Origin of the sequence: Pseudomonas sp. K2I15, from assembly GCF_002204795.1 — a bacterium.
GTDB lineage: Bacteria > Pseudomonadota > Gammaproteobacteria > Pseudomonadales > Pseudomonadaceae > Aquipseudomonas.
On the sequence record NZ_NIXO01000042.1, the window covers coordinates 1 to 56,153 of the forward strand.

Sequence of the window (56,153 nt, forward strand, 5' to 3'; positions counted from 1 at the left end):
GGGTTGGGACACGCGCACTTCGCCGGGCTGCACCTTTAGCCGATAGATATCGCGCCGCACGCCCGCCGGGCAATCCGCAAGCAGTGTCGCCGCGTAGTGGGCATTTTCGGAATAGGTCGTCAGCCCCTCATTGGCGCGAATCACCCTCAGGTGCTGCTGGGGCTGTTCGAAGAACCGGGTCACCTGTAAGCCCATCGCCGTGGCCAGCGACCACAGGGTTTCAATGCTCGGGTTGCCGATCCCTGACTCCAGCTGCGACAAGGTCGACTTCGCCACCCCGGCGCGCTTCGCCAGTTCGGTCAACGAAAGCCCGGCGCACTGGCGTTCGCGTTTGATCGACAGGGCCAGCAGGTCGATTCGGCTCGGTGTGTTGCTGATCGGGTTGTTCGTTATATCGGTCATTTGTTTCTTAAATCATCCTGAATTGGATTGACGCACTGCTGCCTATTGTTCAGCATAGCAATCATTCGTTCATTATAAAATCCGAGTCGCCGAATGATCTGGTTCGTGTTCCACCTCTACTACCACTGGTTGTGGCTGCTCTGGCGGGCGCTGTTCTACGACCTCGAAGGGTGGCGCAGCCTGTTGGTGGCGACTCAGTTGGGGCAGCAACATTGCCTGCGGCTATTTTGCGGGCCGCTATGATTCCTTTTCGCCTCTCTTCATGATCGGGCTATGATCGGCGAATCTGAACCGGACGCCCTGACCTATGGCCGTTGACCTGCAAGCCCTCTATCCCAAACTGATCCACCTGATGCTGGATACGGTGTTTGTTGTCGACAGTGAAAACCAGATTGTGTTTGTGAGTGATGCCTGCGAAGCGTTGCTGGGTTACCGCGCCGACGAGCTGACCGGCACCCTGATCACCGACTACATGCACCCTGAGGACCTGGCGCGAACCCGCGCCTCGATCGTGCGGGTCATGAATGGCAAACCTCACGTCGACTTCCGCAACCGTTATATCCGCAAGGATGGCAGCGTCGTGCACATCCTGTGGGCGGCCTTCTGGTCTGAAGAGGTAGGCGCGCGGATCGGTGTTGCGCGGGACATCACGGCCCTTACGCAAGCTGAGGAGGAGTTACGTTTTCTTGCTCATCACGATCCGCTGACGGCCCTCACCAACCGGTCGCTGTTCAATGACCGACTGGATGTGGCCCTGCAAGCAGCAGAGCATCACAACACCACGCTGGCGTTGCTCTTTCTGGACGTCAATGACTTCAAGGGCATCAACGACGTGCATGGCCATGCCGTAGGCGATCGTGTGCTCTGCGTGATTGCACGACGGCTGGAAGGCTGCGTGCGTGAGAGCGACCTGGTGGCCCGGATGGGCGGTGATGAGTTCACGGTGCTGCTGACGGATATCCAGTCGCAGGACGCCGTTTCCGGGAAGGTGGGGCAGATACTCGCGGTCATGGCCGAGCCGCTGGGCGCTGAGTTTGGCGGGCTGAAGATGCCATCCTGCAGTATCGGCGTGGCCTTTTATCCGGCGGATGGGGAGGATGCCGACACGCTGCTCAGCCATGCGGATGGGGATATGTACCGGATAAAAAGGCATCGGTTTGCTGCGCAGTGATGAGCCTGTCGGGTTCGTGGGCCTCTCAGGTCGGCAAGCTGATCACCAGACGAATCGAGGCCGTTAGCCCTTGCAGTTGGAAATGCGGCCGCAGCCATACCGTCGCACTATAGCTGCCGGGGGCTGTGGGTACATCCGTGACGCTGACCAGTGCGTGCCGCAACGGATAGGTTGCTTCGATGGAGGGGGAGGCATTGTCGTCGATCAAAACGTACTGGCTGATCCAGTTATTTAGATAAGACTCCACATTGCTATGCGTCATGAAGCTGCCGATTTTGCTGCGCATGATGACTGTCATGTAAAGCGCAAAGCGCGATGCATCCAGCAAGCAAGGCAGGCTTTGTCCGCCAGCAAATACTGCCTCATCGCTGTCGGGCCGATGAGTCAGTGCAATAAAGCCCAAGGCGCCGAGCGAGTGTGCATTTGCCGCGGTTATCGCCACTTCTGTCGGGCAGGTAGCGACGGGAAAACCGTCGGTAACCAACGTTTCGGGCCACCAGCGATGCTGGGCGAAGGCATCGACAATGCGCCGGGTAAGTAACCAGGCGGCGTTGCCCCACAGGCCGGCCGAACATTCATGGAATGACGGCAGGCCCGCAGCCGGGTTGTTGATTGGGTCGTAAGGGCGCCTGCACAGATAGCGTGGCAGGGTCAGATAGAGAGACCGCGAACCCTCGGCGCTCTGCAAGGCGCGCCAATCAGCCATTGCATCGCTCTGCAACGTCAAGGCCAGATTATTCACCTTGTTCAGGTCTTCGAAGGATTGCAGCCCGATCAATTGGGCGTTGGCCGCGGCAATGAAGGGCGCATGCACAGCCTCGGCGATGGCGGACAACTGACCCAGCATCGAGATGTCTGCCGGGCTGCGGCCGAACTCGAAATCGGCCATCACTACGCCGAAGGGTTCGTCGCCAGCGTTACCGGCCTGCAAGAGCAGCTTGAACAAGGCGCTTTGGTCGAACGTCACGGCAGCCTCAAGCTCCAGGCGCAACGCTTCCTGGGTCACGTCAAGCAGGCGAAACGTCACTGCTGTGGCGGTCCTGGTGTTGATGAGCAGTTGATGGAGGCCGCGCCAGGAGGCTTCGAGTTTTTGCAGTTCTGGTGCGTGCAGAATCAGGTTCAGTTGCGCGCGCAGGTACTGGTCGAGTTCATCGAGCCCTATGAGGTCTTCGATTTGGTCGGCGATATGACGCGGGTTGAAGTCGTTGAGGCTCTTGAAGGAGAGGTTGACCTGGCGAGCGCCGCCCGGATTTTCAACGGTGAAACTCAGCCGAGGATTGATTGCCGCCAGGACTTGGTCAAAGGTGCCATGGTCGATGGAGGTGAAGCCACGCTCAGCCAGCGCGGTTGGCTGGGCGGCGGCTGCATTGCCGGAGAGGTCCGCAAGAATGCCCACCACCAGGGGCAACTCCTGCTTCTCGACGTTACCACCTGTCTGCACGTCATAGGTGATGTGCACCCGTACCTGACCCGTCATGCCGCTCTCCTTAAGGCGGGGCCGAGACCGATCACAACGGCGACGTACGTCAAGATAGGGGCCAGTTCGAACATCGCGGGTCATCTCAAGATTGGAAACGGCCTCCAGTAATCCTCATCCAGTGCGTTAACGCAATACAGCAGAGTTGGCTGCTTTCGGCCCCGCGCCGTAGACGAGAAAAACCTTCAAAGACTGCATTCCTTGCAGGAATGTAGCGCATGAAATTAATGAATTTTTATTATCCCAGAGCATGGGATAGCTTGATTTGAGGACTTGGAGAGTTACCTTGAAATCATCCCCGCTCAACGCTGCTGAAAAGTTTGATACCTCACGCGCCAGTGAATACGCAAGGCAGAGCCGTATCGCATTGGCAGGCTATGACGCGTGCCAGGACCTCGCAGCATGCATGCTCGCGGCAAGCCTGGGTGAGAGAACATCGGCAAAGATACTGGTCGTCGGCGCGGGCGGTACGGCGCAGGAGATTATTGCGATGGCCGCGCTGGAGCCAGGTTGGCACTTCACTGCGGTCGATCCCTCCGAGCCGATGCTGGGGGCTGCGACGCAGCAGTTAGCGGCAAACAACCTGCTTGAAAAAACGGTCATACATCTTGGAAACGTTGAAGACCTGGCCGCAGACGAATCATACGACGCAGCCACGTTGATCGGCGTACTCCATCATCTTGATGGTGATGACGCCAAGCGACAAATCCTGCGCTCCATTCGGGCCCATCTAAAACCGGGTGCACCGCTGATTGTCGCGGGGAATCAATACGCTTATGCCAGCCAACCGTTATTGCTGGCGGCCTGGGGGCAACGGTGGCGGCAGCATGGCGCCAGCCCGGAGGAGGTGAAGATCAAGCTCGGGAAAATCCTCCAGGGGGCTGACCCGCCGCATTCCGAGGCGGCGGTTCAGCAACTGCTGCATGATGCTGGGTTCGGGGACACTACCCGGTTCTTCAGCAGTCTTTTCTGGAGCGCCTGGCTGACTTGCAAAGCAAGTTAGGCACCGAGGCACCCTATGCTTCACTTCGCAAACGCATACTCCCCGCCCTGTTCCAGTGAAAATCGGGGTAGGGCCACATTTAAAATAATGGTGTCTGACCCCGACTTTAATGGAGTGATAGGGACGGGCAGCTATTTGACTTTAACGATGACCTTGCCCTTTGACCTTCCTTGTTCGACATAGCTCAAGGCGTCGGCTGTCGACTCGAAAGGAAACGTTCGGTCGATCACCGGTTTTATAATGCCGGACTCGATAAGCGCCGTTATCTCACCTAGTTGGGCGCCACTGGCACGCATAAATACGAACGTATAGCTGATATTCTTTTTGCGTGCTTTTCTGCGGATACCGCTGCTCAACATCCGCATAACCAGGCCCAGTACCCAGGGCAGTTTTTGCTCTTGTGCAAACTGTGGAGTCGGTGGCCCCGAGATGGAGATGAGCTGACCACCCGGCTTCAGAATAGTGAGCGATTTTTCCAGCTCATCAGCGCCCAGGCTATTCAATACGACGTCATAGTCTTGCAGGACACTTTCGAAGTTTTGCTTCTTGTAGTCGATGACAACGTCTGCTCCCAGTGCCTTGACCCAATCCACATTACGGGTGCTGGTGGTTGTCGCGACGAAGGCGCCCAGATGCTTGGCGAGCTGGATGGCAAGGGTGCCTACGCCACCGGAGCCTGCGTGGATAAACACCTTCTGCCCTTGTTTCAGCCTGGCGGTTTCAACCAACACTTGCCATGCCGTCAGCGCAACCAGCGGGAGGGAGGCGGCCTCTTCCATGCTGAGGTTATTAGGTTTCAACGCCAGTGCGTCTTCATGTACCGCAATCAGCTCGGCGAATGTGCCTATGCGCGCTTCAGGAGGGCGTGCATAAACCTCATCACCCGGCTTGAAGCGCCGCACAGAAGACCCTACGCTAACCACCACTCCCGCCAAGTCATTACCCAATATCAACGGAAATGAATACGCCAGGATCAGTTTGAATTCGCCTGTACTTATTTTCGAGTCCAGCACGTTGACGCTTGCGGCATACACCTGAATAAGAACGTCATGGGCACCCACTTCAGGGGCGGGTACCTCGCTGATACGTCCGTTCTTTTTACCGTAACGGTCAATTAAAAATGCCTTCATGGTGATTCAATTCTCATGGCTTTTAAGGGGAATAAGCCGCTTCAGTGATCCAGGAATGCCGTTACTTTCATCACGAAGTCCGCATGATGTTGAAACATGCCGCCGTGCCCGGCGTCTTCGTAAATGACCAACTGTGAGTTTGGGATCCGGCTTGCCAAGTCGATGGAGTTCACCGTCGGAACCATGATGTCGGTATCACCGTTGGCAATCAGCGTCGGTACCTGTATGCGACTAAGGTTTTGCGCAGGCTGCCTGCCCCATGCATGAATGGCTTTCAACTGCCGCATAAACGCGGTTGGCGTAGGGTTTTTAACTCGGTCCGTCTTGCGCTCTTTCAAGCGCTTCAGAAAATCCTTGGCGGCCCGCCGACCATTGGCTGTCGAGGTGAAGAATAGGTAGGTCTTTGGATCGCGCAACGTCAGCAAGCCTTTAAGCATCAGCGGCCAAGACACTGACCAGACTTTGTCGATGCCGTGACCGCCGGCGGGCCCCGTGCCGGTCAGTATCAGTTTGCGCACAAGGTCAGGCGCGTTCAGCACGATTTCCTGGGCCACAAACCCGCCAAGGGAAAACCCCAGCAGGTCGACTTTTTCAAAGCCCAGCGCACGTATCACTGCGATGGCATCGTTTGCCATTTCACTGACCGTTGTCGGGGCGATACCACCTGAAGCGCCGACTCCTCGATAGTCAGTGGCGATGATGCGTCTGCTGCTTGCGAGCCCGTCCATGATCCCAGGGTCGAAGTTGTCCAGCACGGCGCCCCAATGATTCAGCAAAACCAGCGGCAATCCGTCGTTGGGGCCCATGTCTCGGTAAGCGAACGCCGTTCCATTGGCCTTGATCCATTGATTCGCTGCATTGACGAATCGAGTGGGCGATCCGCTTTGAGTTTTCGTGTTTTGAATAGGCATGTTGGCCCCGTGATTCAGGTCGAAAAGCTGCAAGTCAGATCGCCGTTGCAGGCGCTCCAGTGCCAGCGCTTGCTTCACGATGTTTTACGTCTTGGCTTTATATCGCTCGGCGACATCGGATTGCCGAATCTGCGACAGTAAGCCCTGGCGTGCAGCCTGCAAGGCATCCCAGCAGGCGGCATCCTGCAAGGGGGGAATAGTTACCGGCTCGCGACGATCAAAACCAACCAGCGCCGCATCGACTAGATCACCCACTTCCATGACGTCAGCCAGGGTATTGATGTCGATACCTGCCCGCTCCCAGATTTCGGTACGCGTGGCGGCTGGCAAGACGGCTTGCACATAGACACCCTTGGGCGTCAATTCCAAGCTCATACCTTGTGATAGAAACAGCACAAAGGCCTTAGTGGCACCGTAGACCGTCATGCCGAACTCCGGTGCCAGGCCAACCACTGAACCTATGTTGATAATCGCGCCGTCTCCAGCTTGTGCCAGCCGTGGGGCGATAGCGCTGGCAAGTCGGACCAGGGCAGTAGTGTTGAGCGTCACCAAATGAGCAACGCTGTCGGTTGACTGTTCGATAAAGCTGCCGGATTGCGCCGCGCCAGCATTGTTTACCAGGATACCAATGCTGGCATCATCGCGAAGGCGTGTCTCGACGGTCGCCAAGTCACTGCTTTGGGTCAAGTCAGCCTGAAGTACATCGATGGCGACATTGTGTTTTTCCCGCAGCCCCTCTGCGAGAGCGTCTAACCGATTCTTGTCGCGGGCTACCAGTATGAGGTTGTGCCCGCGTTGTGCGAAGCGCTCGGCATACGTGGCGCCGATGCCAGTGGAGGCGCCGGTAATGAGAACGGTAGTAGGGATACTCATGGCTTGATTCTCTGCTGTGGATGTCGATTGGCGATTCACATGTGTCGCTGGAAAGCGCGCAAAGGTGATATTCAGTGGTTGCCTTGGCCGTCTTCAGTAAGCGTCGGGTAGTCGATGTAGCCAGCTGCGCCGCCGCCATACAGAGTGGTCGGGTCGAATGCGGATAAAGCGGTATCGGTCTTGAGTCGCTCTACCAAATCAGGGTTACCAATAAACGGACGTCCGAAGGCGATGAGGTCGGCTTTGTCTTCGATCAGTGTCGAGGTGGCCAGACTCAGGTCGTAGCCATTGTTGGCGATGTAGGTGTTATTGAAGCGCTGACGCAAGGACCCGAAGTCGAACGGCGCAACCTCGCGCGGCCCGCCGGTGGCGCCTTCGACCACATGCAGGTAAACCAAGCCCAAGGCGTTGAGTTGTTCGACGAGGTAGTCGAATTGAGCTTGCGGGGCGGTGCTGGAAACACCATTGGCGGGGGACGTTGGAGACAGACGGATACCTGTTCGCTGCGCACCGACTTCACTCACTACCGCCGCTGTGACTTCCAGCAGAAGGCGGGCACGATTTTCAACCGAGCCACCGTAGGCATCCGTGCGCACATTCGCACCATCCTTGAGGAACTGGTCAAGGAGGTAGCCGTTCGCGCCATGGATTTCTACGCCATCAAAACCTGCAGCAATTGCGTTTGATGCGGCTTGGCGAAAGTCGTTAACGATTCCAGGTAGTTCGCTGATGTCAAGAGCTCGAGGTTGCGAAACATCTACGAAACTGTTGTTGACGAAAACTTTCGTCGCTGGGCGAATCGCAGAGGGGGCCACCGGTGCTGCGCCATTGTGCTGAAGGTCTGTATGGGACACGCGTCCGACATGCCATAGCTGCAGGAAAATACGTCCGCCCTTTGCGTGAACGGCTTCTGTGACCGTACGCCAACCGTCTATCTGCGCCTGCGTATAAATCCCGGGCGTATCTTGATAGCCCTGTCCTTGCTGCGAGATCTGTGTGGCCTCGGAAATCAGCAGCCCCGCGGATGCTCTCTGACTGTAATAGGTCGCAGCGAGCTCGCTCGGAACAAAGCCTGCCCCAGCGCGGTTTCGCGTCAATGGCGCCATTACAATTCTGTTGGAAAGCGTCAGTGAGGCGAGCGTGTAGGGTTCAAACAAGGTCTTGTCGTTCATATCGATTTCATACTCGTTGATCAATGACGGGGATCTGCGCCAGTAGCAAAGGCTTGCGGTAATGGATTTATGATGTCAGTCATAATCAAAGTCGTCAACAACTTTGATTATGATCGACATCATAGTATGATGAGGCAATTGTTTAAGAGGCATAGGGGCGAGAAATGAAGATCACCAAGATGCAATCACTCGCCAACCGGGCTCATATTGTGGAGACGGCTTCAGAGCTATTTCGTGAGCGTGGCTACGATGGTGTGGGTGTGGCGGAGCTGATGGCGACTGCCGGTTTTACCCAGGGAGGCTTCTACAAACACTTCGGCTCCAAGGCAGATTTGATGGCCGAGGCAGCTGAAAATAGCCTTTCGCAATCCTTATCCAGTACCTGCGACCTCGATGTTGCGGGGTTCGTAAATATGTATGTGTCGCGAGATCACAGAGACGGCAGGGGTGGGGGATGCACGATGGCCGCGCTGTGTGGTGACGCTGCCCGCCAGTCAGATGAGTTAAAGGCGACCTTTGCAAGCGGGGTAGACCGCACGCTCGCAGCGCTCGAGGAAAAGTACCAGGCGGGGGCGGGGGCGACGAAGCAAGACGCTCGAGCAAAAATGATCGATCTGCTGGCGCATGCAATCGGCGCAGTCATGTTGTCGCGGGCGTGCCCGGATGACTCTCCTCTTGCGGATGAAATACTCGAAATTTGCCGCACTGAGTTATTGGCGTCATTGCCGTTGGGTTAGAAAAAACAGCCTACGATTGGCTGGGCGGACGTTAATTGAATACCCGTGGACTTCCCAGACAGATGTGGAGCGCGACCTTGAGCATTCAGCTCAACCGAGCTCCTCGCTGACCGCGTCGGCCCACATCGCACCTGGCACCGCCGCTGCTGGGTCAACCTGCTCGGTCTCAGCCAGGCAACGTTCAATCCTACTGTTGCGCAGATGCTCCTGGAAGATGCACAGGCACTGCGCAAACAGCATCAACGTAGAATTGATGAACACGCGCTCGTTATCGAAATCATGGTTGAAGCAAACGACCGGCCAGCCTCGAAGACAACAAATTCGTCAAGGCGCAGGTCCGGTTCCGGCGGTACGAACGGCAGCGCCGATATAAATCGTACCTTGAAGTCAAACCCGGTCATGTTCTTCACTTCGCAAACGCATACTCCCCACCCTGTTCCAGGGCCTTTTGATACGCAGGCCTTTCCTGGAACCGCTGCACCCACGCCGCCACATTCGGGTACGCCTGCAACTTGCCTTGAGCCCTGGCGATTTCGCCAATGAAGCTCATCTGGATATCCGCGCCTGTCAATTCTTCACCCACCAGGTACGGCGTTCGCCCCAGCGCGTTGTTCAGATACCCCAGGTAGTTTGCCACCTCGGACTCGATGCGCGGATGCAACGGCGCACCCGCGTCCCCCAGGCGCCCGACGTACAGGTTAAGCATCAGCGGCAGCATGGCCGAACCTTCGGCGAAGTGCAGCCATTGCACGTATTCGTCATAGGTGGCAGTGGCAGGATCGGGTTGCAGCCGGCCGTTGCCATGGCGGCGAATCAGGTAGTCGATGATGGCGCCTGACTCGATCACCACCTGGGCCCCGTCTTCAATCACCGGCGATTTGCCCAGCGCATTGATCGCCTTGAGTTCGGGTGGCGCGAGGTTGGTTTTCGGGTCGCGCTGGTAGCGCTTGATCTCGTAGGGCAGGCCGAGTTCTTCGAGCAGCCATAGAATGCGTTGCGAACGGGAGTTGTTGAGGTGGTGGACGATGATCATGGTGGCTCCGCTGGGCGAGAGTGGGGTGTTAAGGAGAGACCGCGGGGGCGCTGGGGAGTGCCGTGAATTAAATGTGCTTGGATGAACGCATGAAAGAGGGATAATCACAACGGCAAGCACTGATTACACACCGGATAGAAAACATGAATCGTCAAAAAAAATTACAGCAACTGTTCAAGGCTAAGGCCAAAAAGGCCAGTGCCAAATTGGCACCGGCCCGCAAGGATAAGTACATCAGTAAAGCAGACCGACTGAAACTGGCGGCTGAAACCCGTGACGAGTCAGTACGCGTTGACGACGAGTAAGCTTTACCAAAGCGCCAACGTATAGCTGATGATCAGGCGGTTCTCATCCAGGTCATTACCAAAGTTCGAACGCACCGTCGCATTGCGCCACTTCACGCCCAACCCTTTAAGCGTCCCGTCCTGGAACACATAGCCGATGTCGGTATTGCGTTCCCACTCCTTGCCTTCGCCCGGCGCCGTACGTTGCACATTGTCGCCGGTGACGTAGCGGGTCATGAAGGTCAAGCCCGGCAAGCCCAGTTGCGCAAAGTCGTAGTCATAACGCACTTGCAGGGAACGCTCGTCGATATTGGCAAAGTCGCCGATCTGCACGAAGTTCACCAGGTACGGGTCGCTGTGGCCGATGTAAGGGTAGGGGTCCTTGCCGCTCATGCGTTGGTAGCCGAACCCCAGGGAGTTGCCCTTGAGGCTGTAGGTGAACAGGCCGCCCAGGGCGCGGTTGTCCAGCGGGCGGAAGTTGCCGTCCTCGACGCTGCGGGCGTAACGCACGTCGCTCTTCAAGGTCTGGCCGCGTCCCAGGTCCCAGTTATGCACCAGGCCGAAGAAGTTCTGCTGGTAGATATCCTCAAGCTTGCCATAGCGGTATTGAGTCAGCAGGTTGGGCAACCACTGGTAGTCCGCGCCGGCGAACTGGAACGTGTCGCTCGTGCCGCCAATGCGGTTGGCCGTCATCTTTTGATTGTCGGTGGAGTCGACGTAGCGGATCTGGTTGAACGCGCCGCCGGTGAGCTTCAAGTGGTCGATTTCCTGTACGTTCAGCAACCCGCCCTGAAAGGTCCCGGGCAGCAGGCGCGTGTCGTTGGAGATGATCACCGGGTCTTTCATCTGAAAGCTGCCGACCTTCAGGGTGCTGTTGGAAAGACGCACTTTGGCGGCCACCGCCAGCTTGCCGTAACTGTCCTGGGAGCCGCCGTGGCGGGTGTCTGCCGGCAACAGGCCGGTGCCCGCCGTGCCGGGGCCCGAATCCAGTTTGTAGCCGGCCATGCCCAGGGCATCCAGGCCGAAACCCAGGGTGCCTGCGGTGTAACCCGATTGCAGGCGCAACAGGAAACCCTGGGCCCACTCATCGGCTTTTTCCCGCGAGCCCGGCTGGCGAAAATCACGATTGAAGTAGAAGTTGCGCGCCTCAAGGTTGCCGCTGCTGTCTGCGATGAAGTCCGCGTGCGCGGCGGGCGCGCACAGCAAGCCCAGGCCCAGCAAGGTGCCCACCGATGAAGTGAATGTGTTCATGCTCCGCTCCTTTTTTCAGGCGCAAGCGAACGCTCTCGGGGCGTTTCACTCGCGGCCGATGGTTTTTTAGACGGTTGTGTGTGGTGCCCGGGCAGTGCTGCCCGGGTGTCTCAGGACTCGAGTGCTCGGCCGCGGGTTTCCGGCAGGCTCAATGCCGCCAGAATCACCACGCCATAGGCACCGGCGGCGAACACGCCGATACCGGTACCCATCGGCAAGGTGTCGCTTAGCATCCCGATGAACAGCGGGAACAGCGCGGCGATAGAGCGCCCGGCGTTGTAGCAAAAGCCCTGGCCTGAACCTCGCATGCGTGTCGGGAACAATTCAGTAAGAAACGCCCCCATGCCGGCAAAAATACCCGAGGCAAAGAACCCCAGCGGGAAGCCCAGCCAGAGCATCCAGGTGTTGCTGATGGGCAGTTGGGTGTAGGCCAGCACGATCGCCATGGAGCCGACGGCGAACAGGATGAAGTTCTTCTTGCGGCCGATGGCATCGGTCAGCAGCGCACTGGTGACGTAGCCGATATAGGAACCCACGATCACCATGGCGAGGTAGCCGCCGGTGCCGAGCACACTCAAGCCGCGTTCGGTTTTCAGGTACGTTGGCAACCAGGTGGTGATCGCGTAGTAGCCGCCCAGCGCGCCGGTGGTCAACAACGAGGCGCGCAGGGTGGTGCTGAGCATCCGTGGTGCGAAAATTTCGAAGAACGCCCAGCGCGAATCCTGCTCGGGCTTGGCCTTGCGTTCACGCTGGGCGTGTTCGAAGGTGTCCGACTCCTTGACCAACCGCCGGATCACCAGCACAAACAGGGCGGGTACCAAGCCGATCATGAACAGCGCACGCCAGGCGTCCTCCGCCGGTAGAACGCTGAATAACCCGGCGTACAGCAACGCCGTCAGCCCCCACCCCAATGCCCAGCCGGCCTGCACCATGCCCACTGCTTTGCCGCGATCCTGGGAGCGAATCACTTCGCCGATCAGCACCGCGCCCGCCGTCCATTCACCACCGAAGCCAAAGCCCATCAAGGTGCGCGCCACCAGCAATTGCTCGTAGTTCTGCGCCAGGCCACACAGGAAGGTGAAGAACGCGAACCACAGCACCGTCAGTTGCAGGGTGCGTACCCGCCCGATGCGGTCGGATAAAATCCCTGCCACCCAACCGCCTGCCGCCGAAGCCAGCAGGGTGCAGGTGCCAATCAACCCGGCATCGCCCTTGGAAATGCCCCAGGTGGCGATCAGCGTCGGGATGACGAAACTCAGCATCTGCGTATCCATGCCGTCCAGGGCATAGCCGATCTTGCAGCTCCAGAACGTGCGTTTCTCGTTTTTCGACAAAGGCCCATACCAACTGAACGGGCGAAAGCGGGCCGTGCCGGTAGGCACATGGTCAGTCATGGTTTTTTCCATGGGAGGTTCCTGCGGCAGCAAGCGAAGATAACGGACACGCCTCATTATTTTTTTGTGAAGGCGTTGTCGTGGGGGAGTCGACGCGGTGCTCGGCGTCGTGGGGCGGATTCTTCGCGCCGGGCCGCGAACGCGTCAAACGGGAAAAAAGTGAGGTTAGGCATAAGAAAATTTGATGCGCCCACAGGCCGAGTGTGGAGTAACAATTGCAACTGCTACCTCATCACGTGCGGAGAGCCCCATGAACCTCAAATTTCTCGAAACCTTCGTCTGGGTTGCGCGCCTGCAAAGCTTCCGGCTCACCGCCGAGAAAATGTTCAGCACCCAGGCGGCGATCTCCAGCCGCATTGCTTCGCTGGAAGAGGAGTTGGGCTTGCGCCTGTTCGTGCGTGATTCCCGTGGCGTGTCGCTGACGCCCGAAGGCCTGAAGGTGCTCGATTATGCCGAGCAGATGCTGGAGGTGCAGCGCGCGCTGAAGCTGTCGCTGGACAACACCCGTGCCCGGCAAGGCCTGGTGCGCATCGGCGTGATGGACACGGTGATCCACACCTGGCTGCGCCCGTTGATGTCGACCCTGATGCAGACCTTTCCCGCCGTCGAAATCGAGATCACTGCCGACGCCGCGCGCAACCTGTGTGAGCAATTGCAAAAGGGCTACCTGGACATCGTGTTCCAGACCGACCTGATCCGCCACGAAGGCATGCGCAACCAGGAGCTTGCGCATTACCCCATGCACTGGATCGCCGCCAGCAACTCGATCTATGCCCGGCCCTATGCATCGCTGGCGGAGATGGCCAATGAACGCATCATCACCTTCGCCAAACACTCACGGCCCCATCAGGACGTCCTCAACCTGCTGCATGCCCATGGCATCAGCGCGCCGCGCGTCAGCTGCGTTAACTCGGTGTCGGCCATGACCCGGCTGATCCGCGACGGCTTCGGGATCGGCGCCTTACCGGCGGCCCTGGTGACCAAGCACCTGGCCCGTGGCGAGGTGGTGCAACTGGAGCCTGGCACCCGCTTGCCGCAACTGGACGTCGTGGCCTCGTGGCGCGCCGGCGTGGGCCTGGAGCTGATTGAAAGCATCGTCGACATGAGCCGCCAGGTGGTGAGCCAATACGCCCTTGATGTCGGCCCGCAACGCATGGTGGCGACAGCGAACCTGGGCACCCGGCAGCCCGATGAATAACTTTTAGTTGTGGGGGGCAACAACATTCCTTGTTGGACGGCATCACCACGGTTTTTTAAAAAGAGCCTCCAAACCTGTGGAAATGCCGTGATGAATCAGCCCGCCCTGACCTTCGAACAACTGCAGCAACACGCCCCGCTGGCCCTGCGCCAAAGCATCGCCGCCGGGCACTATCACGGCCACACCAGCGGCCTGGGGCAGGGCCGGGTGCAAGCCAATATCGTGATTCTGCCCAGCGATTGGGCCAACGAATTCCTGCGCTACTGCGCCCTCAATCGCCAGGCCTGCCCGTTGCTCGACGTGACAGAACCCGGCGACCCGGTGTTCCGCAACCTGGGAACCGCCATCGACATCCGCCATGACGTGCCGCGCTACCGGGTTTATCGCCATGGCGAATTGAGCGAAGCGCCGGTGGACATCGAGCACCTGTGGCAGGACGACCTGGTGGCCTTTGCCATCGGCTGCTCCTTCTCCTTTGAACAGCCCTTGCTGGATGCCGGCATCGCCCTCAAGCACATCGACCTGGGCCTCAACGTCGCCATGTACCAGACCAACATCGACACGCGGCCCACTGCGCGCCTGGGCGGAAAGCTGGTGGTGAGCATGCGGCCGCTGAAAGCCGCCGCCGCGATCCAGGCGATTCAGATTACTGCGCGCATGCCAGACGTTCACGGTGCACCGGTACACATCGGTGACCCTTCGCTGATTGGCATCCACTCGCTGGGCCGCCCGGACTATGGCGACGCGGTGCCGATCGAAGCCGACGAGATTCCGGTGTTCTGGGCCTGTGGCGTGACCCCGCAATCGGTGGTGCAGGCTTCACGCCCGCCGCTGTGTATCACTCACGCCCCCGGCTGCATGCTGGTGACGGATCTGTGGAATAACGCTTTGTAAATGGATTAGGCTGCGCTCACTCGAAATGGATGCGACGGACAAACGATGAATACTGCTCAACTCGCGATTCAACATTACATACTCGCCAAGGACGGCAACCGTCCGCATTTGCTAACCCGGGCGTTTGTTCCGGGCGCAATCCTGGACATGGTGGTGCGCACCGGGTCCATCTCGTTTCCGCCCCACGTTGAAGGGGTTGGCGGCATCGGCGATGTGCTGGTGAGGCGATTCGGGCAGACCTTTGAAAACGTCTATACGTTTTGCGTGGGGCAGCCACCTGAAGCGGGGGCCGAAACCTATCAGTGCAAATGGCTGGTGGGCATGTCTGACAAAAGCACCGGCGAAGTCCGGGTCGGGTGTGGGGTGTATGAGTGGCAGTTCAGCGCCGAATCGGGGCTGGTCGAAAGGCTCACTATCACCATCGAGCATATGAAGACACTGCCGACGGCGGATCTGGGCGGCGTTATGAAGTGGGTATCAGGTTTGAGTTACCCATGGTGCAGCGCGGAAGCCGCCGTGAGCGGGGCTCCCGATATTGACGCGATTGCAGAGGTGATCCAGTACATCGCGGCCTTATGACCTGGTATTACATCTCAGATCGAAATCTACCCGTGCTTTTTCAACTTCGTTTCGTACATGAGCGTCTTGAGCTTGTGCCGCAGCAGGTCGATTGAGGCCGGGCGCGCTTGGCCCGGCATAAATCCCTGCTCTGGTAGCTGCTACAGGTTGCGGGCGATGTTCAACGCAGCGTAACTCTGAGCTACCGGCATGATTTCCACCGAGTTGATGTTCACGTGCGGCGGCTGGCCTGCTATCCATACCACCGTGTTGGCCAGGTCCTCAGGGCGGATGGCCTCCACGTCGCGGTACAGGGCATTCACCGCGTCCTGGTCACCGGCCAGGCGTACCAGTGAAAACTCAGTGCCCGAGCACAGCCCCGGCTCAATATTGCTGACCCGCACCTTGGTGCCCGCAAGGTCTGCGCGCAGGTTAAGGCTGAATTGTTTAACGAAGGCCTTGCTGGCCCCATATACGTTGCCGCCCGGGTAGGGATACGTGCCGGCAATGGAGCCGATGTTGATGATCAGCCCGTTGTTAGCCTCCACCATGGCCGGCAGCAGCTTGTGGGTGACCATGGCCAGGCCGGTGACGTTCGTGGCAATCATGCGCTCCCAGTTCTTGGCATCGGCGCTTTGGGCGCGGTCGACACCCAGTGCCAGGCCAGCGTTGTTCACCAGCAGGTCTATGTGCAGTGCTGAGTCGCGAATTGATTCGCAAGCCGCGTCCAGCGAGGCGGCGTCTGTCACGTCCAGGGTCAGGGCAAGGAAGTGCTCGCCCAGTTCGTGCTCCAGTTCCGCCAACTTGTCTGCGCGGCGGGCGCCGCCGATCACGCGGTAGCCGTCAGCGATCAATGCACGACAGATGGCCTTGCCGAAGCCAGCGGAAGCACCGGTTACAAATGCAGTTTTCATCAGGTTCTCCTTGAAGGTTGAATCAAGCCAGGTACTTCACGCCAAGGCTGGCGAACAGGCAAAGCATCGAAAGCACCAGCACCTTGCGCACAACATCGTTACCTTTACGGATGGCCAGGGCGCTGCCTATGTGGTTGCCCAGGATGTTGCAGGCCACCAGTGGCAGGGCCAACAGGTACACCACCTTGCCGGCCATGATGAAGGCGACCAGAGCGCCAATGTTGGAGGCGAAGTTGAAGCTTTTGGAGTTGGCCGAGCTGGACACCAGGTCCATCTTCAGCAGGTAATGGAAGGCGATGATGAACATGCTGCCCGTGCCCGGCCCGAAAAAGCCGTCGTAGAAACCGATGACCAGGCAGGTCAGGGGCACCACGGTGAACAGCATGCGGTCGCTGAGTGTGTGCTCTTGTACCGGCCGGTCCTTGGGCGTGAGAAAGATCAAGATACCCACAGGGATAAGCGCCAGGATGATCTTGCCTACGGTTTCCTGGGCAATCGACACAATCAGGTGGGCGCCCAGGTAAGCGCCCAGCAGTGCGAACGGCACGCCCACCAACGCCACTTTCCACACCATCTTGCTGTTGGCTAAGAAGTTGCGGATGGCGGCCAGAGTGCCCAGGGTGCTGACCAGCTTTTCCTGGCCCAGCGCTACCTGCGGCGGCAGCCCCACCAGCAGGAAACCGGGCACCAAAAACAGCCCGCCGCCCCCGGCGATGCTATCTACGAAACCGGCGACAAAAGCGATTGCGCCCAACAGCATGATGGCCAGTATCCAGTGCTGGGCCCAGAACGATCCGAGTAATTCCATGGTAGTACCTGTCTAGTCAATGTGGTGGTCAGGAAAGAACTTCGTAAAGGTGATCGGCGCGGCTATGGCGCACACGGTTCAGGTCGTTGACCGCGAACAGACGGATCAGCCAGCGATCAGCGCCGTCGTTCTGCGGCTCGAAACCGTCGCGGGCGTGCAGCACGCGCTGGTTCTTGAAGATCATGAAGTCGCCGGGCAGCAGCAGGTGCGGCTCATCGAACTGGCGCGAGTCGAGCAGCGCTTTGAGTGTGTTCAGCGCGCACTCGCCTTTGAGGCTGGTCGCGTGGGTGTTCTCGCAGTCCATGCGGCACAGCCATTCGCCGCTCAGACCGCGCACCAGCACGGGCAGCTCGGCGGTCTTGCGACGGTTGCCGGTGAAGGAGTCGGGGCGATGAATCTCGAACTGTGGCGCGGTCAGTTCACTGACAGTGGCGGCGGGCAGTGCAGCCACCAGTTCATCAACATTGACCAGCGTCGTGTTGATGCGTGGGTCGCAGCGCATGCCGAAGAACGACAGGTATTCGGGACAGCAGGAGAGCGTGCCGACGTTTTCCGAAGATAGCGGCAGATCCGGGTTGTCGACGTGGTAGGAGAAGCGCAGGCGCGAACCGTGGGAGCTTTTCTGGCTGGAGGCGCTGCGCGACGGGATCACGTGGCGGAACAGGCGGCCGTCATTCTCGCCTTCGTACACCACCGGGTTAATACCGAGCAAACTGTGAATCGATAGGCTGACCAGGCACGCGACGGGTGTGCTGCGCGGGCTCAATACGCCGGAGTAGGGCGTTGGCGGTGTGTCACGATCACGAGGGCAGTTGCGGATGATCAGCGCGGTCAACTGCGGGTTGTCGACAAAGGAGCGGATCTGCCCGGTCAGTGTCGTGCCCAGCACGTCCTGCGCCTGTTCCTTGAGTTGGAAGTAGATGTCCCGGTTGTGTTCGAACTCAAGGGGTGTCTGATTCAACACCGTTTGCCAGGCGCTGGCTATAACCCAAGGCAGACGGATTTCCAGGGCGGTTGCTGCGTCGACTGCGGTCTTGAGCTGTGCGCTTTCCATTTCAGGTGCTGTTCCATATTTTGATGTGAATGAATAAGAATATTGATTCGGTGCAATCATTCTAATTCTTAAAAAACAATCGACTCAATATGTTTTTGAAACCTAAATTGACATCATTTCACTTGACTGATTCAACCTGATGATTTCATTGAATTTTCCGTGCGGTGAAATCTGCAGTCGCTGCCGTGGAGCTGCGCTCTCCCTCTGCAGTGGCGGGGATAAACAGTACAGGATCCGGCCGATCTGCCTTGCGGCGACGGTAAAAGTCCGGCGGGTTGGCCGAAAGAAAATTACATTTATTTAATCGATGTAATGTCTAAAATCGACTTATATTGAGTCGATTGTTTTGCGATTACGCTTATGGAGGGTTTCATGGTAGGATTTCGCGCTTCAGTTGTTTCTGGTGTCGTTCCTATGTGGGTTCCTGAATACAGCGGCCATGGCCAGCCGGTTTACTTGATGATCGCCGACGCACTGGCGCGTGATATCGCTTCCGGGCACCTGGCCGCAGGCGAGCGCCTGCCTACCCTCAAGGAGCTGGCTGAAGCGTTGAAAGTGACGCCGGGCACAATAGGCCGCGCCTACGACGAGGCGGCCAAGCGCGGCCTGGTGGTCGGGGAAGTGGGGCGGGGCACATTCGTGCTGCCGCCCCGCGGTGTCTTGGCACCAGTCAGGCCCGGCACTGCCTCCAAGGTAGATACCGGGCACATAGACCTGTCGATCATCAAGCCCTGCGACACCGGCATGAGCGACTGGCTGCGAGGGGCGATCGAGGAGTTGGCGCAGGCGCCCGAGTTGGGGGCGATCCTGGATTACGTCACCGACGGCGGCCATTCCGTGCACAAGGAAGCCGGGGCGTTGTGGGTGCAGCGCAGCCTGCCGGACGCCAACGCCCAACAGATAGTGTTGACGGCCGGTGCCCAACACGGCTTGCTGGTGGCCATCGGCGGCCTGTCCAGCGTCGGCGATATGATTCTGTGTGAGGAATACTGCTATCCAGGGATCATCTCCCTGGCCCACAGTCTGGGCCGTCGCCTGCAAGGCGTGCAGGTCGATGAGCACGGCCTGGTCCCGGCTGCGCTGCGGGCCGCGTGCGCCGAGCACCGGCCCACGCTGCTGGTGACGGTGACCACGCACCAGAACCCCACCAACTCGATCATGCCCGAATCGCGTCGCCTGGAAATCGCCGAGATCGCCCGCGAGTTTGACCTGTACATCATCGATGATGATATCTACGGCTTTCTTGAGACACGCCCCGTGCACAAGCCGTTGTCGGCCTATGCCCCGGAGCGCTCGGTCTACCTGACCAGCCTGTCCAAGAGTTTGCTGCCGGCCCTGCGCATCGGTTACCTGTACGCGCCGCCGCAAACCCTATCGCGGCTGTCGTCCATGGTGCGCAGCAGCGTGTGGATGCCGTCGCCGCTTATGGCCCAATTGGCCAGCAACCTGATCACCAGTGGCCGTGGGGCGCAATTGGTGCGGGTTCAACAGGAGGAAGCCGCGGAGCGCCAGCGGCTGGCACGGCAGCTACTGGGCTCGTACGACATTCGCACCCAACCCAACAGCTTCCATGTGTGGCTCGAATTGCCCGAGCCCTGGACCAGCGATGAGTTTGCCAACCTGGCGCGCGCCAACGGCGTGATCGTGGTCAGTGGCAGCCAGTTCCTGGCCCAGCGCAGCGCCAGCACCCGTGGGGTGCGCATCGCCCTGATGGGGCCTAGCCGTGCGGAGTTGGGGTTTGCGTTGACCAAGCTGGTCAGCCTGCTGGCGGCGCCGGAACCGCGGTTGTTTTATTGATTGTTGTGGAGGCGGTCAGCGGCAGGCATGAAGGCGAGTGTCTTGAGGTCTTTTGCGCTCTTAAGAGGGAGCGCCGCTCGCGCGGCGCTCCCCGGAGATTGCTTGGTGATGTGTGATAAGGCTTTGCTGCTTAAGCAGGGCCGTCCGTAAACCACCTCTTCAATGCGCATCCGCAGATGGCTGCTTCGGCGGCTGTACCTTGCGCATCAGCGGCACCAACAAAACAGCGACAACAAAGCACGCCATGATCATCAGGAACGCGTCCGCATAGGTCAGCGTCTGTGCTTCGCGCCACGTCAGCGCCCACAGCTGACGCAGCGCGAACTGGCTGGCGTCCAGGCTGTTTTGCCCGAGCACCTGGGCATTACCTGAAAGCTGGTCAAGCCACACATTCATGGATTCGTTCTGGATGTTCAAATGCTCGGCCAGGCGCAAAAAATGCAGGTTGGTACGGTCGTTGAGCACCGTGGCGCAGGCCGCGATGCCGATGGCGCCGCCCAGGTTGCGCATCAGGTTGAACAGCCCCGAGGCCAGCTTCAGCCGGTCGGGTGCCAGCGCGCCGAGGGTAAGCGTCACCACCGGCGGCACCGCCATTTGTTGGGCAAACCCGCGGATGGCTTGGGGCAGCAGCAACTCCTTGGCGCCCCAGTCGTGGGTGATGGGGGAGAAGTCCCACATCGACAGGGCGAACAGCGACAGCCCGAACATCAAAATCCAGCGCAAGTCGAAGCGGTTGGCCAGCACGGCATACACCGGGATCGCCAGCAACTGGAACACCCCCGTGGAAAACACCGCCAGGCCAATATCCAGCGACCCATACCCGCGCACCCGCCCGAGAAACAGCGGCGTGAGGTAGATGGTGGCGAAAATGCCGATGCCGGTGATGAACGAAAACAGGCAGCCCAGGGCGAAATTCCTGTCTCGAAGCGCGCGCAGGTCGACAATCGGCTCCTTGATTTCCAGGCAGCGCCAGATAAACAGCCCGCCGCTGATGGCGGCTATCCAGGCGGTGGTGGCGATGGTGCTGTCACTGAACCAGTTCCAGCGCGGGCCTTCTTCAAGGGTGTATTCCAGGCAGCCGAGAAACACCGCCATCAGGGCCATGCCGATGTAGTCGGCGCCCTTGAGTAATGACGGGTTGGGTCGGTCGACCTTGACCAGCATCGGCACCGCAAAGGTCACGAACAAACCGGGCAGCAGGTTGATGTAGAACAGCCAGTGCCAGGAGGAAATATCGGTGATCCAGCCACCCACGGCAGGGCCCAAAGTCGGCGCCAGGGATGCGATGGCGCCGATGGTGGAGGCGGCGATCACCCGTTGCTTGCCGTTGAAGTACATGAACGCAGTGGTGAACACCAACGGAATCATCGACCCCCCCAGAAACCCCTGCAAGGCGCGAAACGCGATCATGCTCTGGATGTTCCAGGCCAGCGCGCAGAGCAGGCTGGTCAAGGTAAAGCCGGCTGCGGACGCTGCGAACAGCCAGCGCGTGCTCATCACCCGCGAGAGCCAGCCTGACATGGGGATGACGATGATTTCGGCGATCAGGTAAGCGGTCTGCACCCACGCCGTATCGTCCGCACCGGCCGACAGCCCGCCGCCGATGTCCTTGAGCGAGGCGGACACGATCTGGATGTCGATCAAGGCGATGAACATGCCCACGCACATGGTGGCAAAGGCCGCGACCTTTTGCGCCGTGCTGAGGGCCGGCAACGGGCTGTTCATAGCTGGGCCTTGAGTGCGCTGGCCTGATCGTCGACCGCCTCCTGGGTGTTAACCTTGGCCATCACCGACAAGCCCGGGCGCAGGGCGCCAAACTCGGCGTCGTTGCTGTCGAGCCGCACGCGTACTGGCACGCGCTGCACGATCTTGGTGAAGTTGCCGGTGGCGTTTTCTGGCGGCAACACACTGAACTGCGCACCGGTGGCGGGAGCCAGGCTCTCGATGTGCCCGTGGAATTCACGGCCGGGGAGGATATCGGCGCGGATACTCACGCTTTGCCCAATCTGCAGGCGGCCTAATTGGTCTTCCTTGAAATTGGCGTCTACCCACAGCCCCTTCGCCGGCACCACCGAGATCAGTTGGCTGCCGGCCGCGGCGTAGGCACCGACCCTGGCGCGGCGGTTGCCCACATACCCGTCCACCGGGGCGCGCAGTTCGGTGTAGCTGATGTTCAGCTGTGCCTGGTCGCGTTCGGCTTGAGCCTGTTGCAGTGCAGCGCGGGCCTGGCCGCGCTGGGTTTCAATCACATCGATTTGCCGGTTTGCCGCCAGCAGCCCGGCTTGCGCCCGGGAGTGATCGGCGCGGGCGGTCTTCCACACGGCGCTGACCCGTTGCGCGCTTTCCACCGACACGGCCTGGCTGCGGACCAGGTTTTGGTAACGCGCCTGATCGTCGCCGGCCCTTTGCGCTTCGGCGTCGGTGGCGTCGATCTGCGCCTTGGCCTGGTTGATCACGGCCAGTTGCAGGTGTTCGGTGGCGTCCAGGTTGGCCAGGCTGGCTTGTTGCGCGGCCACGGCGCCATCGGCTTTGGCCAGGGCGGTGCGGTAGTCGCGCACGTCGATGCGCGCCAGCACGTCACCGGCGTGCACGAACTGGTTGTCCTGCACGGCCACTTCGCTGATATAGCCCGGCACCTTGGCGCTGATCACCGTCACATCCGCGCCCACGTAGGCGTCGTCGGTGTCTTCAACAAACCGGCTGACCAGCCACCAGTGGCTGGCGTACCACACGCCGCCCACCACGGCCAGGGTCAGCAGCCCCAGGCGCAGCACCTGTTTGCGCCGGGATGTTTTTGTGGGTTCGGGCACAGCGCTGACTTGAGCGTCCATGGCGAAATGACCTCATTGAGTATGAGTGGGGAAGGGGTTGGCCATGACCTGAAAGCTGGCTTTCTTCATGAGGGGGTCCGGGAACTGTTGCTAAATATTACGTGTGTAATATTGCACGGTAGGTTTCATAATGAAAGTGACCAGGGGAAAAATTATTTCAAACGCAAAAAAGCCCTGGCACGCAGGGCTTTTTCAGGGGGCGCGTGAGGCGCCAACGGACGGTCAGTCTCAAGACACCGTTATTTCTTCCCCGGCGCTGACCTTCGTCCGCGTTGCCCGCAGCGCCATCACCAGCGCCAATACCGGTGCCAGGGTAAACAGCGCGAACAACCAGCGCGCCGCATTGGCGATGCCGGCATTACCCGCCACATCATTGATGCCCGCCATGTTCGAGATCACGCCCGCCAGTGCCGCGCCCATCGCCATGGCAAACAGTTGCAGGGTGGTAATCGACGAAGCCGCGGTGTCTTTATCCTGTTCCGACGCCACTTGCAGGATGCGCGTCAGCAGATGCGGCCAGCCCAGGCCGATACCGAAACCCACCAGGAACAGCCCCAGGCAAATAGGTGCCAACAGTGTCCAGTCTCCGTGACCGGCGATTGGCGTGGTGATTGCCAGCATCACCAGTCCAGCCACGATAAACAGCGGCCCCGCGATGATGGCGCGGTGCGGACCACGGCCTGTCCATCCCGAGCTGATGATTTCCGATACGGTCCATCCGGCGGCCATCAACGCGGCCATGTAACCGGCAACCAGCGGCGACTGGCCATGCAAGTGCTGTAGAAAATACGGCATGAAAATCTCGCTGCTCATGCCGATCACCAACAAACACGTGGTCGCATAAAGCGCGCAGAGCGGGGTGCTGAACTTCAACGCATCCCTGGGCAAAAGACGCACCGTGGCGTTGGACTCCTTGCGGATCAGCAGCCACACCAGCACGGCACAGGTCGCGATGCCCAGCAGGTTCCAGCTCGGCAGCGACGAGACGCTGCCCGCACACACCGCCAACACCGCGCCGGCCAACAGCACCAACTGCGGCACCGGCAAACGCGCAGTGGCGGTCGCGGCGGTGTCGCGCGAGGGCAACGCACGGCGGGTGAGCACCATGTACGCCAGGCTTACCGGCACCATCGCGCCGAAGGCGAAACGCCAGGCGTCCATCTCGGCGAACACGCCACCCACTGCTGGCCCGACCAGCGTCGCTACGCCCCACATGCCGGACACCAGCGCCATTGCGCGCGGCCACAGACGTTCTTCGAACACCAGTTGGATCATCGAGTAACACAACGCCAGCAGGACCCCGCCGCCCAAGCCCTGGATGGAGCGCCCGGCAAGCATCACCGGCATGCTCGGTGCCAAGGCGCAGATCAGCACGCCGACCATGAACACCATTGTGGCCACGGCATACGCCAGCCGCGGGCCGGTGCGTTGCAACAGCTTGGAAGTGAGGGCTGAACCGAGGATAGAGGCCACTACGTACAGCGTGGTGCTCCAGGCATAGAGCTCCAGGCCGCCGATTTCTGCGACCACTGATGGCAGGATGGTGGTGGCGATGTAGGTGTTGGTGGCGTAGAGCGCTATGCCGCCTGAGAGCGCGATGGAGCGGGAGGCGTTCTTGCCTCGGAGCAACTCGCCCCAACTGCTGTCTTGGGTTTGCATCAACGATTCCTTGTAATGCGTTCGCGGTGTGGGGCACGGCGAATGGCATGGACGTCGGGCTTGGGGTAATTAACCAAGCAATTGCTTTTAATATTGCGGCGAAGGTGATTATTTTGCAAGAAATGACTTGGCGTATGGTGGAGCACCATTGCCGGATCTGCGCAGCGACCAACGCGTGCCAGGGCTTTCGCTGGCAATCATTTCGCGCCAGACTTATGCGCATTCATCGCCCCACGGGTAGCCACCATGATCTCCCACGTGTTTTTAGGTACAGGTGATTTTGAGCGTGCCTTTGCTTTCTATTCGAAGGTGATGGCCGACTTGGGCCTCACGTTGAAATTTTGCGACGCCGGTAAACCGTGGGCCGGGTGGGTTGCGAAAACTGCACCTCGGCCAATCTTCGTCATTGGAGCGCCTTTTGATGGCAACCCAAGTGCACCCGGGAATGGGCAGATGGTAGCGCTACTTGCGCCTAGTCGGGAGGCGGTTAGAAGAAGCCATGCGACAGCGCTGGCGCTCGGCGGGGTATGCGAAGGAGAGCCTGGATTAAGGCCTCACTACCACCCCGACTATTACGGCGCGTACTTTCGAGACCTGGATGGCAACAAGCTGTGTGTGTGCTGCCATGATCCGGTAGCGGATTAGTCGGGGCTTGGGTGATCGTGGTCTGACCCTACTCTTTAAAAAATGACGCTGGAGGGCGTTAATTTTCGCAAGTGGCGTTCCGTAGGTCGTGCCACATATGCACTTTCGAAACGAATTGCTGCCCTACGGCTACCGCCAAAGGTTCTATCCCAAATGGCTGGAATCCCATTCGCTCATAGAGCCCTTGTGCGCCTCGATTACCTTCGGTGACGGTGAGTTGAACGAGCAAAAGCTGAGACTGGGATTTCGCATAGGCCAGGACGCTACACAGCAGCTTATATCCGATGCCTTTCTCTCGGTGAGCGAGTGGAACGTACATTCCGAAGAGCGTGGATTTGTGGCTGGCCTTTTTTCTTCTATCAACAGAAAGTCCGGCGACACCAAGTAATTGCCCACCCTCAAACGCAGCGAATACCACATCGGCAGCGTCAGTTCCGCTATCAAGCCTTTTCTCCCACCACTCGATGGGCAATGCTTCGCGCTCACCAACATCAGAAGTAAAAGCGTCGGGATGAAGGCGATACGCTTCAAGCATTAGCATTCGATAAGACGAGGCATAGTCTGGGGTCAGTCGTTGAATTACGGTCGTCATCGAAGTCACATTCCATGGTTGTACACGGATTATTTGCTTTTTGGTCCCAACGCGACACGGACGCAGATGCTTGCGTTTTTCAACAGAATCGACCCAAAGCCATCCCTCAATAAGTTTCGTGAGTACCCGCTGCTAAAATTGCCGAGTCGCTGCAGCAACCCGGCGACTGACGCAACTGTAGGCAATGGAGCAAGGCGCCTTACGGCTTGCTATACGCCATGTACTCATTCTGCAAAACAATGTGGTCTGCCACATACTTCGCATCGTGCCAAACCCCATAGATGAACGAAGACGCGCGGTTCACCAGGTTCGGCAAACCCAAGAAGTAAATCCCACTCTCCGCCGAAATCCCGCGCTTATGGAAAGGCTCGCCTTTCTCGTCAAACGCTTTCACCTTCAGCCAGCTGAAATCGAAACTGAAACCCGTGGCCCACAGAATCGTAGTCACACCGGCCTCAGCCAAATCCAGGCTCAGGATCGGGTTCACAAGGCATTCCGGGTCCGCCAGCAATTCCCACGCTTCAGGCTCCGGCGCGAATGGCAGCCCGTTCTGCTCGATATAGGCGTCGGCATCGCGCAACACATCAAAGTAGGCACGGTCACCTTCCGCCACGTTGGCCGCCAGGCCAGGCTCAAATTCCATCACGCCTTCATCCCACGCCCGGGTCACCCCCACCAGCGTAATGCCCATGTGCGCCAGGCGGCGGAAGTCGACGGTCTTGCCGCCTTCATACCCACTGACCGCAAACGCCACATGCTTCTTCTTCGGCTGGATTTTGACTTCATCCCACAAGCCCAGCGCGCCCAGCCACCAGCAGTAATCCCGGCCACGATACGAGCGAGGAGGGCGATAGTGTTCGCCCACCGAGAGGTACACGGTCTTGCCGGCCTTTTGCAGTTCTTCGGCAATCTGCGAACCCGATGCACCAGCCCCTACCACCAACACAGCGCCCTCAGCTAACTGGCCGGGGTTCTTGTAGGCAGAGGAGTGAAGCTGCTGCACCTTCGCGTGTTCCGGCACCAGATTCGGGATGGACGGCCGTTGGAAAGGCCCCGTCGCCGCCACCACGTTAGCGGCCTCGATCACGCCCGCCGAGGTGGTCACCTTGAACCCGGGCCGACCTGTGTGGCGCTCCACTTGCTGCACCTCAACGCCGGTGCGCACCGGCGCCTTCAGCATGTGCACGTACTCTTCAAAGTACGCCGCCATGCGCTCTTTCGGCGGGAAGCTCTCGGGGGAAATACCCTCGAATTTCAGGCCCGGAAAACGGTCATGCCAGGCCGGGCCATTGGCGACCAGCGAGTCCCAGCGTTCCGACCGCCAGCGCTCGGCAATGCGGTTGCGCTCCAGCACGATGTGCGGCACGCCCATGAGTGAGAGATGCTCGCTCATGGCGACCCCCGCCTGGCCTGCGCCGACCACCAGGGTGTTGATTTTTTCAACTGACATGTGAGCTTCCTAAAGATAAGCGACCATCGACAGGTGCCAGTGTGATCAAGCGCCAGCCACTCGGAAATTATGCTTTTTGAACGTAGAGGTTAGGCAAAACCAAAGCGCTTCAATCGGCCTCCAACAGCTCGGCCACGGCCGTCAGGGCCAGGCGATAGCCCAGCGCGCCGAGGCCTGCGATCACGCCGGTGGCGGCTTTGGACACATAGGAGTGATGACGGAAAGGCTCGCGCTTCCAGATGTTGCTCATGTGCACTTCGATGATCGCGCCGTCGAACGCCAGCAGCGCATCCAGGATCGGCACCGAGCTGTAGGTCAGGCCGGCGGCGTTGATGATGATCGCGTCGGCGTGGAGCCGAGCCTCCTGAATCCAGTCCACCAGCACGCCTTCGTGGTTGCTCTGGCGAAACTCCAGGGTCAGGCCCAGTTCAGTGGCGTGGCGCTGGCAGCGTGCTTCGATGCTGGCGAAACTTTCGCTGCCGTAGGTGCCGGCTTTGTCCAGCCCGTACAGGTTGGCGTTGGGGCCGTTGAGGAAATACACAGTGCGGGGCATGGGAAACTCCAGGTCGTCAGGTTTGCTGGCCAGGGTTCCAGTCATCCGGCACCACGGCAATCACATCGATTTCCATCAGCCACTCCGGCTGACCCAGGCCCGAAATCACCAGGCCGGTGGAGATCGGGAACACGCCCTTGAGCCATTTGCCGACCTCCTGGTACACCGGCTCGCGGTAGCGCGGGTCGATCAGGTAGGTGGTGGTCTTCACGATGTGCGACAGGTCGGAGCCGGCCTCTTCAAGCAGTTGCTTGACGTTTTTCATCGCCTGCTCGGCTTGCGCGCGTGGGTCGCCGAGGCCGATCAGGTTGCCTTCAAAATCGGTACCGATCTGGCCACGTACATAAATGGTGTTGCCAGCGCGTACGGCCTGGCACAGGTCGTTGTCCAGCGACTGGTTCGGGTAGGTCTGCTTGGTGTTGAACATGCGGATACGGGTATGGGTGGGCATTGCTGGCAACTCTTGGGGAGCGGAATAAATCCAGCTTCACATTGGCCCCGCTCGCGCGAAACCAGCATTTGCGCGAGGTAATGCTTAGGCAAAACCGAAGCGCCGTAGCCAAGCGCCGGCGTAAGGCCAAAACAGCACCCGGCATGAACCATGCACGGTGTGGTTGAGGCAGTCGACGCCAGCTCGGCGTCAGCTCATTGATGATGTGGAGGCGTGATGCTCAGTCGTATTACCCAGCGCCAACTGGAATATTTCGTGGCTTCCGGTGAGGCAGGCAGCATCAGTGCGGCGTCTGAACGCATTCATGTGTCATCGCCCTCTATCTCGGCGGCGATCACCCATATGGAGGCCGAGCTGGGCATCCAGCTGTTTGTTCGTCACCACGCCCAGGGCATTTCCCTCACGGCGGTGGGGCGCCAGGTGATGCAAGAGGCCAAGCTGATCCTGGAGCAGATGACCAACCTCTACACCATCGCTTCCGAGTCGCTGAACACCGTCCGCGGCCCGCTGCGGGTGGGTTGCCTGGAATGGCTGGCGCCGATGATTACTCCCGAATTGGTATTCGGTTTTGGCCGGGCGTTTCCAGGCGTGCGTATCACGCAAGTGGAGGGTAACCACGAGGAACTGCTGGAAAAACTGCGCAGCGCCGAGATCGATATCGCCCTGACCTACGACCTGGTGACCAGCGAAGACATCGACTTCCAGCCGCTGGCGCAACTGCCGCCGTATGTGATGGTGGGTGAGTACCACCCGCTGGCAAGTCTGTCGGCGGTGAGCATGCTCGACCTTGAGGATTACCCGGTGGTGCTGCTGGACACGCCCTGGAGCCGGGAATACTTCCTCAGCTTCTTTATGCAGGCGGGCACCACGCCGAACATCATCATGCGCTCCAGCAACCTTGAAACGGTGCGCTCGATGGTCGCCAACGGCATCGGCTATTCCTTCGCGAATGCCCGGCCCAAAGCCAACCTTTCCCAGGACGGCAAGCGCTTGATCCGCTTGCGGTTGTCCGGGCCGCACCGGCCCATGCAGCTGGGTTATGCCACGGCCAGCAATACCCAATTGTCTCGCGTGGTGTCGGCCTTTGCCGAGCGTTGCCGCATGTTTGTTTCAGACCAGTACATCCCGGGTATGGCGGCCCCCAGCTTTTTCGATGCCCATGCGGTGCGCGCCGTCGTGTAGGCGCTGGCTTGCCTGCGAGGGTCGTTAACGATGACGTTGGCATCCTGGATGAACGCGGCGCCCTCAGGTTTTTCGCTGGCAAGCCAGCTCCTGCAGGTAGGGCGTGCTCGCAATGCACCAAAAGGTTGCGCCGGCTTCACTGTGGGCGTGGTCCCGCCCCAAAAGGAGACATGCTGTTTTGACTGTCCAGTCGTCACCCAGGGAACGGTGACGCTGCGTAGGTTCTCCCTACCCAATAGGCCGGCTTTTACGAATTGACCCCAAGTGCCTCCTCCCACGAATCTCAGTCCATCGGTGCAGATCAGGGTTCGACCTTCACGTTGAGCATTCGGTGGGCATTTTCATTTTTTTGTCGAGCACAGTGACGATGACGTTCAACTGGAATTACATGTTTGGTTTGCTGGCCGATGCCGAGTTCTGGCGGGCGACATGGACGGTCATCCAACTCAGTTCATTGACATGGGTCCTGAGTATCGCGCTGGGCTTCCTGCTGGCCCTGGCCAAGCAGTCAAAACATGCGCTGATCAGTTTGCCGGCGCGCGGCTACATCTGGTTGTTCCGCAGCCTGCCGCTGCTGGTGCTGCTGATCTTCATCTACAACCTGCCGCAGGCGATTCCCGCCACTTCAGTGATTCTGGCGGATCCGTTCTGGGCCGGCTTGCTGGCCCTGGTGATTTGCGAAACCGCCTATGTCGCCGAGATTCACCGCGGCGGCCTGTTGTCGATTCCCAAAGGGCAGGGCGAAGCCGCCCGGGCACTGGGGCTGAAGTTTTTCGGGATTCAGTGGCGGGTGGTGATTCCGCAGGCATTGCGGGTGGCGCTGCCGTCGCTGGCCAACGAATACATCTCTATCGTCAAGCTCACTTCATTGGTGTCGGTGATCTCGTTGACCGAGATTCTGATGGTCGGCCAGCGGCTGTATTCGCAGAACTTCCTGGTGATCGAGACGATGGCGGCGGTGGCGTTTTTCTACGTGTTTATCGTCACGGTGTTCGACTTTCTGCTCAAGCGCCTGGAGCGTTTTCTCGACGTCAACCAACGCAACGTTTCCCGGGTTCCCGATGCAGAAGTACTGGCGCTGGCGACCCAACAGCGTGTCGCCTTGCAACGCCCGGTGAGCACTGAAGGTCCGGCGCTACAGGCTTCCCGGCTGCACAAAGCCTACAACGACGTGGAGGTGCTGGGCTCGGTCAACCTGCAGATCCAGCCCGGTGAAGTGGTGTCGGTGATCGGGCCTTCCGGCTCCGGCAAAACCACCTTGATTCGCCTGCTCAACGGCCTTGAGCAGTTGGATAACGGCGAGATCAAAATCAACGGCCAACCCTTCATTCACCTGAACAAAGTCGGCGCGCAAAAGCCGCAGTACGTAGAGCACGCCGAGCATCGCCTGAACATCGGCATGGTGTTCCAGAGCTTCAACTTGTTCCCGCATTTGAGCGTGCTCGACAACCTGCTGATGGCGCCGAAGTACCACCGCCTCGGGCGTGTCGAGGAGCTGAAACAACAGGCCTACGCGCTGTTGCACAAGGTCGGCATGCTCGACCACGCCTGGAAGTATCCGCACCAGCTTTCCGGTGGCCAGCAGCAGCGCGTGGCCATCGCCCGCGCCCTGATGATGCGCCCGCAAATCATGCTGTTTGACGAGCCCACCTCGGCGCTCGACCCGGAAAAAGTCAACGAAGTACTGCAAGTCATCGAAGCCCTGGCCCAGGAGGGCATCACCATGGTGATCGTGACCCACGAGATGAATTTCGCGTTCAAGGTCTCCGACCGGATCGTGTTCATGGAGAAGGGCCGGGTGGTGTGCGATGACACACCGCAGGCGCTGCGCAGCGGCGAAAACCCACGCGTAGAGGCGTTCCTCAAAGACGTCTCGCTGGCGTGACCCCCTTAACGTTCGAGCGACAAGAGAGCAACAACATGATCGGGCAAGCGCAAATTGAACAGTTTCATCGTGACGGTTTTTTGGTGGTGCAAGACGTGCTGTCGGCTGAAGAAGTGGCCGCGTTGCAGCACGACTTCGACCAGTGGGTAGAAGACAGCCGTGGTCACGACCAGGGCTGGGGCGAAACGGTGGATGGTCGTGCGCGTTTCGACCTGGAGGGCGACCATCGCCCGGATCATCCCTCGCTGCGCCGGGTGAGTTCGCCCACCGAGATTTCGCCGGCATACCAGCGCGTGGCGCTGCAATCGCGGATGGCGGCGATCTCCGCGCAACTGATCGGGGCCGGCGGTACGCGCTTTCATCACAGCAAGATCAACTCGAAATTGCCGCACACCGCAACGCAGGTTAAGTGGCACCAGGACTTCCTGTTCACGCCCCACAGCAACGACGACATCGTCACGGCCCTGCTGATGGTCAGCGAAGTCACGCCGCAAAATGGCCCGCTGAATGTGATTCCCGGCAGCCACAAAGGCCCGCTGTGGTCGCACTGGCACGATCAGCGTTTCACCGGCTCGGTGGACGACGCGGTGGTCGACGACCTGTGCCAGAACCCGGTCGCCTGTTATGGCCCGGCCGGCTCGGTGTGCTTCATGCACACCCGTCTTTTGCATGCTTCAAGCCCTAACGAGACCGAACTGCCGCGCACCTTGTTCATCAGCGTCTACGCCGCTGAAGACGCGCTGCCATTCGGCGAAAACCCGCTGCCCTGCGCACACGCCGGCCTGATGGTGGCCGGTGAAGAAAGTGGCTTGGTGCGCTCCACGCAAAACCATATGCGCTTGCCGCAGAAGCCCCGTGGCGCCTCTTTCTTTGTGCAACAGGCCGGCCAAGACTCCGCCACTGCCTAACCTCCTTCTCACCTAGCAGGGAATTACCATGACAGCGTTTCACATGATTGCTCGCCCTATTGCCGTGTGCCTGCTGGGCGCTGCGGTTGCAATGACGTCGTTGGCGGCTTCGGCTTTCCAGAAAGACGGGAAAATTGTCGCCGGTTCCGATATGACGTTTTTTCCCTATGAGTACATGGATAACAACAAGCCCGCAGGCTTCGATATTGAGTTCATGGACGGCCTGGCCAAGACCATGGGCCGCACTGTCGAGACCCTCGACACGCGCTTTCCCAACCTGATCACCGGCTTGCAGGCGGGGCGGTTCGACGTGACCAACTCCTCGATGTACATCACCGCCGAACGGGTGAAAGTCATCGACATGATCCCGTACCTCAAGAGCGGTGAATCGATCCTCACCCTTAAGGGCAGCGAGTTCCAGCCCAAGACGCCGGAAGAGTTCTGTGGCCACAAGATCGGCTCAATGGGGGCCACCTCCTGGCTGGCGCAGATGCACAAGCTGTCGGATGAGTATTGCGTGAAGAAAGGCCTGAAGCCGATCGCGATCAGCGAGTACAGCACCGACCCACAAACCACCCAGGCCTTGCTGGCCCATGCCGTTGAGGCGCAGATCACCGACGCCGCCGTAGCCCGTGGCGCAGTCGACAAGCTGGGCGGCCGTGTGGTGATTTCTTCCGACACCTTGATCTACCCGGTGCTGAACGGCTTCGGTGTGAAGAAGGGCAATGACGAAGTCAAAAACGCCTTAATCGAAGGCATCAAGAAATTCAGCGCAACCCCTGAATATGCCGCCTTGCTCAAGAAATACAACTTCCAGGCGCCTACCGATGCCGACATCGCCGAGCTGATGCCGAAGTCTTGATCGAGCCTTTAGCGTGCGCCGCACCCGGGTGCGGCCACGCCCTGCGGAGAAAGCTACATGGCGTTATCACTTGAAGAGCAAACGCGCATCGACCTGGCGGCAACCTTCCGCATCGTTGCGCACCTGAGCATGCATGAGGCGGTGGCCAACCATTTCAGCGCGGCAGTGTCGGCCGACGGCAAACAGTTTTTGCTCAACCCGAAGTGGAAGCACTTCTCGCGTATCCGTGCCAGTGACCTGTTGCTGTTGAACGCCGACGACGCCTCAGGCGCCGATCATCCGGACGTGGATTCCACCGCCTGGTCGATCCACGGGCAGATTCACCGGTTGTTGCCGCAAACCCGCGCCGTGCTGCACCTGCACCCGGTGTACACCACGGCGGTTGCTTGCCTGGCCAAGCCGCACATTCCGCCGATCGACCAGAACACCGCGCGCTATTTCAATCGCGTGGCGGTGGACGAGCTGTACGGCGGCATGGCCGACACCGAAGCCGAAGGCGAGCGCCTGGCCGGGTTGCTGGACGGCAAGAGCCGCTTGTTGATGGGCAACCATGGGGTGATGGTCACGGCCACTTCCATCGGTGAGGCATTCGACGATATCTGGACCCTGGAACGCGCCTGCCAGATCCTGGTGACGGCGTGGTCCACCGGCCAACCGCTGCGGGTACTGTCTGACGAAGTGGCCGAAAAAACTGCGCGGGGCTGGGAAGGCATCACGGATTTCTCGCAACGGCATTTTGAAGAAATGAAGCAGTTGATGATCGACGCCGACCCTTGGTTGCTCGACTGATTTGACCCCTCACAGGCAGGAATTCCCATGACCTTTTCGGTTGTCGCCCGCTGTGCCGAAACCGGCCAGCTGGGTATCGCTATCAGCTCGTCGAGCATTGCCGTGGGTGCCCGTTGCCCCTGGTTGCGCCCGGGCGTGGGCGCGGTGGCGTCGCAAAACATCACCTTGCCGGCACTCGGCCCGCAAAGCCTGGATCTGTTGGCCAAAGGCATGGCGCCGAGTGAGGCACTGGCCAGCGTGCTCACCCCGCAAAACCACAGTGAGTATCGCCAGGTGACGGCCATCGATAGCGCTGGCAGAACCGCACACTTCAGCGGCGCGCACACCCTGGGCATTCACCACGCGGTCAGCGGGGAGCAATGCGTGGCGGCGGGGAACATGCTGGCCGATACCGGCGTGATCGACGCCATGGTGCGCGCCTTTGAAGGCACGCCTGGGCACCTCGCCGACCGACTGCTCGCCGCCATGCAAGCGGGTGTGGCTGGCGGCGGCGAGGCCGGGCCGGTGCATTCTGCCGCGCTGGTGGTGGTCGGCGACCACCTGTGGCCTATCGTCAATCTGCGGGTGGACTGGGCCGATGAAGACCCGATCGGCGCCCTCGAGCAACTCTGGCAGGCCTATCGCGGGCAAATGCAGGACTACATCGACCGCGCCATCAACCCGCAATTTGCCCCAGGTTATGCGGTGCCGGGAGATGACCGATGAGCCAGAGCCGTGACCTGCTGGCGCAACTGGTCCGCTTCGACACCACCAGTCGCGAATCGAACCTGGCGCTGATCGACTTCGTACGCAACTACTTGCAGCAACACGGCGTGAGCTGTGAGCTGTTGTTCAACGAGCAGAAGAGCAAGGCCAATCTGTTGGCGACCCTAGGCCCGGCGGATGTGCCGGGCATCGTGCTGTCTGGCCACACCGACGTGGTGCCCGTGGATGGGCAGCGCTGGAGCGTTGCGCCGTTTGAGCTGACCGAGAAGGACGGTAAGTTGTACGGCCGTGGCACCGCCGACATGAAAGGCTACATTGCCTGTGTGCTGGCCAGCGTGCCGGCGCTGGTGCAGGCGCCGTTGCGCATGCCGGTGCATATCGCGCTGTCTTACGATGAGGAAGTGGGCTGCCTGGGCGTGCGTTCGCTGATCGAGGCATTCCATGCAAAACCCGTCAAACCGCTGCTGTGCGTGATCGGGGAACCGACCGAACTCAAACCGGTGCTCGGCCACAAGGGAAAACTGGCAATGCGTTGCGAAGTGCATGGCGTGGCGTGCCATTCGGCGTATGCGCCGTCGGGTGTGAACGCCATCGAATACGCGGCGCGGTTGATCACCGAACTGGGCCGGCTGGGTGAAGAACTCAAGGCGCCGCAACACCAGAACGCGAGTTTTGATCCACCGTTTTCCACCGTGCAAACCGGGATGATCGCGGGTGGCAAGGCGCTGAATATCGTGCCGCAAAACTGCAGCTTCGACTTTGAAGTGCGCTCGCTGCCCGCGCAGAACCCCTGGCACGTCGCGGACCAATTGCGCGGTTACGCCGAGCACACGTTGTTGCCTGCGATGCAGGCGGTCAGTGCGCAGTGCGCGATCAACTTCAGTGAGCTGTCGAGCTACCCGGGGTTGTCGACCTCGGTGCAGAGCCAGGCAGTTGAATGGGTCGCCGGCTTCTGCGGCTCGCAGGAATACGGCACGGTGGCGTTCGGCAGCGAAGGCGGGCTGTTTGACCAGGCGGGCATTCCCACCGTGGTGTGTGGGCCAGGCAGCATGGAGCAGGGGCACAAGCCTGATGAGTTCGTCAGCGTTGCGCAGCTTGAGGCCTGTGACCAGATGCTGGAGAAGGTATTGGCATTTGTGAGCGCGTGAGAGTCGCCTACGGTTACAGTTCATCCGTAGGCACTGAGTTATTTCGCCCCATTTTTGTGCGTGCCTTACTGAGTGGTGAGTGACGCGCCGCGTATCTGTGGGCCCGACAACAGCGGTCCGTTTCTTGCTAGAGCCAGCTTAATCAATGACATGGCATTTTGCCGTCAATCATTTCAAAGCTTGATTCGCCGCTGAGGCGAGTGGTTCTAGGAGTCGTCGGACATGCAAAGCCTTTTGTCGCCAGGAATCCGCCTGCTCGGACGTTTCGGATTTGCGCGCAAGTTTCAGATACTGTTTTTTCTGTTCATGCTGCCCCTGGCGGGCAGCCTGTGGATGATCGCGCACGACTACCGCACCAAGCTGACGGTGATTTCCAATGAGCAATCCGGTGTGCGCGAACTGCTGGCGCTGGATGCCCTGGACGCCCAACTGACCGCACAGCGCAACTTGGCCGCGCGCTGGAAAGCCGCCGATATCCTCCATGACCAGACACCCGCCGCCAAAGCTGCAATGACCGCGGTCGATACCAATTTCCCGCTGATCCTGCAAAGCGTGCAGGCCCTGGGCGAGGCCCTGAAAACCCAGAACGCCAGCGCCGACACCCTCGCGCGCTTCAATGCATTGCAGGCCTCGGTCACGGGCATGGACTCGCCCTCCCTGCGTACCGTGGGTTGGTGGCCGGATGGCTACGACCGCTTCACGTCTGCGCTGAGCGCGATGCAAACCCTGCGCGAGCAGATCACCATGGACGCCGGTTTGATCCTCGATCCATGGCTTGAAACCTACCTGCTGATGCAGATTTCCACCCAGCAAACCCCCGACCTGATCGAGCGTATCGGGCGTATGGCGAGCGTGGGGCAGTCGTCCATCGCCTCGGGGCAGTTCACCCTGCAAAGTCGTTTGCAGATGCGCGACCTGCGCGGGCGTATCGGCGATGCAAGGGACCAGTTGGTCAAGGCCACCGCGACGCTCAAGGGCAAGCAATACCCCGGGCTGCAACCCTGGATCGCGCAATACGACGACAGTTTGCAACGGCTGGACAACGAGCTCAAAGCCTTGGACGACGGTGTGTTCGGCGGCACCATCAAGCTCGATACCACCGGCTTCGAGCGCAGTGTCGACGGCATGCTCGGCACCCTGGGCGCGTTGCGCAACCAGTCGCTGACCTCGCTGGATGCCCGCTTGAGTTACTACCGCGACAGCTCCCTCAAGGAATTCGTCCCGGTGGCGGTGACGTTCAGCGTTTTAGCATTGGCGGCCCTGTATCTGTTTGTGTGCTTGCAGGCATCGATCCGCCGCAGTGCCAGCGGCATCACCACGCTTGCCGAATCCCTGCGTGACGGCAATCTGTGTGTGGAGGTGGCGGTAGAAGGGCGCGACGAACTGGCGGCCATCAGCACCGCGCTCAACGTGGCCGTGGTGCAATTGCGCACCAGCCTGTTGGGTGTGAATCACGAAACGCAGCAGTTGGGTTCTGCGGTACTGACGCTCAATTCGCAATCGGGCAGCACGCTGACCGAAGTGGAAGACCAGCAACAGCAAATCAGCCAGATCGCAGCGGCCGCCACGCAGTTGGCCGCGACCTCCATGGGCGTTGCCAAAAGCTGCGAGCAAGCCTCCGGCAGCGCGCAGAAAACCAGGCAGATCGCCGAGGACAGCAGCCGCGACAGCCAGCGCACCACCGCCAGTATTCAGCAACTTAACCAGCGCTTGACCGACACCGCCGATGCTTTGGAGCGCGTCAGCCAGCAGGGGCAGCAGATCCAGTCGGTGGTCGACACCATTCGCGGTATCGCCGAGCAGACCAACCTGCTGGCGCTTAACGCCGCCATCGAGGCCGCGCGGGCCGGTGAGCAGGGTAGGGGGTTTGCGGTGGTGGCCGATGAAGTGCGCAGCCTGTCGCAACGCACCCAGGCCTCCACGGCGCAGATCGCCGGGACGGTAGACAGTTTGCGCTCCACGGTAAGCCAGGCGGTCACCCTGATGGGCGCTGCGTGTGAGCAGGCGGTTACTGATGCCGAGTCTGTCACCGGCTTGGGCTATCGGCTGGGCGAGATCGCCAGCGCGGTGCAGAGCGTCACCGATACCTTGGCGCAGATTGCCACGGCCGTTGAGGAGCAGGCGGCGACGGCGGATGAAGTGAGCGGCAATATCCAGCAGGTTGATCAGGCGGCAGGGCGTTTGCTTGAGGGCGCGCGGGCGGTGAATCAGGCGGCGGATACCTTGAGCAAAGGCAGTCGCGCATTGAGCGACAATACCGCGCGGTTTCAATTGGGGTGACGGGGTGCCAACTGGGCAGGAGGTCGGGGAGCACCCGACCCAAACCGATCCAGGCTAGTTTTTCTTCTTGATGAGCTTGTTGATGTAGTACTTGAGGCTTAAACGATCTTTTGGCCTGGGTTTGTAGTGGGTTTTGTTTCTTTGCGTGGGGTCGATCGCCACGGCCGAGGCGGTGTAGTAATAAAGGGCTATGGATTTACGCGTGATGTGTTCAGGCGTGGTTAGTGGTTCAGGGTGTCCATGATTACTGTCTTTGTCTGTATTGAAAATGACACATCGGTTATAAATGGGTAAAACTTTTTTAAGGCAGGTTTTCATGTCGGTATCCCAAAGTTCCAGGTTGCCGCCATATTCCTCCTGCCACTCTTCATTCAGATAAATGATGATGTTCAGCCGGCGTTCAATGTTAAGTTTCTTGTTGAGCCTGAAGTCGGAGTGCACCCCCAGATAACCACCGCTTTTCGTTTCATGCAGGCCGCCCCCGGCAAAGTAGGGGTCAGGTATCAAACCGTTGATGCCGGTAAGATGCTCAAGAAACTGCAACATGGGGGCCGAGTTGAAAACGTTGAAAACGGTCTTTAAATAAGGGTCGCATTCGTTAGGACTGATCTGGCGTTTGCGCTGGCCTTTATACCCGCGCTCGTAGAGCGTTTCGTTATCGGTGGGCTCAATAGGAAAGTGCGAGCAGATACTCGCAATCAGCTCGTCATGCAGGAAGTTATCGATAACGATGTGTGGAAACGGCGTAGCCTGCACGTACAGGCTGCTCAGTGAAGCACCTAAATCGCTGGCCGCTTTCTGGTCGAAATCAAGCGCTGGAGAAAGGGTCATGGGTAGCGTTTGAGTGATGGGTGCCATTACCGCTCCGATACTGAAAATAAAGGCCTGTGGAGGGCTTCGATCATGCTCGGGTTCGTCCCTCGTCGCGTGTGATCGAAGCCTAGTCCTTTAGGCCGTCCTTGTTAAGGCGCTTGAGGATGTTGTTATACATCTTGGTTCGCCTGTGGTTCGCGCCATAGCCGCCGGCCGCCGAAACGGTGCCGGCCTGTATGTGGTCCAGGTAACTGAAGATTTTGCGCGGCGATAGCATTTCAACGGCATAACCGAGAGCGGTCATGCGGTCCTGGAGAGTATAACCAGGGACACGATCATCCATTGAGAAATGCAGGCCATGCTCTTTGACAAGCTTGCAATTCCACAAGGTACAAAAGCTCTTCAGGTAGGTTTCCCTGTAGGGCTTTGGATCTCTTGAGCGCAGACCCATCGCAATTTTCAGGCGCCTGAAATAATGCTTGAACAGCCGCGAGCTAAAGCGCCAGAACGTTCTCGTGAGGCCGCGATTCAGTTGCTCTACACAGCCCACGGCCACCACGTTTGGATTATCGACGCACTTGCTCAGCAGCATCGGAAAAACATTCTTGTCGAAAATGAATGTATCCGTATGGATAAGGAGTAAGTAATCCGTGTCGACTCGCTCCAATACCCGATCTAACGCTTTGCCATGCGCGATATGGCCCTGCTCGGGCTCGGAGATCGTGCGCTCGATTAAATTGATCCAGTCAAGTGTGCGCAAATACTCAGTGCTTTCATCGGCTGAATAATTGTCAACCACCCATACCGGCGTATGACGGGTGTCGATGTGCTGGTGCAATAACTCCAGGCATATCTTGGTGATTTCCGGAGTTTTGTAATTGACAAGCACTATGCTGAATGTCTTGGGGTGTTCGTTCGGAGTGCTAGTGCTATTCATGATTCGCGCACTCGATTTGTTGTAACTGAATGTAAGAAAGCGGTGGGTCTTGTTTGCGGTTGCGTGTCATTTGTCGCGGGCAGACAGGCGTAAAAATGAGCGATGATTTGGTAGGGTGTTATCGTTGATTGTATTGCGCCTGACATGATCGGTGCTCGATTAATAACTGTAGACGGCTGTGCCGTGTTTCAATCTCCTTTATAAATAAGTGAATGTGAAATAAGTATGAAAAGACGCGGAGGCTCCGCGTATTTTGTACGATCCAGCGTCGGCCAGCCGGACAATGGATAGATGTTCTATCATGAGCACCCGTTCATAAGCAGCGATGCAATGCCATGAGAGACCTGCCCCCTACCTCGACATTGCGCGCCTTTGAGGTTGCCACCCGGCACGCAACCTTCACCTCGGCCTCAGAAGAGCTGCATGTCACCCAAAGTGCCGTCAGCCATCAACTCAAGCACCTCGAAGAACTTTGGGGATTGCAGTTGTTCCAGCGGGGCAAGTCACTCAGCCTCACGCCTGCCGGGGCGGCCCTGGCGCCGATCGTGCGTGAATTCTTCATGAACCTTGAGGCCACACTCACGGACCTGCGAGAGCAAAAGGGCAGGGTCCGGTTGAAGGTCAGTACCACTTATTCCTTTGCGCTGAAATGGCTGCTGCCACGTTTGCCGAGCCTGGCCCAGCGGCATCCGGAAATATTGGTCTCGCTTGACTCCAGCGACAAAGCCATCAACTTCGCAAGTGCAGAGGCTGATGTGGCGATTCGGTTCGGCAGCGGGCATTACCCGGCCCTGTACTCGGAGTTCCTGTTCCGCGAACAGATTTTCCCGGTGGCGAGCCCTGAGCTGTTAAACCGTTTTGGCAGGCCGCGCACGCCTGCCGAATTGTTGCGCTATCCCTTGCTGACGCGCGACGGCGCCGACCTGGTGCCGAAATGGGAAGTCTGGTTTCAACACGTCGGGCTGGGGATTTCACCACTCAAGGAGAGCGTCAGGTTTGCGGACACCAACATGACGATCGAGGCGGCATTGCTCGGCCAGGGCATCGCGTTGGCGCGCAGCGGGCATGTGGAATCAGAGCTAAGCGATGGACGCCTGGTCAGGCTGTTCGATGTACCGTTCCCATCACCGGTCGCCTATTATTTTGTCTGCCCCAAAGGCCTGGAATCCCAACCGCACATCGTCAGCTTCCGTGATTGGCTCATGCAGGAAGCGGTCAACGCCGGGCTGGCGTACGAATGATGCATGAGGATTTACTCATTCTTCAATGAGGATACTTCGTTTCAGTAAAGGCGCCGTTTTGCTTAGGATTGGCGTGTGCCTTATCCCATCATTCTCTTAGTCCTCTTCGCTGCCTTGCTGTATGCCAGCATGGTGATTGCCGCCGGCACCCTACTTATCGGCTGACAGCCGGCAAAGCATTTTTTCCACCACCACATGAAGGTTCGCTCAATGGATACCGTCCCACCGGCACCGCTGATTCTGATAACGGGTGGCAGTCGTGGCGTTGGCGCCGCCACCGCGCGGCTGGCTGCCGCACAAGGTTATGACGTGGCGATCAGTTTCGTTTCCAACGAGTCTGCCGCCCTCGCGGTGGTGGCGGATGTAGAAACGGTGGGGCGCCGGGCGTTGGCTGTGCGCGCAGACAGTGCAGACCCGGAGCAGGTCGTTCAACTGTTCGCGGCGATCGACCGGGAATTCGGCCGCATCAATGTGCTGGTTAACAACGCCGGGATCAACGCGCTGCAGTCCCGAGTGGAGGACCTGGCGTTCGAGCGCATGCAGCGGATTTTCGCGGTCAACGCGATCGGGCCGATGCTGTGCGCCCAGCAAGCGGTGAAGCGCATGTCGTTTCGTCACAAAGGGCGGGGCGGTTCGGTGATCAATATCTCGTCGGCATCGGCCAAGCTCGGCAGCCCCAACGAATATGTGGACTACGCGGCGTCGAAGGGTGCGCTTGAGGCCTTTACCATCGGGTTTTCCAAAGAGGTTGCCCGGGAGGGAATACGCGTCAACTGTATTCGCCCCGGGCATATCTACACCGATATACATGCCAGCGGCGGAGAGCCGGGGCGGGTTGATCGGGTCAAGGACTCGATCCCCATGGGCCGCGGCGGCCAGCCTGAAGAAGTGGCGCAGGCCATTCTGTGGCTGGCGAGCGCCGAGGCGTCCTTCATCACGGGGACGTTCCTGGATGTCACCGGTGGCAAGTGACTATCGCACCACCTCAAGTGCGGTGATTTCATATACGTCATGATCTGAACCGGACGTCGATTCCAGCGTGACGGCAACGCCCAGGTCTTCGATAAAGACGCTGGATGTGCGGTTGTCGCCCTGGATGCACGCAAGCTTGATGGCATCGCCCGGGAGCGAGGCGAATACCTGGCGCGCTGGCATACGCTCGCCCACTGTGCATTGCGTTTGAGTCTTGGTGGGTTCGTCGTTGGGTTTGGCTGGCACATGTTTCATGAGCAGTCGTGCACTGAGTGTCTGGCCCGGGCTCCAGCTTTGAGGTGCCTTGAATTCAAGTTCGCTGGTTTGCAGCACCTCGTCATCGCCGAGGCCGATCATCTTTGCCTTCAGCTGGATAAGGTCGGCCTTGGTAAGGCGCTCCACCTGGAAGCTGCCGTATTTCTCTGTTTTATTCAGCAGCCCACCCTCGGCCTCGAGCACAACCGATACAGGGTTGCGCTTAAGGGGGCCGTTCTGTTTGGTCGTGTAGGTGTAGGTCAACGATTTGAATTTCGGCGCAAGCAGGGGCGAGTCGAGCTTCTTCAGCACATCCTGCGGCACGGCAACATCGCCAATGGCTGTTTCCAGGCGCGTTTGCGGGTACTCGGCAGGCGCAATGTCCGGGCGCAATTGCACTAGCAGCGCAGCATCGACGGCGCCTTGCACCGAACAGCTGAGGCGTGTTTGCGCACCTTCCGGTTCCAGCAGCAGTACGCGTTCCACCCGCGACTTGCCAGGCGCGCTGCCCGGCATGGGCTCGATGCTCAGCCAGCTATCGCGAAACCGGAGTTCGCTGCGTACGTAAGCCGTGTCGATTTTCTTCAGGAGGGCAGGTTTTTCAAGCAGCGGGCTCAGGCGTTTGGCGACGTCGTCCGGGCGGCCGTCAACCATGAAGCCCCAGTAGAAGTAGTAGCCCAGGTTGCCGAGGTTGGTGCTCTCGTCGAAGTAGGACAGCAGTTTCATGCCCGCGACGGGCGGCAGGTTACCCAGGGCCACAGAGTTGCCGGAGCGACTGCCCCGGTTGGCCACGGCAATCCAGGCGGCGTCTTTGTCCTGCTGCAGCGGCGCATAGGCTTTCCATGCATCGCTGTGGACCTTGAGGCTTGAGAAGAAACTGGCGTCACACCGGCTGAAGGCCTTGAGTGTGTCGTCCAGCGCGGCATCGCCCGCGTGGGCGATGGACGGAAGAAGTAACGCGCAGGCGAGAAGGGGCAGCAATTTCATCGAGCAAGATTTCCGTATCGTTGGTTGGGCGTGTAGCCACGCGGCGGCCATTATCCAGAACTTGCACGCTTCCCTCTACTGATCCTTCATCACCTCGTGCTGTGTCTAGCCAGTGGCGTTGAGCTTGACCTGCTCCTTCGCTAGCTTCACCACATTCTCCAGGGTAAAGCCGAACTTTGCCTGCAACTTGGCCAACGGTGCGGACGCGCCAAAGCTGTTCATCACCACCGTGGCCCCGGTTTGCCCCACGTAGCGGTCCCAGCCCAAGGGGCCGGCCTGTTCCACCACCAAGCGCGCTTTCACCGCGGGCGGCAGTACGCTGTCGCGGTAGGCCTGGTCCTGTTCTTCGAACAGTTCCCAGCTCGGCATCGACACCACTTGCGCCGCCACGCCCTCAGCCTTCAGTTGCTCATAGGCATCTACCGCCAGGCTGACTTCACTACCGGTGGCCATCAGGATCACTTGGGGCTTCTCGGCGCCGGCCAGCACATAAGCGCCGCGGGTGGTGCCCGTCGCCGCTGCATACTTCGTGCGGTCCAGGGTCGGCAGGTTTTGCCGTGACAGCACCACGCACGTCGGCCGGTGGGTCTGGGCGAGGGCGATTTTCCAGGCTTCCAGGGTTTCATTCGCGTCCCCGGGGCGCAGGGTCAGCAAGCCCGGAGTGGCCCGCAGTTGGGTCAGGTGCTCGATGGGCTGGTGGGTGGGACCGTCTTCACCGACGCCAATCGAGTCGTGGGTAAACACGAACACCACCGGCAGTTCCATGATCGCCGCGAGGCGAATCGGCGGTTTCATGTAGTCGCTGAATACCAGGAACGTCGAGGTATACGGCCGCAGGTACGACAGCGCCATGCCGTTGGCAATCGCGCCCATGGCATGTTCGCGAATACCAAAGTGCAGGTTGCGCCCGCCGTAGTTCTCGGCGCTGAAACGCCCGGCGCCGTCGAAGGTCAGGTTGGTCTTGGTGGACGGCGACAAATCTGCCGAGCCACCGAGCAGCCATGGGATCTGTTGGGCAAACGCGTTCAATACTTCACCACCGGCGGCGCGGCTGGCGACGCCCTTGGCATCGCTGGCAAAACTCGGCAACTGCTCCTGCCAATGCTCGGGCATCTCGCCTGCGCGCATGCGGCGCAGCTCGTCGGCCAGTTCGGGCTCGTAATGTTCGAGGTGGGCCAGCGTTTCAGTCCATTGCTCGTACAGCGGTTTGCTGCGTGCCAGCAACGCATCCCGCAGCACCGTGCGCGCTTCATCCGGCACCAGGAAGCTTGAATCTTCGGGCCAACCGTAAGCGGCTTTGGTCAGGCGAATTTCCTCTTCACCCAAGGGTTCGCCGTGGGCCGAAGCGGTGTTGTGTTTGTGGGGCGAACCATAGCCGATAACACTGTCGACCACGATCAGGGTCGGTGCGCCGGTGTTTTTCTGGAAGGTGCTCAGGGCGTCGCTCAGGGCCAGCAGGTTATTCGCATCGGTGACGTGCAAGGTGTGCCAGCCGTAGGCCTGGAAACGCTTGATCACGTCTTCGCTGAAGGCCAGCTCAGTGTGGCCTTCGATGCTGATCGTATTGTTGTCGTAGATCCAGCACAGGTTATCCAGCTTCAAATGGCCGGCGATGGACGCGGCCTCGCTGCTGATGCCTTCCATCATGTCGCCGTCGCCGCACAGGTTGTAGACGTTGTAGTCGAACAGCACCCGGTCGTCATGGTTGAAGCGCTTGGCCAGCCAACGCTCGGCCATCGCCATGCCGACGCTGTTGGCGCAACCCTGGCCGAGTGGGCCGGTGGTAGTTTCCACGCCGGTGGTCATGCGGTATTCGGGGTGGCCGGGGGTTTTCGAGTTCATCTGGCGGAACTGCTTGATGTCATCCAGGCTGATTGCCGGCTGGCCGGAGCGCTTGCCGTGGGCGTCTATCTCCACCACACCGGCCAGGTGCAGCAGCGAATACAGCAGCATCGAGGCGTGGCCTACCGACAATACAAAACGGTCACGGTTGGGCCAGTCGGGGTGTTCGGGGTGGTAACGCAGGAAACGGCTCCACAAGGTGTAACCGACGGGCGCCAGGCCCATGGGTGTGCCGGGGTGGCCGGAGTTGGCCTTCTGCACGGCGTCCATGGCCAGGGTACGAATGGTGTTGATGCACTGGGTGTCGACAGCGTTGGCAGCGTGATTCATGGAACCTGTTCTCCATCGGGTGACGATCTACAGTGGAGGGCAGGGTGCGCCAAAGGTTTTATGAAATCGTCTGCCCAGCGACGAACGGGGACTCAAACGCGACAGGTTGATTTCAAACATGACAAGAGGCTGCTGGATGGGCTAGGTTCAAGATGCCAACCATCGATCAATTTGCGGAGGTACTCCATGCCAGTGAAACACGACCTGTATCAGGACCTGGGTTTGAGCAAGGAAGTTGTCGACGGACACAGGGCCAAAGACCCCCATTTGAACGCTCTGTTTGATAAATATAAAACTGTCGATGAACTGGTGCTGAGCGCCGAAAAGGCGGCAGGCAGCGATGATGAGCTGAAGAAGTTGAAGGAGAAGCGATTGTTGGTTAAAGATGAGATTGCCAAGCTTTTGTGATCAACGACACGCCATAAGCGAAGGTCTAGAGCGAGCAACCGCTCGCTCGATACATATTTAAGTTTGAGCGAGAGCTAACGAACCTCAAACCGTGACGGAGAAAAAGCTGAAATAGAAATCTTTGGCTGGTTCCCACATGCCAAATTTGCTAGAGCGTCGCCTATAGCCGGTGCAAATTTGAATCCATGCCCTGAGCAAGCAGATGCGAAATAAACTGAGCTCAACCTCGTGGAGGGGCCAAGTAAAAAAGACTCATCTTGGCTCATTGTGTAGAAGCAGTTCTTCGCGCGCGCCGGCAAACAATCAAGGTTCGGAAATACGGCTCCTACAGAAGCAGAAATTTCCTCAATGGATTTTTGCGCTACAGGGAGGGTCTTCCAGCCAGGATAAGAGGAGTGTTGTTGCCGATTGTGAAACCCGATTTTTACACCAGCTTCACTGCTGCTTATCGACGGAACGCCGTAAAGCAGTCCTCCATCCAGGAATTCGTAGAGAAATACTGGAAAATTTTTATGAGAGAAAAGGTGTTCCGAACCGCGCTTCGGGGTGAACCAGTAAACGGGCACTTGGCGCGGTTCCAGATAGACCTTGAGTTCTGGCATCAGGTGATCGCCGATCCATGGCCCCGTGGTAATAATCACCGCCCCGGCGGTGTAGGTGTGACCATTTCTGGTCCTCAAGCGCAAGCCTGATCCAAAGTCCTCAATGGTGGTAACGCTGTCGCCGAACAACGTGACAGCGCCCTGCCGAACTGCGTCATTCAACATCCCCAGCCTTGCTTCGCAGGCAGATATTGCATAGGCGCCGGGCTCGTAAACGGCCCGCATCCCATCGGGGCCTCGTATGCCGGAAGATTTCGCCGGATTTCCGATGCGTTCCAGACCTCGTGTTCTATGCCTCCTTTTCGGGCGGTTTCAATACTCCCTGCTACTACACGACTGGATCCCGGCCCGATGAATACGCCTCCTGTGGGAAAGAGAAGCTGTCTATCCCCTAATCGCTCAATCTCATGCCATAGCTCGTCCGCTCGGTTCAATAAGGGAAGATACTTTGCACCCTCCCAGTATGCCCGGCGAAAAATTCTTGATTCGCCGTGGGATGACCCATAGCAATGGGTAGGACCGGCCGCTTCAATTCCCAGCACTCGTTTACAGTTTGGTGCCAATCTCCATAACGTAGCTGCACCAACAATCCCGAGGCCGATTACCACAACGTCATAAGTGTTTTTCATTTGGGCAGTCTCTTTGGTCGAGCTAGGCTAGTTATTAGCTCGTAAAGCAATACGAGTGCTAGTGCGCCAATCGTCGCAACGAACAAAATCAAGGAAATCGTGGATATTGATTGTTTGTAAAATAGCAGGGCAACTATTAGTTGGGTGGTCGGCAGTATGAATTGAAAGAAACCCATCATGGAAAGTGGTATTTTGCTTGTCGCTGAGGCGAACATCATAAGAGGTATAATTGATATTGCGCCAGCCAGCCAGATTATAAGGCACGATTGAGTTGATAGCTCATTTGGCCATGCAGGTGCCCAGCCGTATATTATAATTATGAGTGTTAGGCATATGCTTAAAAATGCAGTTTCGACAAATAGTCCATTTGTTGCATTTAAAGGAGTTGCTTTTTTGAAGCAGGTGTACGCGCCCCAGGTTGTGGCAATTACTATGTACGTCCAGTGGTTGAGTTCGTCGCTGTAGAGGATAAGTAGCACGGCCGAACAGAGAGCGATTATGATAGATATCACTTGCGTGGTTCGGAGGGATTCATGATAAAAAAATACTCCCATGGCAATTGAGAGGAGCGGGGCAAGTAGGTAGCCAAATCCGCTTTCCAAGATGTGGCCATTTACAGAGGCCCATATGAAAGCTGTCCAGTTAGCGGCCACTAATAAGGACGCCAGGCAGTGTAAGGCTAATAGTTCTATTTTGATTTTTCTGATTTCATAAAAGCCGTTCCTCGAAAAAACAATAACTGATAGAAGCAGGAGCGAAAGTATGATTCGATAAGCAACAAGTGTTTGGGGTGACACGTCACTCAGCTCGCGCCAGTACAGAGATGAAACGCCCAATAGGATGTTTGCTCCTACACCCAGGCAGATTGCCACTGTATGGTTCTCTGGCAGATGTGAAGAGTGGTTTATTATTCTTTTCATGTTTTGTGATGAAAAAACTCGACAATTTCATATGACCAGTAGATTTCCCCATGCTGGTCTATTGAGTAAGCGGCCAAGTCTTTTTTTAGCCAATCTTTAAATTCGTCCTTTAGGGCATGGCTGATCATCCGCCATTGGGCTGAATAGTAAAGTAATGGGAATGTATGTCGTTCTATCAGCTTATAGCTCAAAGGTGGAACACCTTGATGCTTTTCGTGGTATCTCTGTAATATGTCGCGTATGCCTACTAATGAGTTCAGTCCGATAATGGCTCTCCCTGTTGTGCTGAGATGGACCGGGAGCTCATCAAGGAAGCGAGTAACTACGTCATCGCCATAAAACATCGCACGTATAGGGATTTGCCCTTGTTGTTTTATACTCTTCAATTCATCAAGCAGGGAGTTGGAAGGCGTCCGCCACCCCGGCGGATTGAAAAGGATTGTGTGAAACTTGTCTTTTGGTATACCTTCGAAAAGGTCGCTCACGTGAAAAGATATTTTTTTATCTGTGAAATTTATTAGTTCATGTTTTTTTGCTTGGTTAATGGAGTTTTTGGATATGTCGGCGGCGGTGATGTGATTGTTGCCAAGCTTTCGCATTAGTAGTGCGTGTACGCCACTTCCAGTTCCTATATCCAGAAAACTGCTGTTTAGTGTCAACTGATCTGATGTGCGGACTAAGTAGCTGCCCAGTCTTAATCCTGCAAGACTTACCTTGAAAACCTGAGCAGTATGGATTAGTTCTAGACTTTGCCCTAGGCCGAAGTACATTTTATACATTTCATCTTGGTTGTATGGGTGAATGGAGTCATCTGCTGAGTGCGGCCACCCAGGTACGCCATGATCGATTAGACCTAGCATATCTAGCTCCCTTCGCCTAATAATTTGGCGCGTTTGCTGGCCTGCTTTAAGCCATCAACAATAATAGTGTTCAGTTGATTGTCATCAAAAAAATGGATTGCTTGCTCTGTGGTGCCCTTAGCAGTCATCACTTTTTTACAGAGATCCAAAGGTGGCTCTGCGTTTTCGATCAGTAAGGCGCTTGTACCTCGGAGCAGTTGAACAACGATGTGATGTGCACTGTCTTCGTTAAATCCAGAAGATATGGCGTACTCACGTAGTGAGTTGGCAAAGTAGGCGACGTAAGCGGGGCCTCCGCCGACTAATGCTGTCGCGCTATCGAAGAGTCTTTCTTCTGCGAGCAGAAATTTACCCATTCCGGAAAATAAATGTTGAGCGAGCTCGCGATTTTTTTGAGTAAGATTCGGTGTATGGCAGAGTACTGTAATGCCTTCGGCGACTGCGCAAGGAATGTTTGGCATGGCTCGGCAAACTTGTGTTGCACTCAAGTTTTTGTGCAGTTCGCATAGCGTTATTCCCGCCATGACGGAAATAATTAATCCTGAGTGGTTTTGAACCGTATTGCAGGTTTTCGAAAATGCTGAAAAGGCTTGGGGCGGCATAGCGAGTATTAAAATTTCAGATCCTGCCAGTTCGGGAATTTTTTCATGTGCATTTATCCCTGTGCTTGCAATGTTACTTCGAAGATGGGTGTTGGGTTCAACGATGATTATTGAAATGTCGAGATTTGATTTTTTCAAGCCAAGGAATATAGCAGTGCCCATATGCCCGGCTCCGACGATGACGATATTATGTGAGACGGTCATAAAACCTCCAACTTATCAGGCGCGGCGCGCTTTGCGTTGTTTGGGTCTTGAACAGTTTCAGCATCGTATCGATGTGGATTTATATCAAACTATAAGCTTCCTAAATTGCTGTAGTACCGTTCCGTTCATTTTTTAACGTTGGTCGAGTGCAAGTAATCACCCTCGTTGATAGGGTCGTCCCACATTTGTTCAGAATTGCCTGAAAGACAGCGACACCTTCGCTGCCTATCATGCCAATCGTTCGCCCGGCACTGGGGCTCTTAGACGGCGCATGGAATGCGCTGTGGCCGGGCGAACTCTCTCTTTCAAGCCAGCAGCGCGCGTTTGCATTCGTCAATCGAGCGCTGCTGGGTTTCCCCATACAGCTTCAACTCGTCGATGGTCTGGCGGCCCAGGGCCTTTTCAAACTCGGCCTGGTTGGCGTTGGCCGCGTAGTGACTCTGCGCCGCATCCCCCAGGTTCGACTGGAAAATCCCCGCCGCACTCACTGGTAGAAAATCCTCGTATACCAATGGCTCCACGTCCACATGACCGGCGGCGATCAGTTCGTCCAGCGTGGCGGCCTTGTCCTGCGCGGCCAAACCTTTCTCGGTCACGAAGTAGCGGAAGTACGCCAGTTCCTGCTCACGCATCTGCCGGTGATTGTCGGGAAACGCCTGGAAGTGTTGCTCCATCAATTCGGTATAGCGCCCGGAGTTGGCCTCATTCGGAAAAGCCCCCAGTTCATCCCGTGCGGCATTCAGCAGTTGGTCATATAGCGCGCGGCCCTTGGGCGTCAGCGCCACGCCACGTTGCTCTATTTCGCCGAAGCGCGCGCTGTGGCTGCCCTTGGCGTCGGTAAAGGCAATCGCCTCGTCGAGAGCTTTGAAACTGGTCTGGCGCAGCAAAATCGGACATTGGCGGCGGGGAGGGCCTTCGATCACCGCCTTGGGGGTGATGCCTTTGCCGGGCATCGCGGCCTGCACCTGGTCGATGTCCAGGGTGCGCGGCGTCAGGTGGTTGATGTGCGGGCCCTTGAACGCCACCACGTCGGCGATCAGCCGGTGCTGGTCGCTCAGTTGCTGGTACTGCGCGGCGGTGACGGTGGCGGTGTGGTGCCAGCGGAAGGTTTCCAGGGCTTGCTGGATAAACTCTTCGGCATGATCGGCGTCTAGGCCACCGTCGGCTTCAGATTGTTTGATCAGGTCAAGGGCGCGCGGGGTGAAGATCGAGCGTTTGGCCAGGGCTGACTGGGCGAAGGCCCGCAGCTCAAGGTTCTCGATCAGTTCCAGGCGCAGCAGGGAGGTGAACACCCGGAACGGGCTGGTTTGCAGGGCGCTTTCATGCACGGCGCGAAAGGCGGTGGAATGCACCGGAACACCCGCCGGCGTGAGGTCGTAATAGCCCACCGGCTGCATGCCCATCACCGCAAACAGGCGGCCGATGGTCGCCAGTTCTTCGGCGGTGCCCAGGCGAATCGCGCCGTGGCGCTCCATGTCCAGGCGCTGGATTTCCCCGGTGCGCTGCAGTTGGTGAGCCACCCCGGCGTCGGTGTTGAGTACGCTGGCATTGGTCTCGGCCACCAGTTCCATCAGCGCGCCGTACAGCGGCACCTCATCGCGGTACATGTCGGACATGGCTTTGGAGAAGCCTTTGCGAATGTCGTCAGGGCTGACAGGGCGGGCGGTGGGCATAGAAAAATTCCTGGCGGCTTATAGAGATTAAATGCACGGTTGCCTGATTTTGTTGGGCCTGCCAGCGCCTTGCAAACGAAGATTCCTCTGGACTTCATTCTGCAAATGAATGAGCTGGGTGTAGTCAGCTTCACGTGCATCTCACCTGCGATGGGCTCTACACTGGCCGTCACCTCTGAACGCGACGGAAGACTCGATGACGGCACAGCCTGCGACGAACATTCTGGAAACGATTGAAGGCCAGCGCCTGGCCAGGGACGACGCCGAGCGCTGGCGTGACTGGGGCCCCTACCTGAGCGAGCGGCAATGGGGCACGGTGCGCGAAGACTACAGCGCCGACGGCGACGCCTGGCGTTACTTCCCCCACGAACACGCCCGCAGCCGCGCCTACCGCTGGGGCGAGGATGGCCTGGCGGGTTTCAGCGACAAGGCCCAGCGCTGGTGCCTGAGCCTGGCGCTGTGGAACGAGCACGACGCGATCATCAAGGAGCGCCTGTTCGGCCTGAACAACGCCGAGGGCAACCACGGCGAAGACGTCAAGGAGTTGTACTTTTTCGTCGATGGCGTCCCGAGCCATGCCTATATGCGCATGCTCTACAAATACCCCCACGCGGCCTTTCCCTACGACGACTTGATCACCGAAAACGCTCGGCGTGGTTTGGGGGATGCCGAATACGAAATCCTCGACACCGGGGTTTTCGAAGACAACCGCTACTGCGACGTCAGCGTCGAATACGCCAAGCACCAGCCTGATGATGTGTTCATGCGCATCACCGTGCACAACCGCTCCGACCAGCCCACGCGTTTGCAGGTGTTGCCGCACCTGTGGGCGCGCAACGACTGGAGCTGGACCGTGGATGCGCCCAAGCCCGAGCTGCGCCTGGAGGGTGAGCGGGTGGTGGCGCGGCACCATGAACTGTTTGATCGCCACTTGAGCGCCTGGGGCCAGGACGGTGTGGAATGGTTGTTCTGCGAGAACGAAACCAACTTCCCCAAGCTCGATGGGCAACCTGCGCCGGGGCCGTTCAAGGACGGGATCAACGACTATGTGACCACGGGTGCGGAGGCGGCGATTCGCCGGGACTCAGGCACCAAGGTCGCCGCCCGTTTCATCCTGGAACTGGCAGGCCTGGAAAGCAAAAAACTGTACCTGCGTTTCGCCCCGGCGGACGCGCCCTGGATCAATGCGCGCAAGCTGTTTGAGCAGCGCCGCCAGGAGACCGACGACTTCTACGCGGCGCTGCAACAGGGCATCGCCGATGAAGATGCGCGCAATGTGCAGCGCCAGGCGTTGGCCGGGTTGCTGTGGTCCAAGCAGCTGTATTACTTCGACGTGAACCAATGGCTCGACGGCGACCCGGCCCAGCCCGCGCCGCCGCCCGAGCGCCTGCATATTCGCAATACCCATTGGCGGCACCTGTCGAATTTCGACATTCTCTCGATGCCCGACACCTGGGAATACCCCTGGTACGCCTCGTGGGACCAGGGTTTCCAGGCGGTGGCCTTTGCCCTGATTGATCCGGGTTATGCCAAGCAGCAGTTGTTGCTGTTGGTGAAGGATCGCTTCATGCACCCCAACGGCCAGTTGCCGGCCTACGAGTGGCGTTTCGATGATGCCAACCCGCCGGTGCACGCCTGGGCCAGTTGGCGCGTGTACCAACAGGACAAGGCGCTGAATGGCGTGGGCGACATGGATTTCCTGGAGCGGATCTTCCACAAGCTGCTGCTGAATTTTTCCTGGTGGGTTAACCGTAAGGACGCCGAGGGGCGCAACTTGTTTCAGGGCGGGTTCCTCGGGCTGGATAACATCGCGTTGTTCGACCGCTCGGCTGATTTGCCGCCGGGTTATCAGTTGGACCAGGCCGATGGCACGGCGTGGGTTGCGGCGTATGCCCTGGACCTGATGCGTATCGGCCTGGAGTTGGCCAAGCGCAATGTTGTGTACGTGGACATTGCGGTGAAGTTCTTTGAGCACTTCCTTTACATCGCCGGGGCGATCAACCGGGTTGATGACAGTGCCGAAGGCCTGTGGGATGAGCAGGACCAGTTTTTCTACGACGTGCTGCACCGTCCCGGCGGTGAAAGCGAACCGGTGCGGCTGCGCTCTATCGTCGGCTTGATGCCGCTGTTTGCGGTGCTGGTGCTGGAGCAACGCGAGCATGAAGGGTTGGAGGGGCTGCGCGAGCGTTTACTGGGGTTTATGAAGCACCGGCCGGACCTGGCCAAGCTGGTGTCGCGCTGGAACGAGCCGGGGCAGGGCAATCGTCTGTTGTTGGCGTTGTTGCGCGGTGAGCGCACCAAGGACTTGCTGCGGCGCATGCTCGATGAGACCGAGTTTCTCTCGACGTTTGGGGTGCGCTCGCTATCCAAAGCGTTTGCCGAGGAGCCGCTGGCGCTGAAGATGAATGGCAACACGCTGTGTGCCCGTTATGAGCCGGCGGAGTCGGATTCGCGGTTGTATGGTGGTAACTCTAATTGGCGTGGGCCGTTGTGGATGCCGGTCAATTACATGCTGATTGAGTCGCTGCGGGAGTTTCATCGCTATTACGCGGACAATTTCTCGGTGGAGTACCCGGTGGGGAGTGGGTATCTGGCGTCCCTGGAGGAGGTTGCGGATGGGCTCAGTCAGCGGCTGACGCGCTTGTTTCTGAGGGATGAAAACGGCTCAAGGCCATCGATGGTGGGGTATGCGCAGTTGGAGGCGGACCCTGCCAGTCGCGATCTGGTGTTGTTCCATGAGTACTTTCATGGGGAGACCGGGCGTGGGTTGGGGGCTTCGCATCAGACGGGGTGGAGTGCGTTGGTGGCGTTGTTGTTGCAGCCTCAATAGAAGGCATATGTAGAGCAAAATCAAAAGCAAGCGCGGTCCATTGTGGGGGCGGGCTTGCTCGCGAAGGTCGTTAACGATGACGCTGGCATCCTGATTCAACGCGGCGCTCTCAGGTTTTTCGCGAGCAAGCCCGCTCCCACATAAAAGCGTCTCTGCTTGAGCTTCACTGATCGTTTCCAGGGTGGGAAGCCGCTGACCGCCTGCTTTGGCCCTGAAACGACAAATCCCGCCATTGGCGGGATTTGTCATTTTAAAGCGGGCTTGATCAGGCCGGGAACAGCTCGCTCAATTTCATCGCCAGCATCATGTCGCCTTCAGCGCGCAGTTTGCCGCCCATGAATGCCTGCATGCCGTCGGTGGAGCCGTCGACGATGCCTTTCATGGTTTCGCCGTCCATCACCAGGGTGACTTGGGCGTCTGGGTTTTCACCTTCCAGCAGTTCGCAGGTTTTGTTTTTCACAACCAGCGAGAAGTTCTGGGTGTCGTCGATACGGAAACCGAACACCAGGTCCAGGCCGTCGGCAGCGGCTGGGTTGAATTTGGCTTTCATTGCTTCTACGGCTTTAGCTACGTCAGTCATGGTTTCGATCCTTTTATGGTGAGTCCAGTGACCTTGGGGTCACGGTTGGCCGCAACTCATCGGAAAGTGATGAGCTGCGGCGCCTTCAACAGTTGCAAGTGGGTATGACTGTTGAAGGAAGCCAGTGCCACCTCGCGACCACGGAATTTAAGCTGGTTGAGCGAGGTGTTAACAATTTGCCAGTTCAGTTCGAAGGCCTGTGCGGCGGGCATTCGGGTAATCAGGTGGAGCAGGGCAGTGATGGTGCCGCCGGAGGTAAACACGGCGATTTTGTCACTGCTCTGGGCCGCTTCGAGGATGCGTTGCAGGCCTCCCTGGACACGTTCGACAAACCCCAGCCAGCTTTCCAGGCCCGGCGGGTCGTAGGTGCCGGCCAGCCAGCGTTCGACAATCAGGGAAAAGATGCGCTGGAACTCGCCACGGTTTTGCGCGGCGTTGCGCAGGATATGCAGGGCTTCGGGTTCGCTGTGCAGCAAGTCCGGGAGCAGGGCGCGGATGATCGCCTCGGCGTCGAATTCGTTGAACGCGCTGTCGATTTCCAGCGTGGGGACCGGCAGGCCGAGGGCGCTGTATTGTTCGAAGGCGGCGGTGGCCGTGTGCTGCTGGCGGCGCAGGTCGCCCGACACGCAGCGGTCGAAGCTCAGGCCGAGTTCCGCGAGGTGGCTGCCAAGCACTTGCGCTTGTTGCACGCCGATGGGCGACAGCACGTCGTAGTCGTCTGCACCGAAGGAGGCCTGGCCATGTCGAATCAGGTAAATGCTGCCCACGTCCGTTTTCCCGGTACGTTGAAAGTCTGGCGAGGTTATGAGGATGCCGGGAAGCTGTCAATGAAAAAACATACGCTTGTTTTAAAAGGTCGTTAGAGGCCCGCTGCTGGCGGTTTGATCACTGGCCCCATGGCGGTGGCGTCGGTATGCTTGGGCAATCCGCGCCTGGCGCACTGCAATAGTAAGGAGTCACATGGATTTTTTGGCTGAGTATGCAAGTTTCCTGGCTAAAACCGTCACCCTGGTCGTCGCCATCCTGGTGGTGCTGATCAGTTTTGCAGCGCTGCGCAGCAAGGGCCGCCGTAAAGCGGCCGGCCAGTTGCAGGTCAGCAAGCTCAATGACTTCTACAAGGGCCTGCGTGAGCGCCTGGAGCAGAGCCTGCTCGACAAGGACCAGCTCAAGGCTTTGCGCAAGTCCGAAAGCAAAACCGAGAAGAAGAACAGCAAGAAGAAACCCGAGGCCAAGCCACGGGTGTTCGTGCTGGATTTTGACGGCGACATCAAGGCCTCGGCCACCGAAAGCCTGCGCCATGAAATCACCGCACTGCTGAGCCTGGCCACGGCCAAGGACGAAGTGGTGCTGCGCCTCGAAAGCGGCGGCGGCATGGTCCACAGCTACGGCCTGGCGTCTTCGCAACTGGCGCGTATCCGCGAAGCGGGCGTGCCGTTGACCGTGTGCATCGACAAGGTCGCGGCCAGC

Annotated in this window: 55 protein-coding genes (1 of these 55 running past the window's edge); 23 read left to right on the plus strand and 32 right to left on the minus strand. The window is 58.7% G+C overall.

The features are described from left to right. A partial coding sequence (locus CEC48_RS21895) for a helix-turn-helix domain-containing protein (protein ID WP_088425644.1) occupies positions 1-402 on the minus strand: 402 nt, incomplete at its 3' end. 93 nt (positions 403-495) lie between these two features. Here CEC48_RS21895 and CEC48_RS31630 point away from each other — a divergent pair. After that, positions 496-645 carry a hypothetical protein gene (locus CEC48_RS31630; RefSeq protein ID WP_176438759.1) on the plus strand — a complete coding sequence of 50 codons (150 nt, stop codon included), beginning with the start codon at positions 496-498 and terminating at the stop codon, positions 643-645. A gap of 64 nt (positions 646-709) precedes the next feature. Then, entirely contained in the window at positions 710-1,573 is an 864-nt protein-coding gene (locus CEC48_RS21900; protein ID WP_088425645.1) for a sensor domain-containing diguanylate cyclase, read from the plus strand. Positions 1,574-1,598: 25 nt separating this feature from the next. Here the strand turns inward: CEC48_RS21900 and tssB are convergent, their stop codons facing one another. Next, positions 1,599-3,050, minus strand: coding sequence for a type VI secretion system contractile sheath small subunit (tssB, locus tag CEC48_RS21905; RefSeq protein ID WP_176438760.1), 1,452 nt, complete (start codon positions 3,048-3,050; stop codon positions 1,599-1,601). A gap of 286 nt (positions 3,051-3,336) precedes the next feature. Between tssB and CEC48_RS21910 the strand changes: the two genes are divergently transcribed. Beyond that, on the plus strand, positions 3,337-4,053 hold the full coding sequence (locus CEC48_RS21910) for a class I SAM-dependent methyltransferase (RefSeq protein WP_088425647.1): 717 nt from the start codon (positions 3,337-3,339) through the stop codon (positions 4,051-4,053). 131 nt (positions 4,054-4,184) lie between these two features. On the opposite strand, the gene CEC48_RS21915 is transcribed toward CEC48_RS21910, so the two are convergent. From CEC48_RS21915 to CEC48_RS21930, 4 genes are all read right to left on the minus strand, one after another. After that, positions 4,185-5,183, minus strand: coding sequence for an NADP-dependent oxidoreductase (locus CEC48_RS21915; protein ID WP_088425648.1), 999 nt, complete (start codon positions 5,181-5,183; stop codon positions 4,185-4,187). A gap of 41 nt (positions 5,184-5,224) precedes the next feature. Then, the gene (locus CEC48_RS21920; RefSeq protein WP_088425694.1) at positions 5,225-6,094 is read right to left on the minus strand and encodes an alpha/beta fold hydrolase; all 870 of its coding nucleotides are present in this window, start codon (positions 6,092-6,094) and stop codon (positions 5,225-5,227) included. 84 nt (positions 6,095-6,178) lie between these two features. Next, complete coding sequence (locus CEC48_RS21925) at positions 6,179-6,967, minus strand: SDR family oxidoreductase (RefSeq protein WP_088425649.1); 789 nt, start codon at positions 6,965-6,967, stop codon at positions 6,179-6,181. Positions 6,968-7,038: 71 nt separating this feature from the next. Next, a complete protein-coding gene (locus CEC48_RS21930) occupies positions 7,039-8,139 on the minus strand; it encodes an alkene reductase (protein ID WP_088425650.1) in 1,101 nt (366 codons plus the stop codon). Between the two features lie 164 nt (positions 8,140-8,303). On the opposite strand from CEC48_RS21930, the gene CEC48_RS21935 reads away from it, so the two are divergent. Next, positions 8,304-8,876 carry a TetR/AcrR family transcriptional regulator gene (locus CEC48_RS21935; protein ID WP_088425651.1) on the plus strand — a complete coding sequence of 191 codons (573 nt, stop codon included), beginning with the start codon at positions 8,304-8,306 and terminating at the stop codon, positions 8,874-8,876. A 90-nt stretch (positions 8,877-8,966) separates the two neighbouring features. Here the strand turns inward: CEC48_RS21935 and CEC48_RS31635 are convergent, their stop codons facing one another. Together CEC48_RS31635 and CEC48_RS21940 are read right to left on the minus strand one after the other, a co-directional pair. Next, on the minus strand, positions 8,967-9,137 hold the full coding sequence (locus CEC48_RS31635; protein ID WP_176438761.1) for a hypothetical protein: 171 nt from the start codon (positions 9,135-9,137) through the stop codon (positions 8,967-8,969). Positions 9,138-9,282: 145 nt separating this feature from the next. Further along, complete coding sequence (locus CEC48_RS21940; RefSeq protein ID WP_088425652.1) at positions 9,283-9,909, minus strand: glutathione S-transferase family protein; 627 nt, start codon at positions 9,907-9,909, stop codon at positions 9,283-9,285. Positions 9,910-10,052: 143 nt separating this feature from the next. Between CEC48_RS21940 and CEC48_RS21945 the strand changes: the two genes are divergently transcribed. Continuing rightward, positions 10,053-10,214, plus strand: coding sequence for a DUF2986 domain-containing protein (locus CEC48_RS21945; protein WP_088425653.1), 162 nt, complete (start codon positions 10,053-10,055; stop codon positions 10,212-10,214). Between the two features lie 3 nt (positions 10,215-10,217). Here CEC48_RS21945 and CEC48_RS21950 read toward each other — a convergent pair whose 3' ends face one another. Both CEC48_RS21950 and CEC48_RS21955 read right to left on the minus strand, forming a co-directional pair. Then, positions 10,218-11,444 (minus strand): OprD family porin, encoded by a 1,227-nt coding sequence (locus CEC48_RS21950; protein ID WP_088425654.1) that lies wholly within the window; start codon positions 11,442-11,444, stop codon positions 10,218-10,220. Between the two features lie 110 nt (positions 11,445-11,554). After that, positions 11,555-12,838, minus strand: a complete 1,284-nt coding sequence (locus CEC48_RS21955; RefSeq protein WP_176438763.1) for an MFS transporter — start codon at positions 12,836-12,838, stop codon at positions 11,555-11,557. A gap of 250 nt (positions 12,839-13,088) precedes the next feature. Here CEC48_RS21955 and CEC48_RS21960 point away from each other — a divergent pair, with 250 nt between their 5' ends. The 3 genes from CEC48_RS21960 to CEC48_RS21970 all read left to right on the plus strand — a co-directional run bounded on the left by CEC48_RS21960 (position 13,089) and on the right by CEC48_RS21970 (position 15,509). After that, the gene (locus tag CEC48_RS21960) at positions 13,089-14,036 is read left to right on the plus strand and encodes a LysR family transcriptional regulator (protein ID WP_088425656.1); all 948 of its coding nucleotides are present in this window, start codon (positions 13,089-13,091) and stop codon (positions 14,034-14,036) included. A 90-nt stretch (positions 14,037-14,126) separates the two neighbouring features. Continuing rightward, positions 14,127-14,930 carry a putative hydro-lyase gene (locus CEC48_RS21965; protein WP_088425657.1) on the plus strand — a complete coding sequence of 268 codons (804 nt, stop codon included), beginning with the start codon at positions 14,127-14,129 and terminating at the stop codon, positions 14,928-14,930. 45 nt (positions 14,931-14,975) lie between these two features. Beyond that, the gene (locus CEC48_RS21970; protein ID WP_088425658.1) at positions 14,976-15,509 is read left to right on the plus strand and encodes a hypothetical protein; all 534 of its coding nucleotides are present in this window, start codon (positions 14,976-14,978) and stop codon (positions 15,507-15,509) included. Between the two features lie 140 nt (positions 15,510-15,649). Here CEC48_RS21970 and CEC48_RS21975 read toward each other — a convergent pair whose 3' ends face one another. The 3 genes from CEC48_RS21975 to CEC48_RS21985 are packed head-to-tail and all read right to left on the minus strand — an operon-like array spanning position 15,650 to position 18,264. Then, positions 15,650-16,402 (minus strand): SDR family NAD(P)-dependent oxidoreductase, encoded by a 753-nt coding sequence (locus tag CEC48_RS21975; RefSeq protein ID WP_088425659.1) that lies wholly within the window; start codon positions 16,400-16,402, stop codon positions 15,650-15,652. Between the two features lie 22 nt (positions 16,403-16,424). Then, positions 16,425-17,210, minus strand: a complete 786-nt coding sequence (locus CEC48_RS21980; protein ID WP_088425660.1) for a TSUP family transporter — start codon at positions 17,208-17,210, stop codon at positions 16,425-16,427. A 28-nt stretch (positions 17,211-17,238) separates the two neighbouring features. Next, entirely contained in the window at positions 17,239-18,264 is a 1,026-nt protein-coding gene (locus CEC48_RS21985) for a TauD/TfdA family dioxygenase (protein ID WP_088425661.1), read from the minus strand. A gap of 414 nt (positions 18,265-18,678) precedes the next feature. Between CEC48_RS21985 and CEC48_RS21990 the strand changes: the two genes are divergently transcribed. Further along, positions 18,679-20,061, plus strand: coding sequence for a PLP-dependent aminotransferase family protein (locus CEC48_RS21990; RefSeq protein WP_088425662.1), 1,383 nt, complete (start codon positions 18,679-18,681; stop codon positions 20,059-20,061). Between the two features lie 159 nt (positions 20,062-20,220). On the opposite strand, the gene CEC48_RS21995 is transcribed toward CEC48_RS21990, so the two are convergent. The 3 genes from CEC48_RS21995 to CEC48_RS22005 all read right to left on the minus strand — a co-directional run bounded on the left by CEC48_RS21995 (position 20,221) and on the right by CEC48_RS22005 (position 24,551). Then, positions 20,221-21,786 (minus strand): DHA2 family efflux MFS transporter permease subunit, encoded by a 1,566-nt coding sequence (locus CEC48_RS21995; protein ID WP_088425663.1) that lies wholly within the window; start codon positions 21,784-21,786, stop codon positions 20,221-20,223. After that, positions 21,783-22,892, minus strand: a complete 1,110-nt coding sequence (locus tag CEC48_RS22000) for an HlyD family secretion protein (protein ID WP_088425664.1) — start codon at positions 22,890-22,892, stop codon at positions 21,783-21,785. Before CEC48_RS22000 ends, CEC48_RS21995 begins: the two co-directional genes overlap by 4 nt. A 228-nt stretch (positions 22,893-23,120) precedes the next feature. Next, positions 23,121-24,551 carry an MFS transporter gene (locus tag CEC48_RS22005; RefSeq protein WP_088425665.1) on the minus strand — a complete coding sequence of 477 codons (1,431 nt, stop codon included), beginning with the start codon at positions 24,549-24,551 and terminating at the stop codon, positions 23,121-23,123. 246 nt (positions 24,552-24,797) lie between these two features. On the opposite strand from CEC48_RS22005, the gene CEC48_RS22010 reads away from it, so the two are divergent. Next, on the plus strand, positions 24,798-25,196 hold the full coding sequence (locus CEC48_RS22010) for a VOC family protein (protein ID WP_088425666.1): 399 nt from the start codon (positions 24,798-24,800) through the stop codon (positions 25,194-25,196). 58 nt (positions 25,197-25,254) lie between these two features. Here the strand turns inward: CEC48_RS22010 and CEC48_RS22015 are convergent, their stop codons facing one another. The 4 genes from CEC48_RS22015 to CEC48_RS22030 form a co-directional block, all read right to left on the minus strand. Beyond that, on the minus strand, positions 25,255-25,788 hold the full coding sequence (locus tag CEC48_RS22015) for a GNAT family N-acetyltransferase (RefSeq protein WP_088425667.1): 534 nt from the start codon (positions 25,786-25,788) through the stop codon (positions 25,255-25,257). Positions 25,789-25,987: 199 nt separating this feature from the next. Continuing rightward, a complete protein-coding gene (locus CEC48_RS22020) occupies positions 25,988-27,238 on the minus strand; it encodes an NAD(P)/FAD-dependent oxidoreductase (protein ID WP_088425668.1) in 1,251 nt (416 codons plus the stop codon). A 109-nt stretch (positions 27,239-27,347) separates the two neighbouring features. After that, positions 27,348-27,791: a type II 3-dehydroquinate dehydratase gene (locus CEC48_RS22025; protein WP_088425695.1), complete on the minus strand. Its 444-nt coding sequence runs from the start codon at positions 27,789-27,791 to the stop codon at positions 27,348-27,350. A 16-nt stretch (positions 27,792-27,807) separates the two neighbouring features. Next, positions 27,808-28,242 carry a RidA family protein gene (locus CEC48_RS22030; RefSeq protein ID WP_088425669.1) on the minus strand — a complete coding sequence of 145 codons (435 nt, stop codon included), beginning with the start codon at positions 28,240-28,242 and terminating at the stop codon, positions 27,808-27,810. A gap of 216 nt (positions 28,243-28,458) precedes the next feature. On the opposite strand from CEC48_RS22030, the gene CEC48_RS22035 reads away from it, so the two are divergent. From CEC48_RS22035 to CEC48_RS22070, 8 genes are all read left to right on the plus strand, one after another. Then, positions 28,459-29,424, plus strand: coding sequence for a LysR family transcriptional regulator (locus CEC48_RS22035; protein WP_088425670.1), 966 nt, complete (start codon positions 28,459-28,461; stop codon positions 29,422-29,424). Between the two features lie 367 nt (positions 29,425-29,791). Then, complete coding sequence (locus CEC48_RS22040) at positions 29,792-31,309, plus strand: amino acid ABC transporter permease/ATP-binding protein (RefSeq protein ID WP_088425696.1); 1,518 nt, start codon at positions 29,792-29,794, stop codon at positions 31,307-31,309. A gap of 35 nt (positions 31,310-31,344) precedes the next feature. Next, entirely contained in the window at positions 31,345-32,217 is an 873-nt protein-coding gene (locus CEC48_RS22045) for a phytanoyl-CoA dioxygenase family protein (RefSeq protein WP_088425671.1), read from the plus strand. 28 nt (positions 32,218-32,245) lie between these two features. After that, positions 32,246-33,079: an ABC transporter substrate-binding protein gene (locus tag CEC48_RS22050; RefSeq protein WP_088425672.1), complete on the plus strand. Its 834-nt coding sequence runs from the start codon at positions 32,246-32,248 to the stop codon at positions 33,077-33,079. 57 nt (positions 33,080-33,136) lie between these two features. Further along, positions 33,137-33,868 (plus strand): class II aldolase and adducin N-terminal domain-containing protein, encoded by a 732-nt coding sequence (locus CEC48_RS22055; protein WP_088425673.1) that lies wholly within the window; start codon positions 33,137-33,139, stop codon positions 33,866-33,868. A gap of 27 nt (positions 33,869-33,895) precedes the next feature. Further along, positions 33,896-34,573, plus strand: coding sequence for a DUF1028 domain-containing protein (locus tag CEC48_RS22060; RefSeq protein ID WP_088425674.1), 678 nt, complete (start codon positions 33,896-33,898; stop codon positions 34,571-34,573). Beyond that, positions 34,570-35,721 carry an acetylornithine deacetylase gene (gene argE / locus CEC48_RS22065; protein ID WP_088425675.1) on the plus strand — a complete coding sequence of 384 codons (1,152 nt, stop codon included), beginning with the start codon at positions 34,570-34,572 and terminating at the stop codon, positions 35,719-35,721. Before CEC48_RS22060 ends, argE begins: the two co-directional genes overlap by 4 nt. A 222-nt stretch (positions 35,722-35,943) precedes the next feature. Continuing rightward, complete coding sequence (locus CEC48_RS22070) at positions 35,944-38,001, plus strand: methyl-accepting chemotaxis protein (RefSeq protein WP_088425676.1); 2,058 nt, start codon at positions 35,944-35,946, stop codon at positions 37,999-38,001. A 54-nt stretch (positions 38,002-38,055) separates the two neighbouring features. On the opposite strand, the gene CEC48_RS22075 is transcribed toward CEC48_RS22070, so the two are convergent. After that, positions 38,056-38,859 carry a 2OG-Fe(II) oxygenase gene (locus CEC48_RS22075; RefSeq protein WP_088425677.1) on the minus strand — a complete coding sequence of 268 codons (804 nt, stop codon included), beginning with the start codon at positions 38,857-38,859 and terminating at the stop codon, positions 38,056-38,058. A gap of 82 nt (positions 38,860-38,941) precedes the next feature. After that, the gene (locus CEC48_RS22080) at positions 38,942-39,751 is read right to left on the minus strand and encodes a glycosyltransferase (protein ID WP_088425678.1); all 810 of its coding nucleotides are present in this window, start codon (positions 39,749-39,751) and stop codon (positions 38,942-38,944) included. A 335-nt stretch (positions 39,752-40,086) separates the two neighbouring features. On the opposite strand from CEC48_RS22080, the gene gcvA reads away from it, so the two are divergent. Together gcvA and CEC48_RS22090 are read left to right on the plus strand one after the other, a co-directional pair. Further along, complete coding sequence (gcvA, locus tag CEC48_RS22085; protein WP_088425679.1) at positions 40,087-40,992, plus strand: transcriptional regulator GcvA; 906 nt, start codon at positions 40,087-40,089, stop codon at positions 40,990-40,992. Positions 40,993-41,202: 210 nt separating this feature from the next. Beyond that, complete coding sequence (locus CEC48_RS22090) at positions 41,203-41,964, plus strand: SDR family oxidoreductase (protein ID WP_088425680.1); 762 nt, start codon at positions 41,203-41,205, stop codon at positions 41,962-41,964. Here CEC48_RS22090 and CEC48_RS22095 read toward each other — a convergent pair whose 3' ends face one another. Further along, entirely contained in the window at positions 41,965-43,206 is a 1,242-nt protein-coding gene (locus tag CEC48_RS22095; RefSeq protein ID WP_088425681.1) for a hypothetical protein, read from the minus strand. Positions 43,207-43,311: 105 nt separating this feature from the next. Then, positions 43,312-45,378, minus strand: coding sequence for a transketolase (gene tkt, locus CEC48_RS22100; RefSeq protein WP_088425682.1), 2,067 nt, complete (start codon positions 45,376-45,378; stop codon positions 43,312-43,314). 186 nt (positions 45,379-45,564) lie between these two features. Between tkt and CEC48_RS22105 the strand changes: the two genes are divergently transcribed. Further along, positions 45,565-45,786, plus strand: a complete 222-nt coding sequence (locus tag CEC48_RS22105) for a DUF465 domain-containing protein (protein WP_088425683.1) — start codon at positions 45,565-45,567, stop codon at positions 45,784-45,786. A 74-nt stretch (positions 45,787-45,860) separates the two neighbouring features. Here the strand turns inward: CEC48_RS22105 and CEC48_RS22110 are convergent, their stop codons facing one another. From CEC48_RS22110 to CEC48_RS22135, 6 genes are all read right to left on the minus strand, one after another. Further along, complete coding sequence (locus CEC48_RS22110; RefSeq protein ID WP_088425684.1) at positions 45,861-46,613, minus strand: FAD-dependent oxidoreductase; 753 nt, start codon at positions 46,611-46,613, stop codon at positions 45,861-45,863. Beyond that, positions 46,547-47,017: an FAD-dependent oxidoreductase gene (locus CEC48_RS32250; protein ID WP_088425685.1), complete on the minus strand. Its 471-nt coding sequence runs from the start codon at positions 47,015-47,017 to the stop codon at positions 46,547-46,549. The genes CEC48_RS22110 and CEC48_RS32250 overlap by 67 nt, the downstream gene beginning before the upstream one ends. Beyond that, a complete protein-coding gene (gene rarD / locus CEC48_RS22120) occupies positions 47,014-47,889 on the minus strand; it encodes an EamA family transporter RarD (RefSeq protein WP_176438762.1) in 876 nt (291 codons plus the stop codon). Before rarD ends, CEC48_RS32250 begins: the two co-directional genes overlap by 4 nt. 44 nt (positions 47,890-47,933) lie before the next feature. Next, entirely contained in the window at positions 47,934-48,797 is an 864-nt protein-coding gene (locus tag CEC48_RS22125; RefSeq protein WP_088425687.1) for a methyltransferase, read from the minus strand. A gap of 2 nt (positions 48,798-48,799) precedes the next feature. After that, positions 48,800-49,603: a pyrroline-5-carboxylate reductase gene (proC, locus tag CEC48_RS22130; protein WP_088425688.1), complete on the minus strand. Its 804-nt coding sequence runs from the start codon at positions 49,601-49,603 to the stop codon at positions 48,800-48,802. 305 nt (positions 49,604-49,908) lie between these two features. Beyond that, complete coding sequence (locus tag CEC48_RS22135; RefSeq protein WP_088425689.1) at positions 49,909-51,276, minus strand: VOC family protein; 1,368 nt, start codon at positions 51,274-51,276, stop codon at positions 49,909-49,911. Between the two features lie 196 nt (positions 51,277-51,472). Between CEC48_RS22135 and CEC48_RS22140 the strand changes: the two genes are divergently transcribed. After that, positions 51,473-54,106: a glucosidase gene (locus CEC48_RS22140; RefSeq protein WP_088425690.1), complete on the plus strand. Its 2,634-nt coding sequence runs from the start codon at positions 51,473-51,475 to the stop codon at positions 54,104-54,106. Positions 54,107-54,371: 265 nt separating this feature from the next. Here CEC48_RS22140 and CEC48_RS22145 read toward each other — a convergent pair whose 3' ends face one another. Further along, positions 54,372-54,686: an SCP2 sterol-binding domain-containing protein gene (locus CEC48_RS22145; RefSeq protein WP_088425691.1), complete on the minus strand. Its 315-nt coding sequence runs from the start codon at positions 54,684-54,686 to the stop codon at positions 54,372-54,374. A 56-nt stretch (positions 54,687-54,742) separates the two neighbouring features. Beyond that, positions 54,743-55,453 carry a histidine phosphatase family protein gene (locus tag CEC48_RS22150; protein WP_088425692.1) on the minus strand — a complete coding sequence of 237 codons (711 nt, stop codon included), beginning with the start codon at positions 55,451-55,453 and terminating at the stop codon, positions 54,743-54,745. A gap of 193 nt (positions 55,454-55,646) precedes the next feature. On the opposite strand from CEC48_RS22150, the gene sohB reads away from it, so the two are divergent. Continuing rightward, a protein-coding gene (gene sohB, locus CEC48_RS22155; RefSeq protein WP_088425693.1) for a protease SohB crosses the window boundary here: on the plus strand, positions 55,647-56,153 show its 5' end (the start). The gene runs 519 nt beyond the window's last position; the window shows 507 of its 1,026 coding nt (coding positions 1-507); its start codon is at positions 55,647-55,649; its stop codon lies beyond the right edge, outside the window.

Bases quoted from the DNA above. Each gene is read 5' to 3' on its own strand.
- CEC48_RS31630 (WP_176438759.1), top strand. From the start codon at position 496: ATGATCTGGTTCGTGTTCCACCTCTACTACCACTGGTTGTGGCTGCTC.
- CEC48_RS21900 (WP_088425645.1), top strand. From the start codon at position 710: ATGGCCGTTGACCTGCAAGCCCTCTATCCCAAACTGATCCACCTGATG.
- tssB (WP_176438760.1), bottom strand. From the start codon at position 3,050: ATGACGGGTCAGGTACGGGTGCACATCACCTATGACGTGCAGACAGGT.
- CEC48_RS21915 (WP_088425648.1), bottom strand. From the start codon at position 5,183: ATGAAGGCATTTTTAATTGACCGTTACGGTAAAAAGAACGGACGTATC.
- CEC48_RS21920 (WP_088425694.1), bottom strand. From the start codon at position 6,094: ATGCCTATTCAAAACACGAAAACTCAAAGCGGATCGCCCACTCGATTC.
- CEC48_RS21925 (WP_088425649.1), bottom strand. From the start codon at position 6,967: ATGAGTATCCCTACTACCGTTCTCATTACCGGCGCCTCCACTGGCATC.
- CEC48_RS21930 (WP_088425650.1), bottom strand. From the start codon at position 8,139: ATGAACGACAAGACCTTGTTTGAACCCTACACGCTCGCCTCACTGACG.
- CEC48_RS21935 (WP_088425651.1), top strand. From the start codon at position 8,304: ATGAAGATCACCAAGATGCAATCACTCGCCAACCGGGCTCATATTGTG.
- CEC48_RS21940 (WP_088425652.1), bottom strand. From the start codon at position 9,909: ATGATCATCGTCCACCACCTCAACAACTCCCGTTCGCAACGCATTCTA.
- CEC48_RS21945 (WP_088425653.1), top strand. From the start codon at position 10,053: ATGAATCGTCAAAAAAAATTACAGCAACTGTTCAAGGCTAAGGCCAAA.
- CEC48_RS21950 (WP_088425654.1), bottom strand. From the start codon at position 11,444: ATGAACACATTCACTTCATCGGTGGGCACCTTGCTGGGCCTGGGCTTG.
- CEC48_RS21955 (WP_176438763.1), bottom strand. From the start codon at position 12,838: ATGACTGACCATGTGCCTACCGGCACGGCCCGCTTTCGCCCGTTCAGT.
- CEC48_RS21960 (WP_088425656.1), top strand. From the start codon at position 13,089: ATGAACCTCAAATTTCTCGAAACCTTCGTCTGGGTTGCGCGCCTGCAA.
- CEC48_RS21965 (WP_088425657.1), top strand. From the start codon at position 14,127: ATGAATCAGCCCGCCCTGACCTTCGAACAACTGCAGCAACACGCCCCG.
- CEC48_RS21970 (WP_088425658.1), top strand. From the start codon at position 14,976: ATGAATACTGCTCAACTCGCGATTCAACATTACATACTCGCCAAGGAC.
- CEC48_RS21975 (WP_088425659.1), bottom strand. From the start codon at position 16,402: ATGAAAACTGCATTTGTAACCGGTGCTTCCGCTGGCTTCGGCAAGGCC.
- CEC48_RS21980 (WP_088425660.1), bottom strand. From the start codon at position 17,210: ATGGAATTACTCGGATCGTTCTGGGCCCAGCACTGGATACTGGCCATC.
- CEC48_RS21985 (WP_088425661.1), bottom strand. From the start codon at position 18,264: ATGGAAAGCGCACAGCTCAAGACCGCAGTCGACGCAGCAACCGCCCTG.
- CEC48_RS21990 (WP_088425662.1), top strand. From the start codon at position 18,679: ATGTGGGTTCCTGAATACAGCGGCCATGGCCAGCCGGTTTACTTGATG.
- CEC48_RS21995 (WP_088425663.1), bottom strand. From the start codon at position 21,786: ATGAACAGCCCGTTGCCGGCCCTCAGCACGGCGCAAAAGGTCGCGGCC.
- CEC48_RS22000 (WP_088425664.1), bottom strand. From the start codon at position 22,892: ATGGACGCTCAAGTCAGCGCTGTGCCCGAACCCACAAAAACATCCCGG.
- CEC48_RS22005 (WP_088425665.1), bottom strand. From the start codon at position 24,551: ATGCAAACCCAAGACAGCAGTTGGGGCGAGTTGCTCCGAGGCAAGAAC.
- CEC48_RS22010 (WP_088425666.1), top strand. From the start codon at position 24,798: ATGATCTCCCACGTGTTTTTAGGTACAGGTGATTTTGAGCGTGCCTTT.
- CEC48_RS22015 (WP_088425667.1), bottom strand. From the start codon at position 25,788: ATGACGACCGTAATTCAACGACTGACCCCAGACTATGCCTCGTCTTAT.
- CEC48_RS22020 (WP_088425668.1), bottom strand. From the start codon at position 27,238: ATGTCAGTTGAAAAAATCAACACCCTGGTGGTCGGCGCAGGCCAGGCG.
- CEC48_RS22025 (WP_088425695.1), bottom strand. From the start codon at position 27,791: ATGCCCCGCACTGTGTATTTCCTCAACGGCCCCAACGCCAACCTGTAC.
- CEC48_RS22030 (WP_088425669.1), bottom strand. From the start codon at position 28,242: ATGCCCACCCATACCCGTATCCGCATGTTCAACACCAAGCAGACCTAC.
- CEC48_RS22035 (WP_088425670.1), top strand. From the start codon at position 28,459: ATGCTCAGTCGTATTACCCAGCGCCAACTGGAATATTTCGTGGCTTCC.
- CEC48_RS22040 (WP_088425696.1), top strand. From the start codon at position 29,792: ATGACGTTCAACTGGAATTACATGTTTGGTTTGCTGGCCGATGCCGAG.
- CEC48_RS22045 (WP_088425671.1), top strand. From the start codon at position 31,345: ATGATCGGGCAAGCGCAAATTGAACAGTTTCATCGTGACGGTTTTTTG.
- CEC48_RS22050 (WP_088425672.1), top strand. From the start codon at position 32,246: ATGACAGCGTTTCACATGATTGCTCGCCCTATTGCCGTGTGCCTGCTG.
- CEC48_RS22055 (WP_088425673.1), top strand. From the start codon at position 33,137: ATGGCGTTATCACTTGAAGAGCAAACGCGCATCGACCTGGCGGCAACC.
- CEC48_RS22060 (WP_088425674.1), top strand. From the start codon at position 33,896: ATGACCTTTTCGGTTGTCGCCCGCTGTGCCGAAACCGGCCAGCTGGGT.
- argE (WP_088425675.1), top strand. From the start codon at position 34,570: ATGAGCCAGAGCCGTGACCTGCTGGCGCAACTGGTCCGCTTCGACACC.
- CEC48_RS22070 (WP_088425676.1), top strand. From the start codon at position 35,944: ATGCAAAGCCTTTTGTCGCCAGGAATCCGCCTGCTCGGACGTTTCGGA.
- CEC48_RS22075 (WP_088425677.1), bottom strand. From the start codon at position 38,859: ATGGCACCCATCACTCAAACGCTACCCATGACCCTTTCTCCAGCGCTT.
- CEC48_RS22080 (WP_088425678.1), bottom strand. From the start codon at position 39,751: ATGAATAGCACTAGCACTCCGAACGAACACCCCAAGACATTCAGCATA.
- gcvA (WP_088425679.1), top strand. From the start codon at position 40,087: ATGAGAGACCTGCCCCCTACCTCGACATTGCGCGCCTTTGAGGTTGCC.
- CEC48_RS22090 (WP_088425680.1), top strand. From the start codon at position 41,203: ATGGATACCGTCCCACCGGCACCGCTGATTCTGATAACGGGTGGCAGT.
- CEC48_RS22095 (WP_088425681.1), bottom strand. From the start codon at position 43,206: ATGAAATTGCTGCCCCTTCTCGCCTGCGCGTTACTTCTTCCGTCCATC.
- tkt (WP_088425682.1), bottom strand. From the start codon at position 45,378: ATGAATCACGCTGCCAACGCTGTCGACACCCAGTGCATCAACACCATT.
- CEC48_RS22105 (WP_088425683.1), top strand. From the start codon at position 45,565: ATGCCAGTGAAACACGACCTGTATCAGGACCTGGGTTTGAGCAAGGAA.
- CEC48_RS22110 (WP_088425684.1), bottom strand. From the start codon at position 46,613: ATGCGGGCCGTTTACGAGCCCGGCGCCTATGCAATATCTGCCTGCGAA.
- CEC48_RS32250 (WP_088425685.1), bottom strand. From the start codon at position 47,017: ATGAAAAACACTTATGACGTTGTGGTAATCGGCCTCGGGATTGTTGGT.
- CEC48_RS22125 (WP_088425687.1), bottom strand. From the start codon at position 48,797: ATGCTAGGTCTAATCGATCATGGCGTACCTGGGTGGCCGCACTCAGCA.
- proC (WP_088425688.1), bottom strand. From the start codon at position 49,603: ATGACCGTCTCACATAATATCGTCATCGTCGGAGCCGGGCATATGGGC.
- CEC48_RS22135 (WP_088425689.1), bottom strand. From the start codon at position 51,276: ATGCCCACCGCCCGCCCTGTCAGCCCTGACGACATTCGCAAAGGCTTC.
- CEC48_RS22140 (WP_088425690.1), top strand. From the start codon at position 51,473: ATGACGGCACAGCCTGCGACGAACATTCTGGAAACGATTGAAGGCCAG.
- CEC48_RS22145 (WP_088425691.1), bottom strand. From the start codon at position 54,686: ATGACTGACGTAGCTAAAGCCGTAGAAGCAATGAAAGCCAAATTCAAC.